Here is a 57671-nt window from a genome sequence, read left to right as displayed (position 1 = left end):
AAATGAGCGAAAGCATCCTCAATGATTTAGAATTTGCTGGATTTGATCAGTTTTCTGTTGAATATGAGGAGATTCGTCCCACCCTCGCTGTCTGTGTCACAGCAAAAAAGCCGAGAAGCGAATAAGCTCTCGGCTTTTTTCTTACCATTTTGCCTCTTTGACAAATTGATAAAAAAGTTGATGTAATTTCTGTTCAATCTCTTCCTTTGTTCCTTGTCCATAAAGCGCCATGCTTTCTTCGCTTTCAATGATAGATGAACTGATCAGGCTAAACATTTCAGACCCTTCTTTGCCAAGCTCTAGCGGCGCTAGCATGAGGAGCATTCTGGACATAAGCTGCTGCCCGCCATCCATGCTTTTGATCTCGTATGCCTCATCAAGATCATAGATATGAAAGACCGGTTTCTTAATGAGATCATGCTTTAAGTGAAAAAGAGCAAACTCGGTTCCTGGAATGCCTAAACCACCTTGCTGCTCACGCTCAAGCAAACCGGCTGTCACTTCGTCTGCACGTTCTAAATAGCCTTGACTTTCAACCTGACGCATCAGCTCTCTCATTGTTGACTCATGCTGCTCCGTCGTCTTCTTTTTTTCGATTGTAAAATGGGACAAGATGCTGCGAATCACTGACATATAATTCGTGATTTGCTCTGCCATTCCTATCATATCAACCGTTTCCTCCACCGATTCTTTTGCAGATTCCTGCGCTCTTTTTTTCTCAATCAGATAAGGAATTTTTCGTTTAATATGAGACTTGACCCGCACTGCGTCATCCTCGTTTAAGAGCGGGCTGACCATAATGTAATCAATATGCTCATAGGGGATCGGCACGGTTGATACGATCATGTCGTAGCTTGCAGCGTCGATTTCCTTTAGCTCCATTAAGGAAGATAGATCGAATTTGGCGATCTCAGGCAATTCTTTTTTTAATCGTGATGCGAGCATTTTTGACGAACCGATACCGCTTGAGCAAACGACCAATGCATGAATCTTGGTTTCTTCTTTTTTAATTTCAAGCACCGAACCAAAGTGAAGCACGATAAAGGCAATTTCATCCTCAGGAAATTCGATCTCAGGAAAGAAGCGCTCCACACCTTCTTCAATCGCCATGAACAGCAAGAAGTAGTCTTTTTTTATTTGTTGTGTGAGCGGATTATAAATCCGCATCTTTTCTTTTAATCGGTTCATAGCTGGTTCAAGATGAGACACGAGTCCCTCATACAATGAATCGTTTTCATTTAAATGATAGCCTGTTTTATGAGAAATAAAGTCAATGAGTTTCTTCGTTCTCAGCGCGATATCTAACTCAATCTCATCAATGCGGTATTCTGCCGTAAAGCTTCGATTTGCACTGCGCAAATGGATGGTCATGTATCCAACTTCAGCTTCAGGAATCTCTACATTAAACATGCGTTCTAATGCTCGTGCGATTCTGAGTGAAGATTCAAATTCCTTCGTCCGCTTTAATTCAAGCAATTCTTCCTCTTCCATCCGAATGGTTTCACCGATTTGAATGCGTTCAATGGCATAGGTTAAGTGAACGACAAGTGCAATATAGGCACTATCTGACAACGAGAGAGAGAGTCTGTTTTTCAAATGAAAGAGCAGCCTTTCTACCTTGAGCAGCTGTCCTCGACTGACTACCCCAAACACCTTTTCAGTCGCTTTCGTTCGATGTTTAATATTCATCTCAATCGTTTCGAGAAATAATTGAATGTCGAGACGGTCAACGATCAGGTTCCCGACAATTTTTCGTTTGGCTTCCTCCGGTCCTTTTAATTCAATGCCGTACCCACGCTTGCGGATAAGCAGTAAACCGTAAGGAGCGATCCAGTCCGTCAGTTCATCTAAGTCGTAGCTGATGGTCGCATTTGTGACCTGCAAGTCGGCTGCAAGTGTATATAATTTCACCGGTTCTTTTGCTTCAAGTAGGGCACACAGGATTAAGAGCTTCCGTTCATCAGAACTATATTCAATTTGGTCTTCATTTGAAATATGAGACAGAAGCCGCTGTTTGTCTTCCTGTTCACCGACCGCCTTCAAGCCCTTCCCCGGCTGTTTATCAAGTGATAGGTTGTAATTCTTTAAAATAGGTTTAATGGATTTAAGTTCTCTATGAATGGTTCTTGTACTTACCTGAACAGAATCGGCGATCTCACGAATGGTGACATAACGATTTTGCTGAATCATATATTTGATCACTTTCTGTTCTCGTGCCGTTATGTACATGAAATGCCTCCTTCTGCTTAAATAGGTCTATTGTCACACTTTAATATAAAACGCTTTCACTGATCGATGCAACCTGAAGTTGATCTAAATTTGGCACACAGGCTGTGACAAAATGAAAGACTCACACGTTTCTCCAAAAGGAAGGTCCATAATCCTTTTGATGAAATTGAATCGTTTGTTCATGAAATGGCAGTGTGCCCCCGACCTTTAATGAATAGGTAGGATTATAGACGGGAGAGCCAAAGCAATACTCCATCGTCCCTTCCTCCGGCCGAAACATGACGGTTCGCATCGTACCAAACAGCTCTTCATAATTGTGCACAGTCAGACCAGCAGGGTATTCTGTCTGAAATAGTTCTGTCAGAGACTCGCTTGACGGCTGTTCTTCTAAAGCTTGAATTAACATGTCGTACCTGACAACAGAATGATGTTTCGTCAACCCTTTTGCCGTGTGATCAGCGAGCGGATGGTTCGTAGCCGCAATAAATCCACGCTCCGGCCTTCTCACCTTTTTTTGCCCATCAATCATTTCAATCACAGCCGCCTCTCCCTTCCGGTCAGCAAGCATGAGGTGAACATTAGACGCGACAGGCATTTCCTGTACCAAACGGACGGCATCCTCCACCGTTTTACAGGACTCTAGCACAGCACGAATGACATGATATACTTGCAAGCCAGCAACAGCCGGCGGCTTTAAGCCTGGTTCGTTGCCAATAGGCGGACCGCATGCAGAAAATGTCACCGATAGACCATGTTCATTCATCCCATCCGATCGACCAAATAAGATTAATGATGAGCCTGTATGGACTGCTGAGCCCTTCACATGCGTAGATACAAGACGCATATCATCAAACAGCGGAGAAAAATCATAGTTGCGAAGCATCACCGTCTGTTGATTGGCAGCCTCATTCCTCTGCATCACACAATGGGAACAGCCTGGCTGAAGATGCGAAGAATAGAAAAAGGTCAAATCGCTTTCATCTATTTGCATAGCATCACAAAATCCCGAGAGCTCTTCTTCTAACTGAGGAAGAAACGGTCGAACCAGCTGCTTTGTTTCCTTCACAGCCTCTTTTGATAACGGTTCTGATTGAATGTATTGTTTCTTAAGCAAAGGGCGTTCCTTCAGCCAAATAGCCTGCTGCTTTCCTACCTCATAAGCTGTTCCTTTCAATTCATGAAAATACGCACTCATCTCCTGCATGCATCCACCTCTTTTGTCTTAGTTTCTTTTATCATATCGAAACAGCCCTTCATTTAAAAGAATGAAAAAAACTGTAATCCCGCGGGATCACAGTTGCTTAGCGGATTTTTGAAACAGCGCTTCTGCCATTGCTTCATATCCTTTGTGGTTCGGATGAAATTGATCAATCGATAAGTATGCGCTTTGATGACTTTCAAATACACCGTAAATATCCACCACTTCTACATGTGGATTCGTAGCAAGCTGGCGAAGGTGATGGTTGTATTGCTTCAGCCATCTCTCGGCGATCGGAATCTCAGGAAAAGGATTATATAAATTCAATAAATATACGCAGTATGGTTGATGCTGCCCTCTTTTTATCAGAGCGATTTCTTGAACCATTTTGCTAAAATTCGCCTGACAATGCATAGACGCTTGCAGCAGTGTCTTTTCATCTTCACCTTTTTCATACTGCAGAACAGCTTGAACAAGATCATTCCCGCAGCCTGTGATGGTGATGATGTCAGCATGAGCAATCGCCCGTCTTACATCAGACCGCTGAAAAAGCTGCAAGATTTCTTCCGTTGTTAACCCTGATTTCGCAAATACGGACAGTTTCACCGGTATATTCAGCTTCTTTTCAAGCTTCGCCGCATATCGCTCCGTAAAACCGCCGCCAAATAAACGTGCCCCCACCCCAACCGTTAAGGAATCTCCAATCGCAACATAGGATCGTCCCACTCTTATCCCTCACTCTCTCCTGCCTTCTCTTATATATACGAAAAAGAAGAAGAAATGCTTGTAGCAGATGGCTTAAAGGCATCCACCTTTTTTTCAAAGACGCAGGATGGGCGCATTTACAAACACTTTACTTGCGATATCGATTCATTTTTTGTTCAATGGAAGTAGGGTTTTTTGCTTAAATCGCGAACTTGAAGCGTTTCAGAAAAATTTACAAACTTTTTATCTTGATTTCAAGACTTTATACCTTGACTTCAAACTATATAGTGATTACAATGAAAATATCAGTTTTTATGTAACTGTGCTTGTTACATCTTTTTCATAGCATTCCAATATGATTAAAGATGCCACATATTCAGTGTATCTTTGGGATACACTAAAAAAATCATTGAAACAGGAAGGATTGAATGAACATGGCAAAAGTTTTATACATCACTGCACATCCGCATGATGAAACAGTTTCTTACAGTATGGCTACTGCTAAAGCATTTATCGAATCTTATAAGGAAGCAAATCCAAGTGACGAGGTTGTACATATCGATTTGTACAAAGAAAACATTCCTCACATTGATGCAGATGTATTCGCTGGATGGGGCAAGCTTCAATCTGGTGCTGGCTTCGATACACTTTCAGCTGAAGAGCAAGCGAAAGTTGCTCGCCTAAACGAATTAAGCGATCAATTCGTTTCTGCTGACAAATACGTATTTGTTTCACCACTTTGGAACTTCTCATTCCCACCAGTTCTTAAAGCATACATCGACTCTGTTGCTGTAGCTGGTAAAACATTCAAATACACTGAGCAAGGTCCTGTTGGATTACTAACAGACAAAAAAGCGCTACACATCCAAGCACGTGGCGGATACTACACTGAAGGTCCTGCTGCTGAACTAGAAGCAGGTCACCGTTACCTTGGAACAATTGCAAACTTCTTCGGTATTCCTTCTTTCGAAGGTCTTATTGTTGAAGGTCACAATGCTGAGCCTGCAAAAGCAGAACAAATTAAAGCAGATGCGATCGAACGTGCAAAAGCTTTAGGTAAAACTTTCTAATCATGAACACGCAAAAAGCCAATGATCTTAACGGTCATTGGCTTTTTATTTGTTCAGTTGCAAAACCTAATTCTTTTGAAATGCCGCTGGCCGCTTTTTTGACCTGCTCAATTAAATAAGGAAGCCGTTCCTTTTGATAGCCAGCCTCAAACCCTGCAATACTAATGCCTGCTGCCACTTCTCCGTGATGATTGAAAATGGGCGCTCCAATAGCCGCAGTATAGTTTTCAAGCTCTGAATAGCTTAAGGTATATCCACGCCTGTTTGATTCTTCGATCATGTTTCGCAGGACATCTTTATCGGTAATGGTTCCGATCCCGATTTTCCCGAGCTCTACCGAATCAATATAGGCAAGTCTCTCTTCCTCTGGCAAAAAGGAGAGAATACTTCTCGCACAAGCTCCCGCATATAATGGGGATCTCCTTCCGACAGCGGTATAGAGCCGGACAGGCTGCGTTCCTTCCATTTTCTCCACATAAATGGCTTCATCTCCTTCACGAATAATGAGCTGAACAGCCTCACCTACCTCATCACGCAAGTTTTCCATAAAGGGCTTTGCAATTCTACGGATATCGAGGCGGTCTGCGACAAGCTGACCGTATTCAAGGAACATCAATCCTAATCGGTAAACACCTGAAGGATGCTTTTCTAATAACCCCATATCGGCTAACGAGTTGGCCATTCGGTGTACAGATGTTTTGGGCATGTTCGAGAGCTCAATCATGTCATTTAACGTTAATTGTTCGTGTGTGATAAAAAGCCGTAATATCTCCATTGATTTCACAACGGTTTTATTTGTGTTCTGCATGTTCCTCACCTTTTCTAAAACGAAAATGCTTCGAGTTTTAATCTTGCCGTCAGGTCCTTCATCTCTGCTTCTTGTGTGAATAAGGCTTGCTCTGCTTCTTGGCGGCCAATTTGTTGAAACGTGAGATTCGCTCCAGGCATCGCCTGCGCAATGAGCGGCAAATCGACTGTTGCCACCTCACCAATTCGGGGATATCCACCTGTCGTTTGACGATCTGCGAGCAGAATAATCGGCTGGCCGTCAGGAGGAATTTGAATAGAGCCAAAAGCAACCGCTTCTGAAATCAATTCAAGTTTTTGCTTTAAACGAATCGGTTCCCCTTTCAATCTGCATCCCATACGATCAGATTGGGGAGTGACCTGATAAGACCGCTCGAAAAAAGCTTGCTGCGATTCTTCCTGAAAATGAGATAAATGTCTGCCTGCAAGCACCCGAATGACTGGTGATTTCCCGAGAGGCAAAAAATGCGCATGATTGACTGTCCAGTCTGGCGCACGTTCCCCTTTGCTTTTTAACATGTGAACGAGGCGCTCCGCCAGTGGTGACGGTTCTCCAATTGGCAGGACGTCTCCTTTTTCTAGCGGACGCCCTTCTATCCCGCCTATCTTAGCTCTGACGTACGTACTTTTACTTTTCATCACCGGCTCAACATCAAATCCACCGGCTACAGCGAGGTAGGAGCGGCATCCCCTCTTACAAGGGCCAAAGGTGATCGTGCTTCCTGCTCGAATGAAGAGTGGTTTCCATAGAGGCGCTTGTTCCCCGTCAATCTCAATCTCCACATCAGCACCGGTCACGGCAATCAGCTGATCCTTCTGACATGTCAACGCTGGGCCGGGCCCCATTAAAGTGATTTCCAGCACCGCTTCGTTTTCTTGATTCCCGGTGAGGATGTTGGCAATTCGGAGCGAGAGCGGGTCCATGCCGCCGCTCGTTAACACACCGTACTTCTGATAGCCTATTCTCCCTTTATCTTGAATGGTGGTGAACATTCCTGGCTTGATGACATGCATACTCAACGATCTTCCTCCTTCATGCTGAAAAATTCCTTTTCAGACAGTTGAACAAATCGAACCTCGTCCCCTGCCTTTAGTAGACTAGGTCTCTCAGCATTCGGCCGAAATAAGGACAAAGGGGTTTGTCCAATGAGCTGCCAGCCTCCGGGTGTAGATATCGGATAAACCCCTGTCTGCTTCCCCGCAATACCCACAGATCCTTTTGGAATCGACATTCTTGGTGTTTGTCTGCGCGGAGCTGCAATTTTTTCAGAAAGTCCGCCTAAAAACGGGAACCCAGGAGCAAACCCAATCATATAGACAAGATACGTCCCGGATGTGTGGATGCGTACAACTTCTTCAGGCGTCAAATCATTGATACGGGCGACTTCTTCTAAGTCAGGGCCGAGCTCTCCTCCATAACATACAGGAATGTCGACGATCCGGCGCTTTACCTGATTCCCCTCCTGCCAGTTGTCTTCAAGGAGGTTTTCAATATAGTCTTTGACCCATTCATACGGAGAGATCGCACGTTGCTTAAGCTGAGCAGATTGATACACCTTATAGGGCTCATAAAAGACGGTCACGTTTGTAAAAGCTTGAACAGCTTCCACATATCCTTCAAATGGATGCTGTTCAATACATGAAAACAGCTGCTTCACACGCTCATGAATGTCTTCACTTATGTCAGTCCCGGCTTGGATGACAATGGCTGCGTCTCCTAGCGGGTGGAACGTGATCGTATCTTTTATCGTTGAAAATGCCACTCTTATGACACCTCTCTTTCTACAGGACACCGAGCTTTTGATCTCTTACATCTGTAATAAACATATGACCGGGTGCATGGGTGATCGCAATGTCTGGCTTAGTGTGCATGACGATGGCTTGCGGCGTCACACCACATGCCCAAAACACCGGAACTTCCCCTTCTTTGAACACAGATGGTTCTCCAAAGTCTGGTTGATCTACATGTTCAATACCAATCACAGCTGGATCACCTATATGGATAGGACCGCCATGTACCGATGGGAATCTAGACGTCACCTGAACACTTCTTGTGACTTGATGCGCTGGGATCGGCCTCATGCTGACAACCATCGGACCATGGAATACACCTGCCCTTTCACATGAAATGTTCGTTTGATACATTGGGACATTATGTCCATTTTCAATATGGCGGACAGGAATGTCATTCAGCATGAGTGCATGCTCAAACGTAAAGCTGCATCCGATGAGAAAGCCCACCATATCATCCTCCCAATAGGAAGAAATATCTGTTATCTCTTCTTGAAGAACCCCTTTTTTGTAAACACGGTATTTAGGGAAATCCGTTCGAATATCGGCATCAGGTGCTGAACGCCTTGGCACTGGATCACCTGGGTCGAGCACATCAAGCAAAGGACACGAAGCCGGATTCCGCTGACAAAATAAAAGAAAATCGAAGGCCAGCTCTTTTTTGACGATCATTAAGTTGGCTTGCGCAAATCCCTCAGCAAAGCCAGCCGTTGGGCCTGTGATCTTCTGCTTACGAATCAATTCCCTTATTTGTGACGGCTTATAGGTTTGATATGCTTTCATGTGATCAGCTCCATAGTTTTGGAATTTCATTCATGATGGTATATCCGCCCATGATTGCCATGATGACAACAACAAACGCACCTGTTGCGGTCAAAAAGAATGGATGGCGATAATCACCGACAATTTCTTTTTTATAGGCAGCAATCAGCAATGTTCCGAGTGCAAGCGGCAAGATCAATGCATTGATGGCCCCAACCAAAATCAATATGTTCACAGGTCTTCCAATCGTTATAAAACAAATGGTCGAGAGCGCAATGAATCCAACGATAATGCCTCGTTGATTTTTCTCGATTTTTGGTGAGAAGGTTTTAAAGAAGGAAACGGAGGTGTATGCTGCTCCAATGACTGAGGTAATGGCAGCAGCCCACATAATAATCCCGAACATTTTATATCCAACATTTCCAGATGCTAATTGAAAAACAGACGCAGGCGGGTTCGACGGATCAATCTGTAAGCCTTTTGAGACAACTCCTAGAACGGCTAAAAACAAAGCCACACGCATCACGGATGTGATCAAAATACCGAAAATGGAACTTTTCGTCACTTGCGGCAATGCTTCCTTCCCCTTAATGCCAGCATCCAGCAGACGATGACCACCAGCAAAAACGATATAGCCACCAACTGTCCCGCCGACAAGTGTGACAATTGATAACATGTCAATTTTCTCTGGCACGAAAGTTCTCATAACCGCTTCTCCAACTGGCGGTGCTGTAGAAATAGCCACATACAGCATCAGACCAATCATGACAAAACCAGCGATTTGTGTGAATCGGTCCATCGCTTTTCCTGCCTCTTTGATGACAAAAATGAGAATGGCAATGACTGCACTGACCCCAGCCCCTATGCGGGGATCGACGCCGAATATGACCTGAAAACCGAGACCCGCACCAGCGATATTTCCAATATTAAAGGCAAGACCCCCAATGACAATCAAACAGGCTAACACATATCCGAGCCCCGGCAGAACCATATTGGCAATGTCCTGTCCTCTTTTTTCCGAGACGGCAATGATACGCCATACATTTGTTTGCGCAAAAATGTCTAGTAAAATGGAAATCAAGATGACAAACCCAAAGCTAGCTGCGAGCTGCTGTGTGAACACCGTTGTTTGTGTTAAAAATCCCGGTCCAATGGCGGACGTTGCCATTAAAAAGGCTGCGCCCATCAGCATAGAACGGTTCCCTTTTGGAGCTTTCATCTGTTTGGCTTTCTCTCTTTTCATGCTGTTTCCCCCTTTGATGACGATTTATCGAAAGGCCTTGAGTTGAATAGTGGCTTCTTTTAGCTTCGCTGTAATGGTTTTTGCAAATTGAAGCGCGTGACTGCCATCCCCGTGGATGCACACCGTATCTGCTTTGAGCTGAACATCTTCCCCTTGCACTGTCTGCACTTTTCCCTCTCTTACCATACGGATGACCTGCTGAACCGCCCTTTCATCCTCTTCAATAAGTGCATGAGGTTCACGGCGTGATGTCAGTGTCCCGTCTGGTTGATACGTCCGATCAGAAAAAACTTCATGTGCCACTTGAAGACCGATTCTTTCCCCTGCTAACGCAAGTTCACTGCCTGACAGCGCAAATAACACAAGGTTAGGATCAATATCATACACAGCCTTCGCAATAGATTCAGATAATTCAGTATTTTTAGCCGCCATGTTGTAAAGGGCGCCATGTGGTTTGACGTGCTGCATCGTACCGCCTTCTGCTTTCAGAAAGGCTGATAGTGCACCAATTTGATAGATCACAAGATCATAGGCTTCCTCTGCTGAGATCGCGATTGGACGTCTGCCAAAACCGACTAAATCTTGCAGACCTGGATGTGCACCAATTTGAACCCCTTTATCCAGTGCCATTTTAACCGTCTTTCTCATCACAGTTGGATCTCCCGCATGAAAACCGCATGCAATATTGGCTGAGGTAACATATTCAAGAATTTGTTCATCTGAACCGATGGTGTATTGACCAAAACTTTCTCCCAAATCACAGTTAATATCCACTTGATACATAGGACCCCTCCTTGTCGTTCCGAATTACGGAATAGAAAGTCCGAATATTCGAATTTATATTGATTATACCAACTTTGGATAGACTGCACATGAAATTGTCAGAAAATATAACAATAGAACTAGGAGAAAACAAAAAAAGTGAGAGGTCATGTCCTCTCACTTTTTCTACTCGTTTATTTAGACAGCACCCAATGCTGAATGGCTTTTGCTACCCCGTGCTCTGTATTAGGAGCCGTAATCCAATCAGCCGCTTCTTTCACAACTTCTTGTGCATTGCCCATTGCAATGCCTAATCCGGCTTCTTGAATCATCGCCATATCATTTAGGCTGTCGCCAAGTGACATGACATTGTCCATTGTGCAGCCAATGCGTTCTGCTACTTTTGCAAGAGCTGCCGCTTTGTTAATGCCTGCTGCATTGACTTCAATATTGGTTGGACTGGAATTCGTGATTTCTAGCTGTCCATTTGTTTTCAATGTATGGAGGACTTCCTCACGTACAGCATCGTCATGAATATCAAAACCAAATTTCAACCATTCGTGGTCATGAATGCGTTCAGGGAATTCTCCTCTCCACACCTTATCCACAGTAGATGCCCAGTAATCGGTTTCGTATCTGTTTTTTAGATCCCACATCATCTGAACGTGATCGGGATGCAGTAGTTCCCGTTCAATCAACTGGAAGTTTGAATCCCAAATTTCACTTCCGTTCGCTGTGACAAGATAGGAAGAGAGTTTCAGCGGCTCGACCAGCTCTTTGCATGTCATCAGCGTACGTCCTGTACTAATCACCACATGGACCCCTTTGGCTTCTGCTTCTTTAATGGCTTGTTTATTTTCCTCAGGAATGACGTGCTCACTGTTTAACAGCGTGCCATCCATATCAATGGCAATCAATCGGATGTCTTTCTTATCAGCTTGTGTTGACAAATTGAGTACCCCACTTTGTATCATTTTTTGAATCTATCTTTATTTTAATATAAAGATGAAGATGGCACAAAGGGACGAGTTTGATCCCATAGAAAAAAGACCTTGTGACAGGTCTTTTTTCTTCTTCTTAACGTTCACACGCAATGCCGTCTTTATCACGGTCAAGGTGTTTATTTTTTAAGTAAAGTGCTTTTGATGCATAAGGCTTGTACTTCGTTTTTCCACCTTTATTTTTCGTATTTTTGCTTTTTGCCACGCCGCCTTTATACACTTTGTTGAGTGCTTTGCAGTTTTTGTACTTGACTGTCTTTGCATCCGCTGTGTGAGTGTCAACTTGTGTAAAGCTAAGTAAAAGACCGAATGATATGACAGCCACCATGATTTTTTTCAACATGTAAGTTCCCCCCTATTTTTTCTCATTTTACATTTTTATCATATGTCACCACATTTTGTTTTTCAAGACGATTGAGGTGAAAATATTGGTTTTTTTGGAATTTAATAATTCTTATGACCTATATGTTAAAATGAGTGGGAAACCTTTCCGGTTTTGACACGTATATGAAGAGAGGAGCTTTCCATATGAAAATGAAATATACCATTCTATATGTAAACGATGTTGAAGCAAGTATTCAGTTCTACCATCATATCCTCGGTTTCCCGATTAAATTGAGAGTTGAATCCTATGTTGAGTTTGATACAGGAGAAGTGACCTTATCGATTAATTCACGCCAAGATGTGAAAGAGGCACTTGGTCTGCCTGTTCCAGAGGCAGTTAGCTCGTCACAAACGTTTGAGATTGGCTTTGTTGTGGATGATGTGAATGAAACCATTGCGGCCTTGAAGGAAAAAGGAGTACCTGTCATCAAGGAACCTGCCAAGAAGCCGTGGGGACAAACGGTTAGTTACGTGTCTGATCCTGATGGACATTTCATTGAAATATGTGATGCGGTCTCCTAATAGCTGTCCGAAGGAGTGAAGCGTAATGAGAAAGAAACATGCTTTTTTTGTTGGTGTTTGCTCCATGCTGGTGATTTGCAGTGCGGCGCTCATATTACAGCACCATGAATGGATTGGATTCGTCAGTGGTGGAATCTCTATTATTGCGTTCGTTGCATCTGGATTTCTTATGGGTGCATGGACCAACGGGGAAGAGGCACGAGCGGCCTATCACTCTGAAACAAAAGAACACCGGATATTTCGTCTTGATACGGCGTTTCTTTTCATCATCTTTGCTCTTCCGCATATGGGTGCAGCACTGTTATATGTTTTTATGTAAATAGTTGATTTGGTTCAAAGGAGTAATTAACATGGCTGTTTTTGTCTTATTCGTTGTATTTGGTTTACCTATGATCTCTGTGCTGATTGGTATTTTCGGCACATTGTTTTTAAAGAACATTTGGTTCCCCACCTTGATTGTGCTGGTAGCGAGTGTGATTCTGATGTTCACCTTTATTGGTGGAAATAAAACCTTTCTCATTTGGGTCATCATCTACACAGCCTGTGCATTTCTCGGTGCATTCATTACAAAGCGATTCAAAGCTGTTTCATAAATACTCATCAAAAAAAGAACAGTTTGCACTGTTCTTTTTTTGATTAAATATCGGCACACCATAGCTCTATTTCGATTTTCAGCTCTGGCCACCCTAATGCAGTCACATAGGCAACGGTCATTGATGGATATGCCGTTTTGAAGATTGCATCCCACTGTGGATATAGATGGTCCCAATCAATTTCTTCTGTTGCCCAAATATTGACTTTGATGACGTGTTCTTCATTCAATCCTTCTGATGCAAGGATTCTCTTTATATTTTCAAACGTATTGGTGACTTGGTCGTTTAAGCTTGATGGGATCTGTCCATCCGCTCCTGTCCCTACTTGACCTGATGTCACAAATAACCCCGCACCCTTTGGCACCCTCGTGATATGACTGTAGTTGCCAACGGGTTTCGGCATACTTTCTGGGTTTTTTCTCGTGATTTTTTCCATGTAAATCCCTCACTCACTATGATTTTTCTGCGTGTTTTTCCTCCTGTAGACAGACTTCACCAATTTTTGTCTATCCTAAAAGAAAACAGCAGTGGAGTATCCGTAGCCACAAGGTAAGAACATCAATATTTTCTTTTTCATGGACGAAACACTCCTTTTTGATTGCGTGAGCAAGGTTTAGATTTATTTCATCCTACCTGATAAATGAACCACAGTCAAAAATAAATGATAACGTGTAACATCTTGATTCTTCATACCCATTATCTAAAATCGTTCTTTTCTTGTTCATGGTTTGTTCAAATTTCTTCTATATAGTAGATCGTAATAGGAGGTAGGATACATCATGGCAAAAATAAATAAGAAAATGATTAGTCTTTGCACCGCAGCCATTAGCAGCTTATACATCACTGGTTATGCAACTACCCATCACGCTCAAGCCGTTCAAACAGCACAATCAAATACACAAGCAGACGCTTCTAATAATACATCTCTCACATCAGATACTACCGCCACTCAAACAGAAGATACCACTTCAGAAACTGAACTCAAGGATGGTACTTTCTCTGGTACTGGATCAAATGAGATTGGCTCTATCAGTGTATCTGTTACCATCAAACAAGGAAATATCACTTCTGTCGAGATTACGAGTGATAACACTAGATACGGGCAAAGCTCCATTTCATCATTACCTAATGAAGTGGTTATCAGACAAAGTGCTGATGTAGATACGGTGAGCGGTGCAACATTAAGTACTCAGGATTTTGAAACAGCCGTTGCTCAGGCTTTAGAGCAGGCAAAGGCATAGAGAGGAGACACTATGATGAAATGGTTAGGACAACAAAAACTGATGACTTATCAAAAATCCATGCTGGCTATGGGAACTGTTATCAATATTCAAGTGGTTGCCTATGAAGAAGATCGACGAGCTGTTTTAGAAGACATCAATCGCGCTTTTTCCATTTTTTACGATATCGAACATCGGTTTAGCCGTTTTCGTTCTGATTCGGAAGTCATGAAGTTAGCCAATCGCTCAAATCAAGAGGTATTAGTCAGTGAAATGCTTTTCGATTTAACAGCCTATGCGTTAGAGTTAGCTGAATTAACAAATGGAAAGTATGATCCAACCATCGGGAAAGTCATGGAACAAAAAGGATTCAATCGGTTATACACGACAGGACAGACTTTTTCATCAGATGACGTTCCACACACAGCCGTTCATTACCGTGACGTCCAGTTAAACGAGACGAATCGGACGATTTATTTGAACAAACCGCTTATTTTGGATTTCGGTTCTATTGCAAAGGGATTTGCGTGCGATCTTGCCGCAAAAGAGCTTGAAGCATGGGAAGGCTTTATGATGAATGCTGGTGGGGATGTGTTGGTATCTGGATTTAACGAACAACAAGAAGAGTGGACAATTGGGATTCGGCATCCCATTCACAAACAGACCAACATCTCGGTCATTCAAACGACTAATTGTGCGATTTGTACATCTGGAAGCTATGAACGGATCAGCCGTAATGATCCTCATACGCACCATTTGATTCTCCCTCAAACGAAACAGTCTGAACAAAGTTTGTTAAGCTGTACCGTCATTGCACCACTCGGTATGCTCGCAGATAGTCTCTCTACAGCTGCTTTTTTATTAGGTAGAGAAGGAGGTTATTCTTTTTTAGCCGAACATGAAATACCTGCCGTGATGGTGGATCAAGATGCTGATATGACCCTAACACCGGAGATGAAGGAGGTTCCATTATGGAATTACAGCCAGCACCAACCACAGACCAAACATTTTTGAAATCATCGCCTTCACTAAAAACCTACATTCGGACGCCGAAACGGTATGTCATTGCCATTCTTTTGGTTCTTCTAGCCGCCGGCAGTCTGCACACTGGATTTCTTAGTGGTCTCACTACAGTTGCCACCAGCATTGGGACAGCACTGATTCTTGACACTTTTATTACAAGAGTGATTCGGAAACGTCATAAACACACATTCCCTGATGGAGCTCTGCTCACAGGGCTGATTATTGGCATTGTTCTCAGTCCAGCCACTTCTTTTGCTGTATCTACTTTCACAGCCGCAGTAGCCATTTTATCTAAGCATGTCATCACTTATCAAAAGAAACCAATTTTGAATCCAGCCGCATTTGGTTTATGGCTCTCAGTCATTTTATTTTCTTCCAATCAAAGCTGGTGGGGCGGTATGTCTCTTCTACCTTGGTGGACTATAATCCTAGTGGTGGTCGGCGGTTATTTGGTGACAAGCCGCGTACAAAAGTTCCCGCAAGTTTTCGCCTTTCTAGCCGCATACGGACTCATTCACCTCATATTGGGATTCATCGGCCTAACGGATGCTTCATCTGCTTTTATTACGCCCTACTTAAATGCCGTCTTGTTCCTTGCATTCTTTATGTTGACTGATCCACCTACTTCACCAGCAAAGAATCGTGATCAAATCATCTTTGGTATCCTCTGTGCTGTCGTTTCATGTGTGGACTTCTATTTATTTAACAGCTTATCCTACTTACTCACAGGGCTTTTATGTGCCAATGCTTGGAAAGCCTATCGAACGTACCAAACAAATCAAAAGCGACGGGCAATAAGGACGAAAGTCGTCTAAATAAAAAAACGGACATCGACTTTTCGACGTCCGTTTGACCATACCTTATAAACGATAACGTGCAATATCTTGATTCAATCGCATGCTTAGCTCATTGAGCCTTTCTGCTGCCTTCGCCACATTGGAGATGGCGGTGACTTGTTCGTCAGTAGATGCAGTGATTTCTTCAATCGCTGCGGCATTTTCTTGAGAAATATGCGCTGCACCATGCATCGCTTTTGTGATGAGGTCGTTTTGTTCCAGTAATGTATTCAGCTCTTTTGCCATCGCATTCGTTTCAACGATGGTTTGTGAAATCGATGTAGAGATGGAATTGAATTCTTGTTCTGTTGCATGAACCGCTTCATCAAGCTCGGCAAAACGATCCATTGTTTTGGACATCATGCCAGCTGTAGCCGTCGTTTCTTCTTTAATGCCTTGAATCATCTGCTGTATTTGAACAGCTGATTGCTTTGTCTGTTCAGCTAAATTCCGCACTTCACTCGCCACAACCGAGAATCCTTTGCCATGCTCTCCTGCACGAGCTGCTTCAATGCTCGCATTCAGGGCCAGTAAGTTCGTTTCGTTTGAAATGCTTTCAATGGTATCTGTGATTTGAGAAATATCTTGTACTTTTGTACTTAACTGCTCAATCCCTGATCGAATGCCTTGAGATGCCTGAATGGATTGCTCATTTGATTGTTTTAATTGCTGGACAATTTGCTGACCCTGCTCGGAAGATTGGTTCGACTGGTCTGAAATTCGTTTGATCTGGTCGCTTTGTTCTTTGACGTTTTCAATGGATTGATTGAACTGAGTCATTTGTTGATTGGCTACCTCAAGGTCTGATGCTTGATGAAGGGTCCCAGTTGAGATATCTCCAATCGCTCGGCCAATTTCTTCACTGCTAGCGGATGTTTCTTCAGAGATGGCGGATAGATCTGTCGCAGATTCGACGAGCTGGCTGCTCGTTTCCTGCAAACCGCTCACAAGTGCTCTGAGCTCTCCTGACATATGATTAAAGCCTTTTGCCAGCTGTCCAATTTCATCCGAGGTTTCTTTTAAGCTGGTGCGTTCAATATTGCCCGCCGCAATTTCTTTTGAAGCAGCCGTGACTTGCTTGAGCAATCTCACTTTTCCTCGGGCTGCCAAATAAAAGACACCCATACTTAAAAGAGCGACACCTGCTGTAATGAGAATAATATAGAGCTTCATCTGCTCTAGTTCTTTATAAAATTCATCCTGAAATACAGCGATTCCTATACTCCAATTCCACGGTGTAAACTGGTTCATATAAGCGAGTTTTTGCTTTTCTTCCCCTGTGGCATCGTCTTTATCCATATAGGTGATATAGTGTGCATCCTCACCTTTTGCTGTGGCGCCAGCGACCATTTTTTGACGATTTGTCGTGTTATCTGGGATGACGCCGATGTCGTTAACCGGATGAACCTGTGATGAATAATCGGCTCCATATGCGACAAGGTAGCCTTTATTTTTATAGATGAAATCTGATTTTTGAAATTGATACCCTTTCCCGTTGTCATTCTTCGGCCCGCTCAAGTAAATACGGGCTTGTTCCTGCGCCTGTTCAAGCGTCAGTTCTTTTTTCTCCACACGGTCGTTCAATTGTTCAAGAGTGGCCATCGCTCCATTTACGATGTGTTTTAAATCTGCTTTCCCTGCATCAATTAAGACATTTTTCGCTAAAAAATACCCCGTTGTTCCTACAAGTCCGCCTGTTAAAATTGTAATAACGATAATGGCTGACATCAATTGAAAAAAGACACTCCTTGAAGCAAACGCTTTCTTTTTCATGTTCTAATTCCCCCTTACTACATATATCGTCATGCAGGGGAAAGTATTAAAAAAGTCATAGAAAAATCCCTTTCACGTTAGAAAGGGATTTTTTGATTATCGCTCGGTTTCTTTGAGAATGGCTTGATAGAGATCGTCTTCAGGTTTGAGTCCACATACCTCTTGAAGCACACCTTCAATGCCTTTTTCTTTCCTTAATGCCTGCAAGCGGACCGCTTCTTCGTCTTCTGCAAAGTCGTAAGCCAAAGCAGCAGCAATCCCTTTGATTAAGTACACTGGCTGCTTGATCTTTTTCGCTGGACCGATTAAACGGTCATCTGCTCCCAGCTTTCTAAGAGGAGATCGTGCGACTCGAGTCACTTCATCGGAGATAAAAGCATTTTCAAATCGCTTGATGATTTTTTGAATATACGCATCATGTTCTTCTTTTCGGAAGCCATACGCGTCAATTAAATAACTGCCCGTTTCATGAAGGGCACCTTCGACAACTTGACGAATGTCTGGTGTATCAACAGCTTCTTTAATGGTTTTTACGCCTTGCTGATACCCGACATAAGCCGCTAGTGCATGTCCTGTATTGACGGTGAAGAGCTTCCGTTCAATATACGGCGTCAAATCTTGGACAAAAGTCGCTCCGTCAATTTGCGGAACATCTCCAATAAAGCCCGTCTCATCAATGACCCACTCGAAAAATGGTTCAACCGACACTTTGAGAATGTCCTCATGGTGCTGAATCGGAACAATGCGATCAACCGCAGCGTTTGGAAAGCCAACGGTTTGTGATATCGCTGCTTGCTCATCTGCTGTTAAATGAGAGAACACCGCTTCTTTTAAATGAGCACTTCCCCCAATCATATTTTCACATGCCACGATGTTGATGATATGGTCAGGCTCTTTTTGTTTTAATCCTTCAGCAATCGATGAGGCAATGATCTTCAATACGGCTGGTCCAACAGCTGTTGTAATCAAATTGGCTGTGGCAACCGCCTCTGTTAATGCTGCTGGATTTTGCGAAGAATTGATCGCTGATACGGGCCCTACTACTTCTTGCTTCTGCCCTGGTGCTGCCAGTTCAACCGTGTATTCTCCTCTTTCATTCAGCTCATTGATGACCGCTTCATTCACATCGGTAAAGACAAGTTCAAAGCCTGATGCCTTTAACAAAGAACCGATAAACCCTCTGCCGATATTCCCTGCTCCAAAATGAAGTGCCTTCATATTAGTTCACCTCATTAAAGATGGCGATCAGTTCATCCTGATCCTTTGCATGAATGATCCGTTCTACATTTTCTTCTTCTGAACAGACAATCGCAATTTGAGACAGAATATCAAGATGCTCGTTGTTTTTTCCAGCAATCCCAAAGACGACTTTCGCCACATTTCCTTCACCATATTCAACACCATCTGGAATTTGGATAATCGAAATCCCTGAATGAAGGACAGCCGCTTTCGCATCCTCTGTTCCATGAGGGATTGCAATGCCGTTCCCCATAAATGTAGAAGAGATCTCTTCTCTTTCAAACATTTTGTCGACATAATCACTTGTGACATAGCCGTTTGCTACGAGGACTTCGCCTGCTTTTTTGATGGCTTCTTCTTTAGAACCTGCTTGTTCGTTTAGAAAAATATTGTCTTTAGAAAGTACTTGTTTCATACATGATCACACACCTTTTTTAGAATAAAAATCAGGAAAACAACCAAAACGGGGAGTTCAATTAGGAAAAATTGGACTCAACCCGTTTCGTCATGTTATTTTTTCAATTTCTCAATCAGCTCATCATATTTCGGGCTGTTTAAGAAATTATCCACTGAGATATGCACAGCGCCTGGCAGCTTTGCCTTGGCTCTGTCTGTTAAATCTTTATGAGTAAAGACCACATCCGCATCGTCTGGGATGTTGCTGATCGACGTGTTTGTCACATCGATATCAAGCTCTGCCTTTTTCACTTTGTTTTTCAGAATGGACGCACCCATTGCACTTGAACCCATCCCTGCATCGCAGGCAAAGATGATTTTATTCACTTCATCTGGATTGACGTCACTTGGAAATGCTGCTTGCTCGTTTGCTTGAGTGTCTTCTTTTTGTGCCGTAAGAGCAGCGGCTGCTGCACTTTTCTTGCCTTTCATGTCCTGCATCTTTTCTGTTGCTGCTGTTAAATCTTCATCAACTTCTTTAGATGCTTTCAAAATGACCGATGCGACAAGGAACGATACGATAGCTGCTACGACAACACCTGCTAAAACGGCAAGGTGACCGCCTTTTGGAGACATCAGCATAAGCGCAATAATACTTCCTGGTGACGGCACAGCTTTTAATCCTGCATTTAATAATGTGAACGTCAGGACACCACTTGCTCCCCCTGCAATGACAGCCAAAATGAGTTTTGGTTTCATTAAGATGTACGGGAAGTAAATTTCATGGATTCCTCCTAAGAACTGAATGACAATGGCACCTGGTGCAGACTGTTTCGCATTTCCTCTTCCAAAGAACATATACGCAAGAAGAACACCTAAACCTGGCCCTGGGTTTGTTTCAAGCAAGAACAGAACAGACTGCCCTGTCTTCGCTGCTTGCTCGACCCCTAACGGCCCTAAAATACCTTGGTTAATCGCGTTGTTTAAGAATAATACTTTTGCAGGTTCAATGAAGATACTTGCCAGCGGTAGTAAATGAGCATTGACAATGATATCTACACCTGCCGCAAGGGCTTTATTCAGACCTAGTACCACTGGGCCGATAGCATAGAATGCAATGGCAACAAGAATGGCACCGAGGATACCTGCCGTAAAGTTATTCACAAGCATTTCAAAGCCAGATTTGATTCGGTCTTTGAACAGCTGGTCGATTTTCTTAATAAGATAACCGCCCAGCGGCCCCATGATCATGGCACCTAAAAACATTGGAATGTCTGAGCCAACAATGACCCCAATCGTAGCTGTAGCACCGAGCACTCCGCCTCGATGGTCATAGACGAGTTTACCGCCTGTGTAACCAATTAAGAGCGGCAGTAAGTAGTTAATCATCGGTCCAACGAGTGTAGCTAATTGCTCATTCGGAAGATAACCACTTGGAATGAACAAAGCTGTAATGAGTCCCCATGCAATAAATGCACCAATATTCGGCATAATCATGCCGCTTAAATAGCTTCCAAAGCGCTGTACTTTCACGCGGAATCCGCTTTTTTCCTGCATCTGTGAAAACCCCTTTCTTCTCTCCCTTTATTTCGGGCTTTATAGGTCAAAAGATATAAGAACAAGAGTCAGTGAAGCTCTTATACCTATCGTAAAACGCTTTCACTTTCCCTTCAATTGAAACTAAATGTCACTTTGTCACTTAGTGTGTGACAAAATTGAAAAATGATGTGACACTTCTCGGCATACCATAGATGATAGCGGGGTAAAAGTTGAATTTACTGTTGTTTTGGCGCAAAATTCATTGGAATTTCACAACTTTCAAATGGTCACTTCTTGTTTCCTCTACTTAAATCGAATAGGCTTATATTGATCAAACATTCAAGAAACGTCTGCGCAGACAAGACATGACACAGAAAAAGTGAACCATCTTGCTATTTGTTTCGTTTACCTTTTAGAGTGGGCGGTACAATAGAAAGAGCGGTTTTTCTGTGACTCACAGTTTACTGCCGCTTTCTTTCTGATACATGAGACATTTTCATAGGTAGAAAGGCGGTTATTCACATTGTTGAAATATCGTAAGTGGCTTCTGCTGCTCATCTTCATGTTCTCCTTTTTCATTCCAAAAGAGGCATTTGCTCATGCATATGTGGTGAGCTCAAATCCAGTAGCAAATGAAGAGCTGGATCAGCAGCCTCCTGCAGTCTCGATCACCTTTAGTGAAGGGATCGAAAGTGGATTTCATGCCATTAAGGTGTTTAATTCAAAAGGGGATCGTGTGGATCAAGGAGATACGGTCATCAAAGAGCAAAAGATCATGGAAGCAGCTTTAAAAAAGAATTTACCTAAAGGCATTTACACCATTCAGTGGAATGCGGTATCAGCCGATGGGCACTCTGTGTCTGGCATGATTCCGTTTAGTATCGGAAAAGCGGATGGAGGATTTGATCAATTAGATCAAGGACAATCGAGTGAATCCATCGATATGGCTTCAACCATTGACAAAGCCTTTCTGTATACGTCATTTAGCTTATTTCTTGGAACCATTTTATTTGGGCTTCTATGGTTTAAAGCGGCCATAACCGACGTTTTAGCTCGGCGAATGAAGCGACTTTTGACTGTTTCACTGATCATGATGGGCGGATCACTCTTGTTCCAGCTGCCGATTCAAACTAAATCAGCGGCAGACGTGTCCTTTTTAGGGGCATTTCAACCATCGCTTTTACAAGAAACCATTGCGTCGACTTCGGGCGGGAGTCTGTGGATGATGCTAATGGCGTCATTTGTTCTACTGTCGATCTGGACGATTGTGGCGATGAAAAAAGGAAACTTCACTTCCTTCCGGGTATGGCTGTTTCCACTGCTCATTTTCACTGTGCTCCTATGGCTAAAAGCACAAATCGGTCATCCAGCCGCAACAGATAATAAAATACTGACAACGTCACTTGACTTCATTCATCTCGTTTCGGCATCTATTTGGGTCGGCGGCTTAACAGCCATTGTCCTTCTTTTGATGAAGAAACTGCCGAATGAAGATCAGCCGCTCATACGCAGCACCCTGACAGCTTTTCATCCGTGGGCACTGCTCTCAGTTGGACTGATTGTGTTTTCTGGGTTTGTGAATGCGATTTTTATCCTGCAATCATTTGATGCCCTTTTCCAATCAGCCTATGGACGCACCTTCTTAATCAAACTTGGTTTATTTATCATCATGGGTCTACTTGGGCTCGTCCATTATTTGATGCTGAGATGGGAAAAGAAGCAGAAACGAAACGTATCTTTACGAGCAGAGTGGATCATTGGGATCGCTATTTTACTATTAACAGCCGTATTCACCAATATCCCAAGCCCTCCGCCGCCTGCACCAGAGCCATTCTTTGGAGCCAATCAGGTGGAGCATCGTGACCTTGTGTCTTTGAGCATTACCCCGAATGCTCCTGGTAAAAACACGTTCGAGGTGGCATTTACGAAGAAGGATGGACAAACGATCACAGACATTCAATCAGTGACAGCTAAGATCCACAAAGTCTCCTTGTTCGGTGATGAAACGCCAAACGAGTTTCAGCTGAAGCGATTAAAGAATGGACATTTCTCGGCTGAAAACCTCTTACTAAATGAAAAAGGCACTTGGAAAATTGAGATTCATGCATTAACTGGTTCTTTTGACAACATCGATACGACATTCATTAGAAGAAACTAAAAGGAGTTCATTTCATATGAAAAAATACGTTAAAGCTTTATTACCAATGCTTCTCGCTTCATTTTTACTGGCGATTCCTGTGAGTGCACACGTGACAGTCAAACCTGATACATCTGCAACGAATGCTTGGGAAACCTATACGTTAAAAGTACCTTCTGAAAGCGACAGTCCGACAACAAAGGTTGTCATCACGATGCCTAAAGGCGTAGAATTCCAGCAATACGAGCCAGTGCCTGGCTGGAAAACAACAACTGAAGAGAAAAACGGAAAAGTCACAAGAGTCACTTGGGAAGCAACTGGCGATGGTGTCCTTGCTGGCCAGTTCCAGCAATTCGTGTTTGTCGCAAAAAACCCTGAAAAAGCCGGCGAAGCGGCATGGGATGCCTATCAATATTACAAGGATGGAACAGTAGTTGAATGGACTGGCGACAAGGACGCTGATAAGCCTCATTCGATCACAAACATTGTTGCGTCTAATACCGTAACGGATTCACATGGTCAAGAAAAACCAAAAGAAGAAAAGGCATCTGAAACAGCCTCTTCTTCTTCTTCACCACTTGTTCTTGGTCTGTCCATTGCAGCCTTAGTTGTGGCATTAATTGCACTTGGACTTGCTTTTAGAAAGAAATAAGCCTTACATGAGCGATCGTTTTTTCAAGCGGTCGCTTTTTATTTTCCCAACCTATCATTACCAATATAGGATTGAATAGGATACTCGTGCATGCCATAATGAGACACATGACCACCTAGGAGGCTATGAGATGAACCATCTAATCATATTTGCTCATCCCCAGCAAAGCTTAAATCAAACCCTATTAGATCTTGTTGTAAGCACTCTTTTGAACAATGGTCATGATGTGACGGTTCGTGATGTGTATAGCATTGGCTTTCCGCCAGAGCTGACAACAGCAGAAAAGGTTGCCATGAGAAACGGACATGTGCCGGTACCGGTTCAAAGAGAGCAGAAGCTGATTCAACAAGCTGATGTCCTCACGTTTATCTTTCCAATATGGTGGACAGGCTTGCCGGCGATGCTAAAGGGTTATGTGGAGCGCGTTTTTTCAGAGGGGTTTGCGTATGAGATCAATGAAAACGGAGTGGTGAAAAATCTGCTTCGAGACAAAAAAGGGGTCATTATTAATACGCATGATGCACCGAGGACCTTTCTTGATTCAAATATGATCATCACCCCCAGCCATCACATGACGACAGATACAGCCGCCTTCGATCTGATCGGCGTTGAGCCAGTCGAACGGCTCTTATTCAGCAGCATGGAACAAGCATCTGCAGACGACATCCACGAGATTCTCAAAGAAACAAAAGAAACGGTGGATCAACTTTTCCCACCGGCTGTTTAACATAAAAAAACTGCCGAGGCTTCTCGGACAGTCACAGATTGTTGACAAAGGGCTAAAATGAACTTGATTTTAGCCCTTTGTCTTCCTTTTCAGCGTGATAGAAAACCTTTGCAGCCCTAGGAAGGACGAGTACTGGAGCGGAGCGAATTTGACATTCGTGAGCACCAGCACGCAGGACTGACAAAGAATGCGAGGGTTTGCCTACACGCTGAGACTGCCGAGACTTCTCGGACAGTCTTTTTCACATGTTATTCGTCTAAACCAATTGACACATACTTCGTTTCTAAATAAGGCTCGATGCCTTCGATGCCGCCTTCACGACCAATACCGCTCTCTTTCATACCGCCGAAAGGTGCCTGCACAGCGGATGGTCCCCCGTCATTCCAGCCAATAATCCCGTAATCTAGATTCTCAGATATATAGAGACCATTGCGGTAATTCTCTGTAAAGAAATAAGCCGCAAGTCCAAAAGGTGTATCATTTGCTAATTCAATGGCTTCATCTAATGTGCTAAATGTCGTAATGGGTGCAACTGGACCAAACGTCTCTTCATGCATAATGTTCATTGAAGGGTCGACATGAGTTAGCACCGTCGGCTGAACAAAATAATACGACTTCTCATCGTCAAAATGTGTATCGCCGCCGACAAGAACTTTCGCCCCTTTATCCACGGCATCTTGAATTTGTTCGACAATTTTATCGAAGCCTCGCTTATTGATAATCGGTCCGATGGACGTGCCTTCTTCAAAACCATTTCCTACTTTCAGCTTTTCCACTTCTTTGCTGAAGCTTTGCGCAAATGCTTCATGAATTTCTTCATGGACAATTAATCGATTGGCACAAACACACGTCTGACCTGCATTACGGAATTTAGATGCCACTGCTTGTTTCACAGCCAATTCAAGGTTGGCGTCCTTATCTACGATCAGCGGGGCATGACCGCCAAGTTCCATAGAAACGTGTTTCACTGTGCTCGCACTGTTTTTGATGAGATGTTTTCCAACTGGTGTTGAGCCAGTAAACGTGATCTTGCGGATCAATGGACTATCTGTGAAGATTCCCCCCACTTCTTTTCCATCTCCAATCACCCATTGCAAGGCATCCTCTGGAATTCCGGCTTCATGGCCTAATTTGACAAGCTCGATGGCCGTAAGCGGCGTGTCTTCAGCAGGTTTCACGATAAACGTACAGCCCGCCGCAAGCGCTGGTGCAGCCTTCCTTGTAATCATCGCCGCAGGGAAATTCCACGGTGTAATCGCAGCAACAGGACCAACTGGCTGCTTTGTGACAAATAGGCGTTTGTTTGTCGTATGAGATGGGATCGTTCTGCCGTAAATCCGCTTTGCTTCCTCTGCGTACCACTCAATATATCCAGCGGCATAGACGATTTCCCCTAATGCTTCTTGATACGGCTTCCCGTTTTCTTCTGTGATGATTTTTGCGAGCCTTTCTTTATGCTCGATCATGAGATCAAACCATTTGCGAATGATATTTGCACGTTCATGGGCTGACGTTTTTGCCCATGTTTTGAATGCTTTGTGTGAGCGAGTGATCGCAGCTTCAATCTGTTCTTTTGTATGCTGAGCAACTGAGGCAATTTCTTCTCCGGTTGCAGGATTATACACTTTGAGTTCGTTTGTCATGCTCTACCTTCTCCTTCGTTCTTGGATTCATTACATATAGTATATACCCAATGAGTGCCCAACCTAAAAGCAAAATCCATTCAGCTGGCCATGATAAGGAGGCCGGCATCCCAGGAAAATAAAATGAAAGAAAAAGGAAACTAAGGCCAATGGCTAAAACGCCGGTCGTCCGCCAATATTTAATGCGGTATGGACGCTCAAGCTCAGGTTCTGTCTTGCGAAGTTTCATAAAGGCAATGGACACAATCAAATACCCAACGATGATACCCACACCGCCTGCATTAACAATCCACACGAGGGCAGGACGGCCAAGTAATGGTGCAAAAAATGCAAGTGCACCTAAGAACAAAATGGCATTTGTCGGTGTTTTATACTTCGGATGAATATACGCAAACCATTTGGAAATCATGCCTCTTTCCGCCATTGCATAGAGGATACGGCTTGCACCAATGATAAATGCATTCCAGCTCGTCACAATGCCTGCTACACCACCAATGACAAGCACAGTCCCAAACGCCTGATGACCAAGAAGCTGTACCATGGCATCTGCTGTTGCCAGTGATGAAGCCTCAAGCTGACCTTTTGACAATCCTGCCGCTACTCCAAAGACAATGAGCAGATAAAATACAACCGCACTCACAATGGAGATAATCAAAATTCTCCCGATGATCTTCTTAGGTGCGTTAATCTCCGCCGCTACCTGCGGGATGACATCAAACCCAACGAATAAAAAGGGAATCATCACTAACACAGCCATCAGACCGCCAACCCCGCCCTGAAACATCGGCTCAAGGTTTGCAAAATCTCCATTAAATGTAGCTCCGCCTAATAGAAGAAAACCTGTCAGGATAATGGCCACTGTGAACACCGATTGAAAAATGGCAGCAGGCTTTGCGCCAATGTAGTTCAGAGCTGTTAAAAACAGTGCACCGCCAGATCCAATCAATACCCATGTAAAGTAAACATCCCATCCTCCTATATTCCATAGGAAACCAACATGCTGTGTTGGAATGACATAGTCAATGACTGTCGGAAGTGCGACCGCTTCAAACGTAATCACGGACACATAACCGAACAATACGCCCCATGCGGAGACAAACGCTGATTTGATCCCAAATGCCCGCTGGACAAAGACGAGTCCTCCGCCTGTTTCTGGAATCGCAGAGGAAAGCTCTGCATACGTTAGTCCAATAAAGATGACGAGAATGCCCCCTATGACAAAGGCAATCACACTTCCTAAAAATCCAGCTGTTAAAATCCAATCTCCCGAAAGTACAACCCAGCCCCAGCCAAGCATTGCACCAATGGATAAAAACAGTACGTCTGACTGCGACATGGTTTTAGCCATTTGTTGTTTTTGCATACAACCATCCCCCTTTGTTGTTTAGCGTGCTGTGAAGGCGTCTTCGATGATCCCTAGTCCTTCTTGCAGCAGCTCATCTGTGATGACAAGTGGTGTTAAAAAGCGAATAATATTCCCATTGATCCCTGCCGTTAATAAGAGTAGTCCGTGCTTGTTTGCATAGGCTGCAATCGCTGCGGCTGTCTTCTTATCTGGTGTACGCGTTGTTTGATCTTCCACAATTTCAATGGCCGCCATTGCCCCTAATCGCCGGACTTCCCCGATGAATGAATACTGACTTCTCCACTCATTCGCTTTGTCCTCAATGACTTGTCCAATGTGTTCAGATCGTTCATTCAGTTTTTCTGTTTCAATAATATCAAGTACAGCCAATGCCGCCACACAGCCTAATGGACTGCCAGCATACGTCCCCCCTAGCTCCCCTGGATCCGCTGCATCAAGTAATTCTTTTCTGCCAACGACACCGCTCAGCGGCAGGCCAGCTGCAAGTGATTTTGACACAGTGATTAAGTCTGGCACCACATCGAAGTGTTCAATCGCAAAGTATTTCCCTGTTCTTGCGAATCCTGTTTGGATCTCATCTGCCACGAATACGATTCCATGCTGCTGACAGAATGAAGCGACGTGCTGGACAAAACGCTTCGATGGTACAATGAATCCGCCCTCCCCTTGGACTGGCTCCATCACCACACAAGCGACTGTTTCTGGTGCAACGGTTGCGACAAAGAATTGATTGAACTGATCAATGATGTATTCGTCGTAGGCTGCATCGCTTAATCCTTCAGGTTTTTGATAGTAATAAGGATACGGCGCTTGATACACCTCTGATGCAAATGGGCCGAATCCAAATTTATAAGGCTTAACCTTGCTTGTCATGCTCATCGTCATATTCGTTCTTCCGTGGAACCCTCTTGTAAAAGAGACAACCGCTTGTCTTTTCGTATATTTACGGGCAATTTTCACTGCGTTTTCAACTGCTTCTGCACCTGAATTTAAGAAAATGGCTTTTTTGTCGTGGTCGCCTGGTGTGAGGTGGCATAGTTTTTCTGCCAATTCGATATAGGATTCGTACATCATGACATTAAATCCTGGGTGAATCAGGCTATCTGCCTGTGCTTTGACTGCTTCCACAACCTTTGGATGGGAGTGTCCTACATTTAATGTACCGATGGCGCCTGCAAAATCGATAAAACGATTGCCATCAATATCGAAAAGCTCGGCTCCCTTCCCTTTTGCTGCAAGATGACGGTTGCCATTACTTACGCCTCTTGCGACGTATTGATCTCTTTTCCCCTGCCATTCCTCTGTTGAAAAACGGTTTGTTGTCGTTTGACTCATTGTCATCCATCCCCTTTATGTCTTTTTTATTATTCTGAATATTTTTTGGTATGATAGAAAGTACCAATATCATTTTTTTCATGGTACCAGAGAGGATGGAATGACGAGATGCTGACAATTCAACTAGATCAAACAGGGGAAAACGGATTTATTTATCATCAAATTTACACGAAAATTAAAGAGGAAATTTTAAACCGCAACCTGCAACCACACGATCAATTACCGTCTAAACGAGAGTTAGCAGATACTTTAAACGTCAGCGTCAACTCAGTGAATGGCGCCTATCAGCAGCTGCTTGCCGAGGGATATTTATATTCGGTTGAACGGAAAGGCTTTTTTGTGGAATCACTGGAAACATTTCATGAATCAGGTCAACTGAAACCCTCTTCCCTTCCAGCGGATTTAAAAGAGAATCCGATTGAGCGAGATGACTGGTATTCCTTTTCACATATTTCTGTTGATACAGCCAATTTTCCTTTTAAAAGCTGGCTGAAAAGTGAGCAAAAAGCGATTCATCTCCACCAAGAAGCCTTTGGTGAGCTGCCGCACCCACAAGGCGTCTATGAGCTACGGGAAACGATCGCCCGGCTGATTGGACTTGCACGAGGGGTCAAATGCTACCCTGAACAGCTCATTTTAAGTGCAGGTACACAGTCGCTCATTCATTCGTTATCTAGCATCCTTCCAGCTGATCAAATATATGGATTAGAAAACCCCGGCTATCGCAGACTGTATCAAATGCTGAAAAACAATCATCACCGGATTGAAACGATTGGCATTGATCGAAAAGGGGTGCGGATGAGCGATATTCAGAAGAAAGAGCCAAATGTGTTGATCATTACGCCTTCTCATCAGTTCCCAACAGGGGTGATCATGCCGATTTCCCGGCGGATACAGCTGTTAAACTGGGCGGCTGATCAGCCAGACCGCTATATCATTGAGGACGATTATGACAGTGAATTTAAGTATGGCACAGACAGCATACCGGCGCTGCAGAGCCTTGACCGCTATGACAAAGTCATTTATATGGGGACCTTTTCGAAATCATTGCTGCCCGGCTTGAGGATCAGCTACATGGTGCTGCCGCAGCATTTATTAAGACGCTATAAAGAAGAACAGCACTTTTTTATTCAAACGGCTAACCTTTTTACACAATACACCCTTCTTTATTTTATAAAAGATGGTGCCTATCAGCGGCATATTAAAAGAATGAATGGGCTATATGAGGAAAAACGAAAACAGCTCATTGGGGAGCTCGACACTGTCTTTCGTGACAACGTACGGATTATCGGGGAAAATGCAGGGCTGCATTTTATCGCAGAATTCCGCTCAGTTCGGACGCAGCATGAGATTTTACAACGCGCCAAAGACCGAAAGCTGAAAATGTACGGGATGGACCGTTTTACCCTTGATGAGCATGTGCCTGGTCACAAAGAAGGCTTTGTCCCGCTTGTCCTCGGTTTCTCTCATATGCGGCCAGAGGATATTAAGCCAGCGGTGAAACGCCTGTATGACTCGATTTATGGGAAATAAAACAGCTCATGTAGATGAATCGTGGCACTCCTTTGACGGGACTAAACCGACAGAGGAGTGTTACGATCACATTCTTTCATAAACGTAATAGTTGATGTGAATATTTTTTTCTAGCAATTTCACGAGTGTTTGAAGGCTTTTCAAGTTAGTTGGCAGTAACGCAATACCATCTCCCTGTTCAACGATTTTGATCATTCCTTCAAACGAATCTAACTCAAATAGGGTTCGATCACCCAGCATACGTCTGGCCTCATGTCTTAATGGGCAAAGCTGATCACGATTCACGACCAATGAGATATCATCATCGTATATTTCTTTAGATTTTCCATACACGTTCAATGCCAAGCTCTTTACCTCTTTTAATTGATATTCCGGTTTTTCCATTTGATTAAAAGAAATAATTTGATCATACACATCCTCTGTTAACTTTTTGTTGATCGTACTTGATGAAGCAATGATAAAATCAGTGGCTTGAATATCCTCTAAAACTCGTTGCTCGTATAAAACGTTAAATAGAAGTTCAGAGCATAAAACGTTCTTTTTCTTTGAAGTCAATTTTTGTTGAATGGACTTCGTTTCTTTTACGATTTTTTGAGCGTATTGATAAAATAAATCCCCCTGTCCTGTTGAACTGATTCCATGATGATGCCGGATAAAAAATGTTGAATCATATAAAGTTTCAAGCGCTTTGATTCTTTGAGAAATATTGGATTGCGCATACCCTAAAGCTTTAGCCGCTTGATTAATCGATTCTTTTTGATACACCTCTATAAAAATAATCAAATCATTTATATTCATCATGATCACCTATCACTTTTTGTGATAACAATAACACAAATATGTATTATTCAACTGGTTTGAAGTCCATTATGATGGCTATTGAAAGGGAGTGTTTCAATGCATGCCATGCAATATCATGTGGATCTGCCTGCGGATTATGATATGAATATCATTAGAAAAAGAGCACTGAACAATGGATGGAAAACAGATGGATATCAGGATTTATTATTTAAAGCTTATTTGATCACTGAAAAAGACAAACATAGGAGTTTACACAATGGCTATTGCCCATTGTATATTTGGAAACAATCTGAGGGCATGACGGATTTTGTGTTTAAGGGGTCATTTGATCATATTTTACGTTCTTTTGGCTGGAAACAAATCAATATTGGCATCACGTATTCCGTTCATTTAACAAATGACTTTCATCGTAGCACATTCGTTCTTGAAGAGTATGTGACGATTCATCCTACTGATTGCCTTGAAAATCTAGATATCGCCCATCTCTTTTCCCATTTTAACGACAATAAGGGTGAAGTCATCGTATATAATCCCGATAAATGGAAATGCGTCAAATATTCTTTTCTGGACTCATTACCAGAGAATATAGAGCAGCAGATTCACATTTATGACATTGTCCATCTGTCTATGGATCATTCAATGGCCTAATTCCGTTTTACACGAGACGCATCACAAATCCCCAAGGTTACAATGCCTTGGGGATTTGTCATTTGTTGATGCAAGACTCTCTTACCACCGCTCCTTGTCTACAGCTAATACGGATGACAAGAGGCCTGGAAAAGCGGTATCAATGTCGTCATTTCTGAGAGAGTAGTAACGGTGCTTCCCGTCAATTCTCACTTTCACGATGCCTGCTTCTCTTAGTACTTTAAAGTGATGCGACAGCGTGGACTTGGCAATGTTCATATCATACGTACCGCATGTTCTCTCACCCGCTTCTGCTAAGCAGCGGACAATTTCCAGCCGAACAGGGTCAGCCAATGCTTGCAGCACAGAAATGAGTCTCATGTTTTCTTGGGTTGGATGATTTGGATTATTCATACGATAAATGTATCGTATTTTGTTCTAACATACAATCTCGTTACTCGTCTATGACAAAAAAGACAAAGGGCTAAAATCAAGTTCATTTTAGCCCTTTGTCAACAATCGGATACATGTCATTGAGACATGTATTTTTTTAAGTTCATTTTCTTGTCATGTGTCATTGGTTTTGTTATCATAGCAAAAGTGACCACTCGGTTTCCATTGTGACCATATGGTTTTGCCGATTCGGAAAGGACTTATGAAGATGAACGAAAAGCAAGAAGAGATTTTGCGGGTATCGAAGAAATTATTTTCTCAAAAAGGCTATATGAGTGTCTCTATGCAGTCAATTGCTGATGCCTGTAAAATATCAAAAGCGTCAATTTATAAACTGTTTGATTCAAAGGAAGCTCTTCTATTGGAACTGATTAAATACAATCAGCGCAAAATGAGAGAGATTTCTCAGATCATTCATTCCGAAACGACGCTGTCCAAAAAGGAAAAATTCACAAAAAAGATTAAGCTTGAGCTTGAAGAGTTTAAAGAGAATCATAAATTTTTGAATATGCTGTCCTTTGAAGTTTTTTCACAGCATTCGCCCATCGTCATTAAGCATTTACGTGAGACACGCTCCATTATCATGCAGCGACACAGAGACATCATTTTAAGCACATATGGTGAATCTGTTGCGCCTTATGTGTGGGATCTTGTGATTGTCCTCAACGGATTAATGAGAGAATTCATCTTGATGTTGGCGATTGAGCACAAGAACATCCAATTAGAAAATGCCGCCGAAATGATCATCGGTGTAATGGACCGTGTATCAATAAAGCCTTGCTCCATTGAGCCTGTGCTAACAGATCAGCTGATGGACTCTTATTTGCTTTCCACACAGGAAGAATATGATGAAGAAAAGCTTGTCATCTCGTACTTAACAAAGATGAAACAAGAGCTTCACACACTAGCAAACGGAGAAGAAAAGGACGATCTCCTCTCTGCGTTTGAACTGCTGAGTCAAGAACTGTCAAAGGACCAACCGAGAACCTTTTTAATTAGCTCATTGCTTGATTATTTAGGCAAACACAGCGTTTTATCTCAAAACGTGTCACAGCTGAAAAGCATTATTTTATAGATAAAGAAGGGATAATATGAACCAATCAACAACATCGTATAACCGGTCTGTGATTGTTGGGATTTTCCTCGTTGGGGCGTTCGTTGCGATCTTAAACCAAACGCTTCTCATTCCAGCGATCCCGCATATCATGGAAGAGTTCAATATTGATGTCAGTAAAGGTCAATGGCTGACCACAGCCTTTATGCTGACAAACGGGATTCTCATCCCAATTACGGCCTTTTTAATTGAGAAATTTTCAAGCCGTTCCTTAGTCTTAACGGCTCTTAGCATTTTTACAGCAGGTACCATTCTTGCTTCGTTCGCCACTAATTTCCCAGTGTTACTTGCAGCACGTATCGTGCAGGCAGCTGGCGCAGGGATTTTGATGCCGCTCATGCAAACGATCTTCTTAACCATTTTCCCAAAAGAAAAACGCGGGCAAGCCATGGGTATGGTCGGACTAGTGATTTCATTCGCACCGGCGCTTGGACCAACACTTGGCGGCTGGATTGTCGATTCCTTTAGCTGGAAGTTCTTATTCTATATTGTTCTTCCAATCGGTATTATTGATCTCATTCTTGCTTTCTTCTTAATGAAAAATGTCACACAGCAAAGAGACACTCGTATCGATGTCTTATCGGTGATCCTGTCTTCCTTCGGATTTGGCGGACTGCTGTACGGATTTTCAAGTGTCGGAACGTATGGTTGGACGAGTGCGACCGTTCTGATTTCACTCATTGTCGGCGCTGTGAGCTTGTTCTTCTTTATCCTGCGTCAGTCGAATTTGAAAAGACCGATGCTTGAGTTTGGCGTCTTTAAGTTTGCGATCTTTAGCTTAACGACCTTCCTCGGTATGCTCGTCTTTGCCTTACTGATTGGAACAGAGACGATTCTGCCGCTCTATACGCAGAATGTCAGAGGGTTATCAGCCCTTGATACAGGGCTGATCTTATTGCCAGGGGCTCTCTTTATGGGATTCCTATCGCCGATTATCGGACGAATTTTTGACAAAGTAGGCGGTAAAGGGCTGGCTCTAGGCGGATTTACGATATTAGCTGTCACTTCCCTGCCATTTATGATGCTCAGCCTTGATTCATCGATTACCCTCATTACAGTGGCCTACACACTTCGCTTAATCGGGGTTGGAATGATCATGATGCCGCTGACAACAGCCGGTATTAACTCGTTACCACCGCATTTGATTCCGCACGGGACAGCAATGAATAATACGATGAGACAAATGGGCGGCTCTATCGGGACGGCTGTGCTTGTCTCCATTATGAGCAGCTCTGCTGCCAATGCAGCATTATCCGATCCAATGAAGTCAGCCGTTCATGGCATGAATACGTCATTTATCGTGTCTGGTGCTATTGCGGTCATTGGACTCGTCCTTTCATTCTTCTTAAAAGAAAAACGTAAAAACAAAGTGATGAAGCAGGAGTTATCTTCTTCGTCCTCTTCTTCATAAAGACAAAGAGCTCGGCATATCGCCGGCTCTTTTTTCATCTATGCACACATAACGTCTTCCCCAAAAATACATTTGTTCATTCAGAGAAGAAAAACCTTGATAATTTGAAGAAAAGAGTTGATAATAGAAACTATTCAATTTGTGAGAAAATTTTTACTATAGGAGATGTATGCATTGAAGGTCGTTAAATTTGGTGGCAGTTCTCTTGCTTCTGGCAAGCAACTGCAAAAGGTATTTGACATTGTCACAGCAGATCCAGCTCGAAAAGCAGTCGTTGTTTCCGCACCAGGAAAACGGCATTCAACGGATACGAAGGTCACCGATCTATTAATTAGCTGCGGTGAACAATATTTACGTTTAGGTGAAGCACACGATTTACAAGAAGCTGTCATCGAGCGATATGCCTCGATTGCGGATGAGCTGGGGTTAGGTCATGACATTATTGACACCATCCGGCAAGATGTAAACACGTTATTACAGGCTGATTCTTCTCATCCTGAGCGTTATCTTGATGCGATTAAAGCAAGCGGTGAAGATAATAACGCAAAGCTGATTGCAGCCTACTTTCAGCATCAAGGCGTCGAAGCGCACTATGTGAATCCAAAAGAAGCCGGTCTATTTGTCAGCGACGAGCCTGGTCAAGCGCAAGTCCTTCCAGAATCGTATGATCATTTGTACAAATTAAGAGAACGCTCTGGCATCATTGTGTTCCCTGGCTTTTTCGGTTTTAGTCTAGCGGGTGATATCGTCACTTTTTCCCGCAGTGGATCAGACATTACCGGTTCCATTTTGGCAAATGGACTGAAGGCAGATGTGTATGAAAACTTTACGGATGTGGATGCAGTCTACGCCGTCAATCCAACGATCGTTCATGAACCAAAGGAAATCACAGAGCTGACATATCGTGAAATGCGTGAATTGTCCTATGCGGGTTTTTCTGTATTTCATGATGAGGCACTTATTCCAGCCTTTCGGGCAGGCATTCCTGTTCAGATTAAGAACACCAATAATCCAACGGCCAAAGGTACGAAAATTGTAAATCAACGGGATCATACGAATGGCCCTGTTGTGGGAATCGCATCAGACAATGGATTTTGCAGTATTTATATCTCCAAGTATTTGATGAACCGAGAAGTGGGCTTTGGACGTAAAGTGTTGCAAACGTTAGAGGAATATGGACTTACGTATGAACACGTGCCTTCTGGCATTGATGATATGACCATTATTTTAAGACAGGATCAGCTGGAGGAGCAGCAGATTGAACAAGAGCTTTTAGACCGATTAAAGCTTGTACTTGATGCAGATGAAGTCGTTCTAGAGCGGAACCTCTCGCTTATTATGGTCGTAGGAGAAGCGATGCGTCATAATGTTGGTACAACAGCAAGAGCGGCAAAAGCGCTGTCAAAAGCCAAAGTGAATATTGAAATGATCAACCAAGGCTCTTCAGAGGTGAGCATGATGTTTGGCGTCAAAGCGGCTCAAGAAAAAGAAGCCGTTCAAGCCTTATATGAGGAATTTTTCTCTATGTCCACGGTGCCTGTCTCCATTTAATCAGCAGACTGTCAGATCTCCGGATCGGCAGTCTTTTTGATCTCGCACGATTTGCGCATTAAAGTATATCTATTTCTCGTTTGATTTTGTATGATAGAGACAAATCAACTATTGTTCCGGCCATTGATCGGAGCTACAAGGAGTCCTAATCCATGCCTCGTCAACAACTATTAAAACAGTTTCGCAATTTTCATGATGCTTCTACAAGTATTTTAAACATGATGAGTCAATTCATTCATGTGAATACACTGTTTATTGCTAAAAATGATCAAAACACCAATCAGATTGTGAAAGTGCTAAATCAAGACGAGCAGCTTCTTGAAGAAGGGGAAGAAAATCCTTACGAGAAGACATTTTGCAAGCTGGCGGTCGATCATCGCGATACGCTGTTGATCCCTGATATCCGCTTGGACGAGCGTTCAAAAAACTTAGACGTCACGAAACAGCTGCAAGGCGGATCATTTATTGGGGTTCCCATCGATTTTACTGATGGTACGAACTATGGAACCATTTGTGGACTTGATCTAAGGCCGCAGCAATTTACAGAAGAGCATGTTCATATGTTTGAAACGATGGCATCTTTGTTGAGTTACGTCTTAGAACTCGACCAGGCCAATCGGCAGATTCAGCAATTATCTGTACCGATCGTACCTGTTGTTGACGGTGTCGCCGTGCTCCCTCTTCTTGGTGATATCGAAGAGACACGTGCGCAGCATATTTTAGAAACCATTTTACAGGAAAGCTACAGGCTGTCGCTCTCTCATTTGGTCATTGATGTTTCAGGGACAAAACGACTCAATGAACAAAGCATTCAATACTTGGTCAGCTATGCGCAAACGTTAAGACTTTTAGGCATTTCAGCTGTTTTAACAGGAATAAAGCAAGACCTTGCGCTAAATGCGATTCAATCGAATATTTCATTTAAAGACATCACCATTCGTAAGGATTTACCGCAGGCACTTGCTCATATCGGCCTAACGTTCTCCAAAACAGAATAAGTGATGATACACCAAAAAGGGCTAAACCGAGTTTAGCCCTTTTCTTCTTTTCAGCGTGATAGAAAACCTTTGCAGCCCTAGGAAAGACGAGTACCGGCGCGGAGCGAATTTCACATTCGTGAGCACCGGCACGCAGGACTGACACCGAATGCGAGGGTTTTTCTACACGCTGAGGCTAAACGGAGTTTAGCCCTTTTCCTGTGGGAGCGGTAAACGAATGATAAATGTTGTTCCTTTATGTTTTTCGCTTTTTAAATCAATCTGTCCGTCATGCAAGTCCACAAGCTGTTTGACAATTGACAGGCCAAGTCCGTATTCTCCGTATGGTGTATTCGTTCTCGAAATATCCGCTTTATAAAAACGTTCCCAAATGTGTTTGACTTCTTCAGGTGCGATGCCGATTCCCGTGTCTTCTACTTCAATGATCGTTTCCCCATTCTCTTCTTTCCCTCTCAAAGAAATACGGCCGCCTTCTGTAAATTGAATGGCGTTCTTTGTGATGTTGACGAGAATTTGAATGAGCCGGTCATAATCTGCGTATACCTTTTGTTCAGGGTGAACCTCTACCATGAGCTGATTGTTTTTCTCTTCAGCCATTCGGCTCAGCTGCTCCTTAATCACTTCAAACGTATCAATGAGTGGATAGTGAAATTTTTGAAGAGTGATTTGATTCGACCTGATTTTCTCATAATCCATATTTTCATTGACGAGACGCAACATTCGTTTTGTTTCATCAGTGATGAGCGCATAGCATTTCTCTTTCTCTTCTGCCGGCACATCCGCAGTATTCAGCCATTCGACCAATCCTCGAATGGTCGTCAGCGGTGTTTTCAATTCGTGAGACACATCCGCAATGAATTGGCGTCTCCGTTTTTCAAGCCGGTCAATTTCCTCTCTTGACCGTTGAAGACGATTGGCCATCATATTAAAATCCTCACCTAGTGTGCCAATTTCATCAAGGTGTTTGTTTTCAAGATGAATGTTGTAGTCACCATGCGCAATTTTCTCAGTTGCCTCTCTCAATTTTTTGATACGATTCACATGGAACTTCGACAGAAACAGACTGAGAATAAAGGTAATCGTCAATGCCACAAACACGATGATATATAAATACCGGTTCATTTGAGCAATCAACTCTTCTGCTCCTTGAATAGGAGCTATGAGCACCACCCCGCCCTTCAGCTTTCCGTCTTCCATGACAGGAAGTGCCACAAGTGATGCTTCTTGATCAAGCCGGCGTGAATCACTCCGCTTGACTATGATTTCTTCTCCTTTTGAGAGCTTTGCCCACAAATCCTTTGTGAGTAACGCTTCATGCGGCGGCATCTCTTGCTGCTGAGACAGCACAGTCCCTTTTTCATCAAAGACGAAAAAGCGAATTTGTCTTGTCGAGAGAATGTCTTCAAATGGACGAAGGCGGAAGTTCATCTCGGCTTTCGGCAGCTGCTGAAAATTCTGCAAAATTTCATTCCCATAAGATTTCATTTCATCCACTCTGTTTTGATAGGCCATATCTTTTACAAAATGAGACATGAGGGTGCTGATAATAATGATGGCGATGAGCAATAACCCAAGGTGACTAATCAGCAACTGGTAAAAATATTTAATCTTCATCGAACTTATACCCTACGCCCCATACCGTATACAGAAAGGGCTTAGGTCCGTCTCCGATTTTTTGGCGCAACCGTTTAATATGAACATCAACTGTTCGTTCATCACCATAAAATTGGTATCCCCAAATTTGCTCAAGCAATTGTTCTCGTGAAAATACTTGCCGAGGATGCTGTATAAAAAAGCACAGCAGATCGTATTCCTTTGGCGTTAAATTTTCGATCCGTTTCCCCTCTAGAAACACTTCTCTCGTTTTTTTATCTAACTGAAAATGTTCGGTCTCTAGCCGTTCACCCTCTTTCGCTCCTTCTTGAGTAGATGTTGTTTGAGCAAAACGTCGTTTCACTGCTTTGATTCTTGCCATTAAGGTGAGCGGACTAAAGGGTTTTGTCACATAATCATCTGCCCCAAGATCGAAGCCCAGCACCTGATCAGATTCCGTTTCCTTTGCTGTCAGCATAATAATCGGAACATCACTGATCTGCCGTACTTTTTGACAAATGGTCAGACCATCCATTGAAGGAAGCATGACATCTAAGATGAGCAGATCCCAATCCTCCTCTTGCTTAAATCGATTCAATCCTTCTAATCCATCATGGACGAATTCCGCTTGAAATCCTTCTCGTTGAAAAAACATATCCGTCATTGTACAAACACTCTGGTTATCTTCAATCATTAATATTTTCATCATCAGCCTCCGCTGTTGCCTTTGTTTTTCTTTATGTAGCTTTATTTTACATGTTCCTTCTCAAATCTCAATTGGATTGATACGATTTCATGAACTTATCATGCTTTGGTCATCTTTTATTCATACTTTTTGATGGAGTTGACATTTTGGGGAATCACATTGTTCTTTTTTAATATAGTAGAATGGCAAAATGAAGGAATTGCAGAGGATAGTCTAAGATGAGGACAGTGTCATTTACGTTCTTTCAGATGAAGAAGTCTCCCATTTAGTAAAAGAATGAAATGACACGCTTCCTGATCGTTATAAATGGTCTATATAAAACAGTTTGGAACTGGACATGCATATCGAGGGCGGTGTGCCCTAACGAAGCTAATTGTGATTTTCTATAAGGCACCCCATTTCGATGCGAATTTCCTTTTTCTTTATATCTTCATTTGAATAAGAGTTGACATTTAATCCAATCAGTTGAAAGCCATTTTTCAAATAAAACTGGATAGCTGGAAAATTGGATGATTGGGTTTCTAATACAATCATTCTAACTCTCAATTCACGAGCGCGTTTTTTTGCCATTTTAATGAAAGTGCTGCCAATACCTTTTCTTTTAAATTGTTTATCCACATATAAATCATGAATGAGTAATGTATTATTCCATTTCATGTGTTGAATGACTATAATTCCAGTTTCTTCACCATTCATCTCTGACACGTAAACCTCTGAATCCTCTTTATATGGATCGAAAATCTCCTCTTTTAGATTTTTTTTAACTGGCGCTTCAAATTCTTCTTCTGTAAGGGAGATATTCCAACCATTGTGACTGGTTTCCAAATGAATATCATAGTATTTTTCAGATGTATATTGATAATATACTTGTTTTCCTTTAGGATAATTTTTTTGATAGATACGACGAATCGTTAACATTTCATACTCCCTTCATATCAATGATTTAAATCTTTAAACGTACTACTAAATTCGTCGATTTGCGATTTGATACCTTTAAAAATACACCTAAAAGATAAAACTCGTTTTGCCTCTGTCATAGAATAGGGTCGTTTTTAAATGTGATTGTTGTAGATCAAGATCAATTGTTACCTGACGAAGAGAATATCTTCTTTGACGTCATAGAGTGTATTCACTCTTATAAGAATAAAGACATTTAAAAAAGCTCATCTCCAAAGATGAGCTTTTTTCATATCACACGAGCAACTTCAGATAGGCAGCGTCATTTCCCTCTTCAACCGCCTGTAAAAGCTGCTTTGCCTTTGATGTGCTGGTGACGCTGCTTAACTTTTGTATGATGTCTTCTGTCGATAACGCACAGCCTGGTGCTCCCCGAGGAATATCGACTCGTTTGCTGATGATGGTGCCGTCAGATAAGGTGAGCTTTACAATCGTAAAACGTCCTTTTGGCACTGCGTCTGGATGGGGTTCTATCGTTTGATCATATACTCTATTCACCCGCTTCATCCATGTCCGCAGCTCTGGTGAAATGTTTTTTTTCGTAAAAGCATCCAGTGATAAAGGTTGTCCAAACACTGCTAGTGCGATGACATACTCGACACTAAATCGTCCCTCTTCTCCCGTCAAAGGTGTCCGCTCCGTGAGTGCGGCATCTCCGCCAGGCGGAAACATGACGTCGACCTGTACGATCTTCTTCTGTAAGGAAGAGTGTTCTTGTACTAATGACTCGATCGCATCGGCTGCATGATGCGCCGCTGAACAGAACGGATACACTTTAAACCATAGACCTGGCGACACGATACGCCATGCAGTGCCATATTCCTCTAGCAGACGTCTTTCCGCCAGTTTCTGATCCCCATAGAGAGAAAAGAAGCCCAGCTCCCCATCTAGAAGCGATTCACTCCCGCCAAAACCTGAGCAAGCTAAATCCATGGACCATACGGCGGTTTGAGCGGCGAGTCCAGCTTGTAATGGTTTCATATCAGTCCCAAACTGCTTTCGCATTCCAGCTGATTGCGCACCAGCAAAGCCGATCGCTTTCGCCAGCTCTTTCTGTGAAACTTGTTTCAAATAACCAATCGCACAGACCGCTGCAATGGCTCCGAGCGTTCCGGTATTATGCCAGCCCCGCTCATAATGCGACTTACCGATGGATTCACCTAGCCTTGCCATCACTTCGACGCCAGTAATGTAGGCTGCTAAAAATCGATCACCATATGCCTCACCGTCTGTCAGCTGGGAAAGCAAGGCCGGAATGATCACCGCACTTGGATGTCCTCTCACATCTGAATGCACATCATCATAATCAAGGGCGTGAATCAAGTAGCCATTTAGCATGGCTGCTGCTTGGCGGCTGACCTTCTTCCCTTGTCCAATGACGGGAATTTGAGCCGCGCCGCCTTCTTGTTCCACCAGCGCCATGAGCTTCTGAATCCCTTCATCCTCTTTTGCAGCAAGCGCTGCTGCCGCAGCGTCTAACAGACCGTTTCGAGCCATTTGAACGGCCTGTTGATCTTGCAACGGATCAGCAGAAAGCACTGCCTCTGCGAGCTGTTTCGTTAGTTCCATGTTCTTGACTCCAACGCCCGAACCGCAAGCTCGGAGAAGAAAGCAGCAGCGACTGGGAGTGCGTCTTCATTTAACGTAAAGGCAGGGTGATGCCATTCCTCGGTACCGCTTGTCCCCATCCAGACGAAAAAGCCTGGAATGCGTTCTTGGTAAAGAGCAAAATCTTCTCCGCCTGGTGACTGCTCTGCCTCCACTACTGCGAGATCAAGCGCTCCTGCCGTTTCTTCCACAACCTTTGTCAAACGCTCGTCATTCATCACAGAAGGCAAATACGGATGCCATTTCACTTCTGCCTTTGCTCCAAACCCTTCTGCGATACCGCTCACGATTTGTTTCATGAGATCTGGAATCATCGCTCTCACTTCAGGTTCAAACGTCCGAACGGTCCCTTCCATCTCGACGCGATCAGGTATCACATTCCATGATGTGCCGCCTTGAATACGTGTGATGCTGACAACCGCATGATGCAAAGAACTAATGCGGCGGCTGACAATTTGCTGTAGGGCGCTTGTGATCTGACCGCTGATGGCAATCGGATCAATTGTGTGATTTGGAATTCCAGCATGACCACCCGTTCCTTGAATGTCAATTTCAAAGCGATCGACGCTCGCCATTAATGCTTTTTCTCTTATCCCGATGGTGCCAACTGGCAGGTTAGGTTTATTGTGCATACCAAATATCGCATCCACTCCATTTAAGACGCCTGCCTCTATGACGTGTTTCGCTCCTTGCGCCACTTCCTCAGCTGGCTGGAACAAAATGCGCACTGTTCCCTTGAGCTCATGTTTCCGTTCATTTAATAGGACGGCCGCACCAAAAATCGAAGCGGTATGGAAATCATGACCGCATGCATGCATTTTTCCTTGTATCTTTGAAGAAAATGGTTCGCCAGATGCTTCTTCAATTGGAAGTGCGTCAATATCGGCTCTCAGAGCAATCGTTGGTCCCTCTTGTTCTCCTTTGATTTCACAAACGACCCCTGTTTGAAGATCTGGAAAATCGAGTACAGTGATCCCTTCCTCTTCTAACCAGCCTCGTAGTTTTTTTGTCGTTTCATATTCTTCAAATGCCAGCTCTGGATGCTCATGAAGCGCTCGGCGTATGTTAATTAAACGTTTGTTTAAAGCTTGATTTCCTAATGATTTCACTGATACTCACCCCTCTAAAGAGTAAAAAGCAGCTTATGCTTCTTCAGCCGCTGCTTCTTTTTGGATAAATCGTTTTGTTCGTTCATTCTTCGTTTCGTCAAATAGTTCGGTTGGCGTCCCTTGCTCAATGATATGACCATCTGCCATAAAAATGACATGATCTGCTACTTCTCTTGCAAACGCCATTTCATGTGTCACGATGATCATCGTTGTTTCTTGAATGGCAATGGATTTAATGACTTGAAGCACACCTGAGACAAGCTCTGGATCGAGTGCTGATGTTGGTTCATCCAGCAAAATCGCATGTGGATCAACCGCTAACGCACGGGCAATGCCAATCCGCTGCTGCTGACCACCGGATAGTGTGACCGGGTAGCTGTCAGCTTTTTGTTCTAGCCCTACTTGTTTCAATAGCTCCATGCCGATCTCATTTGCTTGCTGTTTTGTCATTTTTTTCGTCACAAGCAGTGACTCGGTAATGTTTTGCAAGGCTGTTTTGTTTTTGAATAAATTATAGTTTTGAAACACCATGGCCGTTTGCTGACGCAGGTGATGGGCTTCTTTACGTGTATATTTAGACGCATTCAGCTTCGCATCGCCAATTTCAATCGTACCTTCATCTGGCGTTTCTAATAGATTTAGACAGCGCAGCAATGTTGATTTACCGGAGCCAGAAGGTCCGATAATGGCCACAACCTGCCCTTTTTGCACGTCAAGATTAATTCCGTCTAAGACGACAAGGTCGCCGAATGATTTTTTCAAATTGGTGAGCTTGATCATGTCCACACCTCCTTAATTCCGGTAAGGTTTGCTGATTTTTCGTTCAAATAGGTCTTGTAGGAAACTATAAATGATGGTGAGCACCCAATACACAATGCCAACCGCTAAATACGTTTCAAAGTACTTATAGTTGGCCGATGCAATCATTTTCCCTTGCGCAAACATTTCTGCCACCCCAATGGTAAAGGCAAGCGATGTTTCTTTTAAAAGACCAATAAAGGTATTCCCCGTCGCTGGAATGGCATTTCTGACGGCCTGTGGGAAAATAATTCTGACGTAAGACTGCCATCTTGTCATGCCGACAGACAGGCACGCCTCAAGCTGCCCTTCATCCACTGAATTAAGAGCCGCTCTAAAAATTTCTGCTAAGTACGCTGAGTTTTTAATACTTAAACCGATAATGACCGCTGTTAAGGCATCCATTGAGGTCATCGCAGGGAATAGCTGCGGAAGACCAAAATAAATGAGAAAGAGCTGAACCAAAGTTGGAACCGCTCTGAAAAAAGAAATATACAGCTTGGCAAATTGGTATAAGACAGGTATCCGGTTTTTCGTTATAAGCGCGAATACCACACCAATGATAATGGCAAATACCATGGAGACAATCGCCATGAAGATCGTTATCGGCAAGTATTGAATCAAGGTTGGAAAAACCGTCACCATATACTGCCAATCAATGTGATTCATGTCTGCTTTTCACCGCCGCTGTTGTTATTTTTTAATTGGAACTGTGACATCATCTTTGAAATATTTCTCAGACAATTTCTTCAGTGTTCCGTCTTCTCTTAATTCTTTGATCGCTTTATTGAATTCTTCTCTTAGCTTGTCGTGCTTTTCATCTTTGGCAAATGGGTAGCCGACTTCTTCATATACGATTGGGTTGCCGACGATTTTGAGTGGAAGTCCTGTTTTTTCAATTTGAGCTAACAAGACACTGCGTCCGTTGACGTAAGCATCTACACGGCCATTTGCCACTTCATTTAAGACACCGTCTTGTGTTTCATATGTTTTGATGTTGATTTTCTTGTCTGGGTCTTTGCTCTCTAGGTTTTTGGCATGGTTTGAGCCAAGAACAGCCGCCACCGTTTTTCCTTTTAAGTCGTCAAGTCCTTTAATGTCCTTGTTGTCCTTCTTGACAATGATTTGTGTTCCTGCGTATGCATACGTATCTGTAAAGTTGAACGTTTGTTTACGCTCATCTGTAATCGCAACTTGGTTTGATACGGTATCCAGCTTACCAGATGTCAGCTGGCCCATCAGTCCGCTGAATTCACTCAGCTGCCAGTCTAGTTTGTAGCCTAGCTTTTTCGCAATGGCTTCTGTGACCTCGACATCAAATCCTACTAGTTTGCCGTTTTCTTTATAAGCAAATGGATAGCTTTGGCCTGTAGCGCCCACTTTAAGCACTTTCTCGTCTTTGCCTTCACTCTGATTACCCCCGCCGCATGCTGCTAACACCGCAAGCATTGCCGCAAATAAAACAACTAGCCACTTTTTGTTTTTCATGTTCGTACACCCTTCTTTCCTCTTATGGTTGTGTAATATCTGATCGTAATTGTTTTTTAAAATAAATGGTGATATGGCCTTTGCCTAGATCCTTTTCACCTGCTCTGACATAGCCTTTACGCTCATACATGTCCATGAGCCACGGATGCTTATCAGCTGTCCCAAGAGAGACAAACGGTACCTTTAGTGTGTCCCTTAACACTTCAGTTTCAACCCACTCAAGCAAGGCTGAGCCTGTGCCTTTTTTTGCCGCTGGTTCTGAAGCAAACCACCAAATATGCGGAACGCCGAATGGTCCTGGCTGTTCTCCCCAAGGCATACGGAGTGATAAGGTGGAGAGAAGCTCTCCGTTTTCTTCCATTACATAGCAAAGGTTCTTTTGTACATTTTTCTGAACGAGGGCGACATCTGCATGTGCTGCTTGGAACTGGATGCCGAGCTCACGAATCGGTTCATAGGCTCTTGTTGTCAGTTCAAGCAGCGCTTCTATATCATCCTCAGTTGCCAGACGAAACGTATATCCCAACGTTAGTCACCTCACCTTTATGTCGTGTAGCGATTTTTTGGCTGTTTTAAGCCGAGATTTTCTCGTAAAGTTTTTCCTGTGTATTCTGTTTTGAACAGGCCTCTTTCCTGAAGGATCGGAACGACGCGGTCTACGAAGGCATCAAGTCCTTCTGGCAATAATGGCGGCATCACGTTAAAACCGTCGGCTGCTTCCTCAACGAGCCATGTCTCCATCACATCTGCTAGCTGCTCTGGTGTTCCAATGAAGATATGGTGCCCACGGGACCCTGCAACAGATTGGTAGAGCTGGCGAATGGTCAGGTTGTCCTTTCTCGCCATATTCATCACAAGGTCAAAGCGGCTTTTCACGGCATTTGACGCGCTTGGATCAATCTCTGGAAGTGGTCCGTCTAGTGGATACTGCGAAAGATCAATACCCCCTAAGTAGTTTTGTAAAATGCTAAGGCCGATCTCTGGAACAATCAGCTCTTGTAATTCTTCATACTTCGCTTTTGCCTCTTCTACTGTATCGGCAATGATTGGGAAGATGCCCGGCATGATGCTGACATCCTCTCTAGCTCGTCCAGCAGCCTCTACTTTTCCCTTCAAACTTTGGTAAAATTCCTTCGCTTTGTCGAGATCGTTTTGCGCCGTAAAAATAAGCTCAGCCGTTTTAGCCGCAAGCTTTTGACCATCTTCAGAAGACCCTGCTTGAATGATCACTGGCTGTCCTTGAGGGGTGCGTGATACGTTAAGCGGTCCCCGTACGGAGAAGAATTCACCTTTGTGCTGCAGCTCATGAAGCTTACTAGACTCAAAGAATTCTCCTGTTTCTTGGTTTCTTACAAGTGCGTCCTCTTCCCAAGAATCCCACAGACCTTTGACGACATCGACGAATTCTTCAGCTCGTTCGTATCGTTTGTGGTGCGCTAAATGCTCTTCTCCGCTAAAATTTTTCGCTGTTTCTTCAATAGAAGATGTGACCACATTCCATGCTGCTCGTCCGCCTGATAAATGATCGAGTGAGGCAAACTGTCTCGCAATATGGAATGGCTCACTATATGTAGTTGATGCTGTTGCTGCTAAACCAATTGTTGAGGTAGACTCTGCAATCGAAGAAAGCAGGGTGAGCGGTTCAAATCTCGTTAATACATTTGGATGAGATGTATGATTAATTGATAAGCTATCGGCTAAAAAGAGCAAATCCAGCTTCCCTTCCTCGGCCTTTTTCGCTAATTGTTTAAAGTAATCAAGATTCATGGCTGCGTCTGGTACTGCTTTCGGATGTCTCCAAGAGGCGACATGATGTCCAGTTCCCGCGATGAACACGCCTAGCTTGAGCTTCCGTTTCGGCTGTGACACTTGTTCTTCATCCTTTCTATATCTTCCTTGTATCAAGTTATTATTTTACAAGATACATTTTTCTGATTGAATTAATCGGTTTTATCCATAAAAAAAGGGCAAATGTTGCGAAAAATGAAAAATAATTATTACTATATGCCCTTTTTACATGATTGTCAACCGCCTTCTGAACCTCCAAAAAAAGGGATTTACAGGCGTTTACGGTAGATCAATTTCAATATTTCCGATGAGCCGGTCCGTGGAGTGTGTCATCAATTGACTGCGCTCTAGTACGTTATGGGCAATCACCGAATGAGTGGAGGATATGGTGCGGACGGCAATCGCTTTTTGAGGAGAGAGATTAATGATGTTATTCCGCAGCACACGTGCTGAGACAACCTCATCAAGAAAAACGGCTGTCGGCTGTCCGATTGAACGATTTAAATAAAAGCGGTTATCACCAATTTGGGGTGAGCCATTTTTAATATACATCACCACATATAAGGACGTTTCTTCAAAGGAATTGTCTTTAATCTCTAAAGGAGCGGTCGTATTGCTGTAGACGGCATAGTTTTGATAGTGCTTAAAACGATTCTGCCATATGAAAGCCTTTGCATTTCCTGTCACGCTGATTGTATACGAAGATGCGAGCTGTGAATGTCCTTCTTGAATAAAGTGATTGCCGTTGATCCCCGCTTCTCCCTCCTGCACCCATATCCCTCGGCTGAATTCCTTGAATTGATTATGCTGAATTAAGATATTCGTTCCTCTGACCATCGCCGCATCGATGACAGAGTAGACGGTATTGTTTGAAAAGACAATGCTGTCTGATTGATAAATACGCAGCGATGTACTTCTAAGCCGTGTGTTTGTCCCTGACTCAATATGGTTTCCTTCTATTAAAATACGATTGGCCATATAGACAGACACAGCCGCATCTTCAAAAAGACTGATTTTATTACCTGTGATGTGCACGCTGTCTCCCCTCACATCAATACCCTTTTCAAATCCTTCAATCATATTGCCAATAATGATCACATTGTTTTCCGATTGATCAAGCGGCACGCCTAAGCTCGTAATCCCTGCTTTTGTCACGCCCCCTCCCACTGCACGAATTAAATTATTCGCAATGATCATTTCAGTGGCGAAGCCATAGGAGATACTGCTGTCCGTTTGATTGCCTTCAATGATCACACCATAGCCATTGAAATTATAGATAGAGCTGGCTGCGCCGCCTCTGACTATGTTGTTTCGAATTTGAATATTCAGCGGTTCCTCCAAGTTGGTCGCATTTTCTCCGTATCCTTCAATATCAATGCCCATTTTTGGCTCGACCCCATTTACCCCTGCCCTTTCAAGCAAACAGTCTTCCACAATGACACCATCACAGCCTGTAATAGAAATATTGTTTCGCCTTGAGTCAGTGATGGTGCAACCAGAAATATGAATAGACGAAGCTGGCGAGTACGATTCGATATGGGTCAATAAACCGTGCGGACTGACAATGATGCCGTCTCCCGTACAATTGTTGATTTGAACACGATCGATATTCACATGGGAAGCACCTTCAATACACACCCCGAAGCCCCATTCATGTGTTTTTCTTTCTGGCGGGAGTGCCTTGTACACATGCTCATCACGGTCGCCTTCAATCCGCCCGCCCCGAATGGTCACATGCTCTACCTCTCCAATATAGAAGGCTGCATATCCCCACGAATCATTTGGTTTCACTTTGATAACGGCATCTGATGCCATCTCAATACAAATATGACTTGGCACTCGTATGCCGGCATTACGAAAAGGAAAAAATTGATCCCCCCTGTACACCGCATCTATTAGATACGTTCCACTCGGCAACCAGACGTGGGAGTAGCCCTGTGCTTTTGTCCATTCCAGGCATTCGTTCAGTTTCGCTGTACAGTCCGTTTTCCCGTCAGCAATCACGCCAAAGTCTAATACATTGACAACGGGTTTCTTCAGATCAGATTTATTTACATCCCCCAATGAAAACCCCTCCTTTTTACACATGTCCTCTTGTCATCCTATGCATGTGGGAAAGGTTTGCTTGTACGATATTTCAAATTTTATATAAATTCTTCCGAAATAACTTTCCGATGATTTTTACTTGAGCGAATTTTTCATCTTTTTGAGTCTTTACGCCTATTGAACTAACATTTTCCTGTTTTAGAATAGTTTTATATTGACACAAGAACTATACAAGAATATCATTTTTCTCATATCTCTTTTTTTAAGAAAGGATCTATGCCATGTCTACAATTGACCACGATAAAATTGTTAAAAGTGTTCCTCAAAAAGGGTTTTTTGGACATCCTAAAGGGCTTTACACACTGTTTTTCACTGAATTTTGGGAGCGTTTTTCTTATTATGGCATGCGTGCACTGCTTATTTATTATATGTACACAGAGGTGACAAAAGGCGGTCTTGGTTTCGACCAGACAACCGCTAATTCGATCATGTCTGTCTATGGTGCGCTTGTCTATATGTCAGGCATTATTGGCGGATGGCTCGCCGACCGGGTATTTGGTTCGTCCAGTACGGTCTTTTATGGCGGGGTTTTCATTATGCTTGGTCATGTCATTTTGGCACTGCCTAGCGGAGCAACAGCGCTCTTTATTAGTATGGGGCTGATTATTATCGGGACAGGCCTCCTAAAGCCGAACGTATCAAACATAGTCGGTGACCTGTATACAAAAACAGACCCTCGCAGGGATTCTGGATTCAGTATTTTCTATATGGGGATCAACATGGGTGGTTTTATCGCCCCATTAATTGTCGGAACACTCGGTCAAAAAGTGAATTTCCACCTTGGTTTCTCACTCGCTGCCGTTGGTATGCTTGTTGGACTGATTACGTTTGTCATCACGAAAAAGCCGAATCTTGGACTTGCCGGCACTTATGTCACAAATCCACTATCAGCTGCTGAACGCAAGAACTTCAAAATTTTCGGTACATTGATCGTGATTGTACTTGCTGTTTTTGCTGTCATCGGCATTCAAACAGGAGCGCTCACGATTAATCTATTCACTTGGTTTGTCAGTGTCCTTGGTGTGCTGATTCCAATTGTTTATTTTATTGTGATGTATTTTAGTAAAAAAACGAGTGCAGTGGAGCAGTCGAGGGTACTCGCTTATATTCCATTGTTCCTAGCTGCGGTGATGTTCTGGGCCATTCAAGAACAAGGCTCAAATATTTTAGCCACATATGCAGATCAGCGAACAAACTTGAATTTCCTTGGCATGACATTAGCCTCTTCTTGGTTCCAATCATTGAACCCAATCTTTATTGTGCTCCTGTCACCAGTATTTGCTTGGTTATGGGTCAGACTCGGTAAGAAACAGCCGTCTACCCCGATTAAATTCTCACTTGGCCTTCTGTTCGCAGGATTATCCTTTATCATTATGATCATTCCTGCCTACATGTCTGGACCACATACACTTGTAAGCCCACTATGGCTCGTTCTAAGCTTCTTCCTTGTCGTCATCGGAGAGCTTTGCTTATCACCAGTTGGGCTGTCAGCCACAACAAAACTGGCACCTGCTGCCTTCTCAGCGCAAACGATGAGCCTTTGGTTCCTTTCAAATGCAATGGCACAGGCGATCAATGCGCAAGTGGTCAAGCTGTTTGATAAAGTGCCAGAAACCGTCTATTTCGGGATCATCGGCATGCTCGCCATCATTTTATGTGGTGTCATGCTCCTGCTTACACCGGTGATTAAGAAAGCGATGAAAGGCGTGCATTAAATTGAAAAAGAAGCCTCCCAAATGGGAAGGCTTCTTTTTTTGAATTAAAACCGAATCTCATCATCTCCGTGGATTTGCAGCTGGAGCGGTTCACTTTTCACCTGATGTTTTTTCACATAGCGGTGATAGACAACATATCCAATGATCATGAGCGGTACGCCGACATACAGCCCAATCCGCTGCTCCGCATCAAAGGCAAGACTAATTAGCACAATCGAATTCAGCGTGATCGCAGTGATCGGCAGTACCGGATAAAGAGGGGTTTTAAATTTTAGGTTTTCCAGCTTTCCGCCTGCTTTCAAATATCTTCTGCGGAAAAGCAGCTGTGATAATGTAATCGTAATCCAGCCGGTTTGGGCACTCATGCCCGCAATAGACACGATCCAAGCAAAAACGGTTTTCTCTGCAAAGAATCCTGATAATAACGAAATACCTGTAAACAGGAAAGTGAGCAGTAAGGCATTCATCGGGATGCCCCGCTGATTGACTCGTCTAAACGCCTTCCCTGCCATTCCTTCCTTCGACAAAGAGTACAGCATTCTCGTAGAGGCATATAGGCCAGAGTTCGCCACAGATAATAAAGCAATGATAATGACAAAGTTCATGATATCTGCCGCATAAGGAATGCCCGTTCTCTCAAACACAGTGACAAATGGGCTTTGCAGCACACTCGCTTCTTTCCAAGGCACCATACCCGCTAAGACAAAAATAGATAAAACGAAAAAGACGAGTGTACGCCATACGGTCTGATGGATCGAACGGGGAACGGTTTTCTCAGGGTTTTCACTTTCTCCTGCCGCAATCCCGATCAGCTCTGTTCCTTGAAACGAAAAATTCACCGTGATCATCGTGACGACAACGGCAAGCAAGCCATTCGGAAACAGACCATCACTCACAAAATGACTAAAGTAAGGAGCTGGTTCCCCGCTCGTCGTTTGAATAAAACCAAACATCGCCGCTCCGCCTACGCCAATAAATAGTAAGATGGCAACAATCTTAATGGTTGAAAAGAAAAACTCGGACTCCCCGAACGCTTTCGCTGATCTGGCATTTAATAAGAACAAACACAGCCCAAATATGAGACACCAAATCCACACATCCACTTGTGGAAGCCAGCGTCTCATCAGCTGCCCTGCTGATAAAAATTCCAGCGCCACGGTGGCTGCCCAGCCAAGCCAATAAATCCAGCCAACCGCAAAACCCGCTGCAGGACTCACAAATTTCGTCGCATACGTATGAAAAGACCCCGACACAGGAAGCGCGACTGACAGCTCTCCCAAACACAGCATGGTTAAATACATAATCAATCCGCCCACTATATAGGAAAGAACAGCTCCGACCGGCCCTGCTTGTCCAATCGTATAGCCTGTTCCAAGGAAAAAGCCTGTCCCAATGACACCGCCAAGAGAAATCATAAATAAATGGCGGGAGGTCATCGCCCTTTTCAATTGTTCGGGCTGATTTTGTCCAACATCCACAATGATGCCCTCCTTCTTCTAAGATGTTCTGTTATCAAAACATGTCTCCATGTGATTATTCCATTTTCAAAACAACCTACTAATTATACATCTTTTATAATAAATATGCTTCCTTCTATCGTCACTGTTTCAAAGTCTTTATTTTAGTAATGTTCGCACAACTATACGGTGATTCTGATCATTTGATAGGATGCCTTATATCCAAAAGAATTGCACAAAAAAACCAGCATGCAAACTTACATGACACACTGGTTTCATTTCCCTCTATTCGAGTCTCATTTCAAACAGTCATGAGTCATTTTTCTTTTGTAGACACTCTTTGATAAAACCATCTATATCTTGAAAGCAGCGATTTTTAGATTCAGCGTGAAAAGTCGCAGAATCTGGATTGGCGAACCCATGCTGCCCCTTTACTATTTTCACGCAAAGCTTTTCCCTTTTCTCCAAAACATCCGCAACCTCCCGAGGGTTAAAAGAAGCTTCAACTTCCGGGAAAAATAACAGCGTTTTACAGGAAGGCGTCATATCAAGAAAATCCCTTATCCTTGAACCATAAAATCCAATGACTCCGGTAAACAACTGATCATATTGGCTGCATTGCCAAGCAATTGTTGCCCCCACACTAAAACCTATCAGACATATGTCTCTCTCTGCATTTTTCGTTTTTAACTCTTTTGCCACATTCAATACGATCTTTACCGATTCATCAAAACCAACTTTATTCATAAAGTAGTCATATGCCTCATTCTCACTGGCATAAGGGAAGTGTTTAGCCTGTCCTAATAAATGAGGACAATAAACCTCAAAACCAGCTTTGTCAAAATGATCGATCATACTCTTCATATGATCATTTATTCCATATATTTCGTGTACTAAAATCATGACAGGTTTTTGTTTCAATGTATGCAAATGATCACACTTCCCTTTTATTCCGTTTGTTCACTGGAGGATCTTGTACTTTAGAAAGTCATTTAAGTCAACTGATCAACACCCACATAAACTTCTTTCGATGTGAAAATCATAGCATATTTTACCATTAAGTAGTCTATCTCACATTCTCATCAATCGAACTCTCTTCATCATCGTTTGAGAATGCGTTTGGTTTTATCCACCTTTTGTTTTGGGTATAGTTCTATCGTTTATCCGTTCAACCAGTTCAAGGCATAAAGTTGGTGAGATTCGCTCAAGCTAGTTTCAAATGCTTTACTTTTAGGTTACTTCTCTGTAAGATCATATGTTGTAAATACCAACAAGAAAAGTGGGGAATAAAATGAAAAAAATGTTCTTTGCCATTATTTTAGGCGCTTGTGTTGCATTGATCACGGCATGTGGATCAGCTGCAAACGACAGCGCAAATAAACAATCTGGGTCTAAGGAATCAGGTGACCTTTGGAAATCCATTCAGGATAAAGGCGTATTAACCATCGGTACAGAAGGTACATATGCTCCTTTCACCTTCCATGACAAAAAGACAGATAAACTAACTGGCTATGATGTCGAGGTCATCACAGAAGTTGCAAAACGTCTTGACTTAAAACCAGAATTCAAAGAAACACAATGGGACAGCATGTTTGCTGGTCTGAATTCAAAACGTTTTGATGTGGTAGCGAACCAAGTTGGTAAAACTGGACGTGAAAATCAATATGATTTCTCTGATAAGTACACAACGTCTCAAGCCATTGTTGTGACAAAATCAGATAACAATGACATCAAGAAACTTTCTGATGTGAAAGGCAAAAAAGCAGCACAATCGTTAACAAGTAACTACAATAAACTAGCAACAGATGCTGGCGCTAAGATTGAAGGCGTTGAAGGTCTTGCACAATCTATTCAATTGATTCAGCAAGGACGTGCTGATTTGACGTTCAATGATAAATTGGCTGTCTTGAATTACTTGAAAACAAGCGGTAACAAAAACCTAAAAGTTGCATTTGAAACAGGAGATCCACAAGAAACGTATTTTGCCTTCAGAAAAGGCAGCGGCGAAGTCGTTGACAAAGTGAATGGCGCACTAAAAGAAATGAAGAAAGATGGTACACTTGCTAAGATTTCTAAGAAATGGTTTGGTGAAGATGTTACAAAGTAATACCCTAGGAGTCGTCATTCCTTGGGATCTTCTTCAGCAATCTTTTTGGCCAATGGTGATGCAGGGGATTTATTATACAATCCCCCTTGCCATCATTGCCTTCATTATTGGTATTTTTATCGCGCTTGTGACAGCTCTTGCTAGAATGTCTAAAATCAAAGCCCTCAGATGGATTTTCTCCATCTATGTGTCGGCCGTTCGCGGAACGCCGCTTTTTGTGCAATTGTTTATTATTTTCTATTTCTTTCCGACATTTAATATCACACTTGATCCATATCCAAGTGCTATCATCGCTTTTTCTTTAAACGTAGGTGCGTATGCTTCGGAAATTATCCGTGCATCCGTCCTATCTGTTCCAAAAGGACAATGGGAAGCGGGGTATTCGATTGGGATGACCCATCGCAAAACGCTCGTCCGCGTGATTTTACCGCAGGCAGTGCGTGTATCGATTCCGCCGCTGTCTAATTCATTCATTAGTTTGGTGAAAGATACATCACTTGCCTCCCAAATCCTTGTGGCTGAGATGTTCCGTAAATCACAGGAAATAGCTGCGGCGAACTTGGATCAAATTTTATTTATTTATATGGAAGCAGCCCTGATCTATTGGGTATTCTGCTTCATTCTATCGCTCGTTCAACACCAAATTGAAAAACGACTTGATCGATATGTCGCAAGGTAAGGAGGGAACGACATGCTAACAGTCAAAGGCTTAAACAAATCCTTTGGTGAAAATGAGATTTTAAAGTCGATTGATTTTACGATCAACAAAGGGCAGGTTGTGGCGATTCTTGGTCCATCAGGTTCAGGAAAAACAACGATGCTTCGCTGTTTAAATGCACTTGAAATTCCAAATGCCGGCTCCTTTACCTTCGATGATTTCTCGATTGATTTTTCTAAAAAAAATAAACAAGCTGATTTGCTCAAGCTTCGCCGGAAGTCAGGCATGGTGTTTCAAGATTATCATCTGTTCCCACATCGTACTGTTCTTGAGAATGTGATGGAAGGTCCAGTCCAAGTCCAGCGCCGTCCGAAAGAAGCGGTGCGAAAAGAAGCGATTCAGCTCCTGCAAAAGGTAGGACTTGAGGATAAAAAAGATTTGTATCCCTTCCAGCTGTCAGGCGGTCAAAAGCAGCGTGTCGGCATTGCCCGTGCACTTGCCATTCAGCCAGAGCTTATGCTTTTTGATGAACCAACCTCTGCGCTTGATCCTGAGCTTGTCGGGGAAGTCTTAAAGGTCATGAAGGATTTAGCGAAAGAAGGCTGGACGATGGCGGTTGTCACACATGAAATCAAGTTTGCCCAAGAAGTGGCGGACGAAGTGATTTTTATTGATGGCGGCGTCATCGTCGAACAAGGTCCTCCTGAAGAAATCTTCAAACGACCAAAGGAAGAACGAACAAAACAATTCTTAAACCGGATTTTGAATCCAGTATGATCAAAAAGGCTGTTCTCATCATGTGAGAACAGCCTTTTTTATATCTCTTTTTGCAGCCGCAGCGCTAGTAAATCTTGCAGGAGCAGTCTCGCTCCCTCTGGGCTGACAACTACTCCGCCTGACAACGCCTTATTGGAACATGTGACTTGCCCTGTAACGATACAAGGTTTATCCTGCCAATAAGGCTTTATCACAATGTGACTTTCTTCTTGATAGATTTCAATAAAATCTTGTGGGTGAATTTTCAACCGTTTTCTTATATCTGTCGGCAGGACAATTCTTCCAACGTTATCTATATACTTTACATCTTCTTTATTTAACAAATTGACCCCCCCTGCATCTCTAGATATGATATAGAAGATTCCCTGTTTATCAAGGGATTAAGCGCTCTAATCGGTTAATGAAAGAATGAGCTGCAGGCTGATCCAGTGGCTAAATACGCTTCCCATATATAATATATCTGTTTGGCGCAGGACCAATGAAAGAAAAAGGATAACATGTGGTGAGGATAAGTTCTTCCTTTTCCTGTTGTAGTGTAATAATACTTTGATCATCTTTTTTCACAATCTTTGTTTTCTCAATTTCATAGGTAAACCGACCGTATGAAAGCTCTATGACAAGTTGATCCCCTTTCACAAGTTCTCCTGTTCGTCTAAACACAGTATCACGATGCCCAGATAAAACGATTTGTCCCTGTTCGTTAGGAAAATAGCTCTCGTGATAATGACCAACTCCCTTTGCCAAATCCGCCGCCGCTGTTCCTTCTACAATTGGTAACTCAGCGTTTAACTTTGGAATGTGCAAGAGCCCAATGGTTTCACCAGCCTCCGGCACAAAAGAGGAATCCATTTTCCCCTTTTGCTGGATGGCTGCTTGCGCAGACTGGAATGATTGATCTACTTGTCTTTGTCCATCAACGATTTTCATATATCCTACAATCACAAGACAAATACCTGCTGTAATCAATAGAGCTGAGATGATTTTTTGAACCATGGACGATTATCCGTTTCTTTTTCTTCTTTTCCATACAATAAGGGATGCACCTATTAGTACAAGTGCAAATCCTGCTAGTAAAAGGTTGTACATCTCTGTTGCAGTGTTCGGAAGATGATGACCAGGTGTATCCGGTTCTGAATGAGAAGGCTGCTCTGGATTTGTTGGCACCCCTGGCACATGCGGCGGCGGTACTACCGCTGTTGAGTTTTCAGGTTTGTCTGGTTCGTCAACATTATCACCCTTCACAACTGCGATATTTTGAATGGTTTTACCTTCAGATCCTTTCGTGACCTTCGCTTCAAAAGTAACCGTATGCCAGTCTGTGTCTTTAATATCACCAAATTGACCGGTCACTGTGCCTTTTGTG

At 43.1% G+C, this 57671-nt stretch carries 58 protein-coding genes (1 of these 58 running past the window's edge); 21 read left to right on the top strand and 37 right to left on the bottom strand.

All coding sequences use genetic code 11. The annotated features are described in order from the left end of the window. On the top strand, window positions 1–125 hold the 3' portion of the coding sequence (locus tag ACTJJQ_RS14885; RefSeq protein WP_024720226.1) for a class I SAM-dependent methyltransferase. Its footprint begins 487 nt before the window's first position; the window shows 125 of its 612 coding nt (coding positions 488–612); the start codon falls outside the window, past its left edge; it ends in the stop codon at window positions 123–125. 16 nt (window positions 126–141) lie between these two features. On the opposite strand, the gene ACTJJQ_RS14880 is transcribed toward ACTJJQ_RS14885, so the two are convergent. The 3 genes from ACTJJQ_RS14880 to ACTJJQ_RS14870 form a co-directional block, all read right to left on the bottom strand. After that, on the bottom strand, window positions 142–2229 hold the full coding sequence (locus ACTJJQ_RS14880; protein WP_008347174.1) for a BglG family transcription antiterminator: 2088 nt from the start codon (window positions 2227–2229) through the stop codon (window positions 142–144). Between the two features lie 121 nt (window positions 2230–2350). Further along, window positions 2351–3433, bottom strand: a complete 1083-nt coding sequence (locus tag ACTJJQ_RS14875; RefSeq protein ID WP_440600341.1) for a C45 family autoproteolytic acyltransferase/hydolase — start codon at window positions 3431–3433, stop codon at window positions 2351–2353. Window positions 3434–3520: 87 nt separating this feature from the next. After that, complete coding sequence (locus ACTJJQ_RS14870; protein WP_242731589.1) at window positions 3521–4153, bottom strand: GDSL-type esterase/lipase family protein; 633 nt, start codon at window positions 4151–4153, stop codon at window positions 3521–3523. 413 nt (window positions 4154–4566) lie between these two features. Here ACTJJQ_RS14870 and ACTJJQ_RS14865 point away from each other — a divergent pair, with 413 nt between their 5' ends. After that, entirely contained in the window at window positions 4567–5202 is a 636-nt protein-coding gene (locus ACTJJQ_RS14865) for an FMN-dependent NADH-azoreductase (protein ID WP_024720223.1), read from the top strand. A 34-nt stretch (window positions 5203–5236) separates the two neighbouring features. Here ACTJJQ_RS14865 and ACTJJQ_RS14860 read toward each other — a convergent pair whose 3' ends face one another. The 8 genes from ACTJJQ_RS14860 to ACTJJQ_RS14825 form a co-directional block, all read right to left on the bottom strand. Continuing rightward, complete coding sequence (locus tag ACTJJQ_RS14860) at window positions 5237–6010, bottom strand: IclR family transcriptional regulator (RefSeq protein ID WP_242731587.1); 774 nt, start codon at window positions 6008–6010, stop codon at window positions 5237–5239. 14 nt (window positions 6011–6024) lie between these two features. Next, window positions 6025–7029 (bottom strand): biotin-dependent carboxyltransferase family protein, encoded by a 1005-nt coding sequence (locus tag ACTJJQ_RS14855; protein ID WP_272878965.1) that lies wholly within the window; start codon window positions 7027–7029, stop codon window positions 6025–6027. Next, window positions 7026–7772 (bottom strand): 5-oxoprolinase subunit PxpB, encoded by a 747-nt coding sequence (gene pxpB, locus ACTJJQ_RS14850; RefSeq protein ID WP_025206767.1) that lies wholly within the window; start codon window positions 7770–7772, stop codon window positions 7026–7028. The genes ACTJJQ_RS14855 and pxpB overlap by 4 nt, the downstream gene beginning before the upstream one ends. Before the next feature lie 19 nt (window positions 7773–7791). Beyond that, entirely contained in the window at window positions 7792–8583 is a 792-nt protein-coding gene (locus tag ACTJJQ_RS14845; RefSeq protein WP_440600340.1) for a putative hydro-lyase, read from the bottom strand. Between the two features lie 4 nt (window positions 8584–8587). Beyond that, window positions 8588–9805, bottom strand: coding sequence for an NRAMP family divalent metal transporter (locus ACTJJQ_RS14840; RefSeq protein ID WP_007498097.1), 1218 nt, complete (start codon window positions 9803–9805; stop codon window positions 8588–8590). Window positions 9806–9829: 24 nt separating this feature from the next. Beyond that, window positions 9830–10588 carry a LamB/YcsF family protein gene (locus tag ACTJJQ_RS14835; RefSeq protein ID WP_440600339.1) on the bottom strand — a complete coding sequence of 253 codons (759 nt, stop codon included), beginning with the start codon at window positions 10586–10588 and terminating at the stop codon, window positions 9830–9832. A 173-nt stretch (window positions 10589–10761) separates the two neighbouring features. Next, window positions 10762–11541: a Cof-type HAD-IIB family hydrolase gene (locus ACTJJQ_RS14830; RefSeq protein ID WP_375831194.1), complete on the bottom strand. Its 780-nt coding sequence runs from the start codon at window positions 11539–11541 to the stop codon at window positions 10762–10764. Between the two features lie 103 nt (window positions 11542–11644). Continuing rightward, window positions 11645–11896, bottom strand: coding sequence for an excalibur calcium-binding domain-containing protein (locus tag ACTJJQ_RS14825; RefSeq protein WP_396484135.1), 252 nt, complete (start codon window positions 11894–11896; stop codon window positions 11645–11647). Between the two features lie 200 nt (window positions 11897–12096). Here ACTJJQ_RS14825 and ACTJJQ_RS14820 point away from each other — a divergent pair, with 200 nt between their 5' ends. The 3 genes from ACTJJQ_RS14820 to ACTJJQ_RS14810 are packed head-to-tail and all read left to right on the top strand — an operon-like array spanning window position 12097 to window position 13067. After that, window positions 12097–12474 carry a VOC family protein gene (locus tag ACTJJQ_RS14820; RefSeq protein ID WP_025206763.1) on the top strand — a complete coding sequence of 126 codons (378 nt, stop codon included), beginning with the start codon at window positions 12097–12099 and terminating at the stop codon, window positions 12472–12474. A gap of 25 nt (window positions 12475–12499) precedes the next feature. Then, entirely contained in the window at window positions 12500–12793 is a 294-nt protein-coding gene (locus ACTJJQ_RS14815; protein WP_440600338.1) for a DUF5316 family protein, read from the top strand. Window positions 12794–12824: 31 nt separating this feature from the next. Next, complete coding sequence (locus ACTJJQ_RS14810) at window positions 12825–13067, top strand: DUF2651 family protein (protein WP_025206762.1); 243 nt, start codon at window positions 12825–12827, stop codon at window positions 13065–13067. A 43-nt stretch (window positions 13068–13110) separates the two neighbouring features. On the opposite strand, the gene ACTJJQ_RS14805 is transcribed toward ACTJJQ_RS14810, so the two are convergent. Next, the gene (locus tag ACTJJQ_RS14805) at window positions 13111–13503 is read right to left on the bottom strand and encodes a RidA family protein (protein ID WP_007498112.1); all 393 of its coding nucleotides are present in this window, start codon (window positions 13501–13503) and stop codon (window positions 13111–13113) included. Window positions 13504–13846: 343 nt separating this feature from the next. Here ACTJJQ_RS14805 and ACTJJQ_RS14800 point away from each other — a divergent pair, with 343 nt between their 5' ends. Genes ACTJJQ_RS14800 through ACTJJQ_RS14790 form a run of 3 tightly spaced genes read left to right on the top strand, consistent with a single transcriptional unit; the run spans window position 13847 to window position 16125 of the window. Then, a complete protein-coding gene (locus tag ACTJJQ_RS14800) occupies window positions 13847–14308 on the top strand; it encodes an FMN-binding protein (protein ID WP_052320634.1) in 462 nt (153 codons plus the stop codon). 15 nt (window positions 14309–14323) lie between these two features. Continuing rightward, window positions 14324–15301 carry an FAD:protein FMN transferase gene (locus tag ACTJJQ_RS14795; protein ID WP_052320635.1) on the top strand — a complete coding sequence of 326 codons (978 nt, stop codon included), beginning with the start codon at window positions 14324–14326 and terminating at the stop codon, window positions 15299–15301. Beyond that, complete coding sequence (locus ACTJJQ_RS14790) at window positions 15259–16125, top strand: RnfABCDGE type electron transport complex subunit D (protein ID WP_440600337.1); 867 nt, start codon at window positions 15259–15261, stop codon at window positions 16123–16125. The genes ACTJJQ_RS14795 and ACTJJQ_RS14790 overlap by 43 nt, the downstream gene beginning before the upstream one ends. Before the next feature lie 45 nt (window positions 16126–16170). On the opposite strand, the gene ACTJJQ_RS14785 is transcribed toward ACTJJQ_RS14790, so the two are convergent. The 4 genes from ACTJJQ_RS14785 to ACTJJQ_RS14770 form a co-directional block, all read right to left on the bottom strand. After that, window positions 16171–17919: a methyl-accepting chemotaxis protein gene (locus tag ACTJJQ_RS14785; protein ID WP_256689012.1), complete on the bottom strand. Its 1749-nt coding sequence runs from the start codon at window positions 17917–17919 to the stop codon at window positions 16171–16173. Between the two features lie 96 nt (window positions 17920–18015). Continuing rightward, window positions 18016–19137 carry a mannitol-1-phosphate 5-dehydrogenase gene (locus ACTJJQ_RS14780; RefSeq protein WP_440600336.1) on the bottom strand — a complete coding sequence of 374 codons (1122 nt, stop codon included), beginning with the start codon at window positions 19135–19137 and terminating at the stop codon, window positions 18016–18018. Window position 19138: 1 nt separating this feature from the next. Beyond that, window positions 19139–19573, bottom strand: a complete 435-nt coding sequence (locus ACTJJQ_RS14775; RefSeq protein ID WP_019743148.1) for a PTS sugar transporter subunit IIA — start codon at window positions 19571–19573, stop codon at window positions 19139–19141. 95 nt (window positions 19574–19668) lie between these two features. Beyond that, window positions 19669–21111 (bottom strand): PTS mannitol transporter subunit IICB, encoded by a 1443-nt coding sequence (locus ACTJJQ_RS14770; protein WP_440600335.1) that lies wholly within the window; start codon window positions 21109–21111, stop codon window positions 19669–19671. Between the two features lie 505 nt (window positions 21112–21616). Between ACTJJQ_RS14770 and ACTJJQ_RS14765 the strand changes: the two genes are divergently transcribed. The 3 genes from ACTJJQ_RS14765 to ACTJJQ_RS14755 all read left to right on the top strand — a co-directional run bounded on the left by ACTJJQ_RS14765 (window position 21617) and on the right by ACTJJQ_RS14755 (window position 24609). Then, the gene (locus ACTJJQ_RS14765; RefSeq protein ID WP_440600334.1) at window positions 21617–23251 is read left to right on the top strand and encodes a copper resistance CopC/CopD family protein; all 1635 of its coding nucleotides are present in this window, start codon (window positions 21617–21619) and stop codon (window positions 23249–23251) included. A 16-nt stretch (window positions 23252–23267) separates the two neighbouring features. After that, window positions 23268–23882, top strand: coding sequence for a YcnI family copper-binding membrane protein (locus ACTJJQ_RS14760; protein ID WP_017358509.1), 615 nt, complete (start codon window positions 23268–23270; stop codon window positions 23880–23882). Between the two features lie 130 nt (window positions 23883–24012). Beyond that, a complete protein-coding gene (locus tag ACTJJQ_RS14755; RefSeq protein WP_065459847.1) occupies window positions 24013–24609 on the top strand; it encodes an NAD(P)H-dependent oxidoreductase in 597 nt (198 codons plus the stop codon). A gap of 248 nt (window positions 24610–24857) precedes the next feature. On the opposite strand, the gene ACTJJQ_RS14750 is transcribed toward ACTJJQ_RS14755, so the two are convergent. The 3 genes from ACTJJQ_RS14750 to gabT are packed head-to-tail and all read right to left on the bottom strand — an operon-like array spanning window position 24858 to window position 28953. Continuing rightward, on the bottom strand, window positions 24858–26252 hold the full coding sequence (locus tag ACTJJQ_RS14750; RefSeq protein WP_440600333.1) for an NAD-dependent succinate-semialdehyde dehydrogenase: 1395 nt from the start codon (window positions 26250–26252) through the stop codon (window positions 24858–24860). Beyond that, the gene (locus tag ACTJJQ_RS14745; protein ID WP_008347228.1) at window positions 26227–27615 is read right to left on the bottom strand and encodes an APC family permease; all 1389 of its coding nucleotides are present in this window, start codon (window positions 27613–27615) and stop codon (window positions 26227–26229) included. The genes ACTJJQ_RS14750 and ACTJJQ_RS14745 overlap by 26 nt, the downstream gene beginning before the upstream one ends. A gap of 21 nt (window positions 27616–27636) precedes the next feature. Beyond that, window positions 27637–28953, bottom strand: a complete 1317-nt coding sequence (gabT, locus tag ACTJJQ_RS14740; protein WP_440600332.1) for a 4-aminobutyrate--2-oxoglutarate transaminase — start codon at window positions 28951–28953, stop codon at window positions 27637–27639. Between the two features lie 108 nt (window positions 28954–29061). Between gabT and gabR the strand changes: the two genes are divergently transcribed. After that, entirely contained in the window at window positions 29062–30486 is a 1425-nt protein-coding gene (gene gabR / locus ACTJJQ_RS14735; protein WP_440600331.1) for a MocR-like transcriptional regulator GabR, read from the top strand. A 66-nt stretch (window positions 30487–30552) separates the two neighbouring features. Here gabR and ACTJJQ_RS14730 read toward each other — a convergent pair whose 3' ends face one another. Beyond that, window positions 30553–31284 (bottom strand): LysR family transcriptional regulator, encoded by a 732-nt coding sequence (locus ACTJJQ_RS14730; protein ID WP_017358515.1) that lies wholly within the window; start codon window positions 31282–31284, stop codon window positions 30553–30555. A gap of 99 nt (window positions 31285–31383) precedes the next feature. Here ACTJJQ_RS14730 and ACTJJQ_RS14725 point away from each other — a divergent pair, with 99 nt between their 5' ends. Further along, a complete protein-coding gene (locus tag ACTJJQ_RS14725; RefSeq protein ID WP_017358516.1) occupies window positions 31384–31935 on the top strand; it encodes a DUF4865 family protein in 552 nt (183 codons plus the stop codon). An 81-nt stretch (window positions 31936–32016) separates the two neighbouring features. Here the strand turns inward: ACTJJQ_RS14725 and ACTJJQ_RS14720 are convergent, their stop codons facing one another. Continuing rightward, entirely contained in the window at window positions 32017–32328 is a 312-nt protein-coding gene (locus ACTJJQ_RS14720; protein WP_025206748.1) for an ArsR/SmtB family transcription factor, read from the bottom strand. Between the two features lie 247 nt (window positions 32329–32575). Between ACTJJQ_RS14720 and ACTJJQ_RS14715 the strand changes: the two genes are divergently transcribed. The 4 genes from ACTJJQ_RS14715 (at window position 32576) to ACTJJQ_RS14700 (ending at window position 37441) form a co-directional block, all read left to right on the top strand. After that, window positions 32576–33442 carry a TetR/AcrR family transcriptional regulator gene (locus ACTJJQ_RS14715; protein WP_440600330.1) on the top strand — a complete coding sequence of 289 codons (867 nt, stop codon included), beginning with the start codon at window positions 32576–32578 and terminating at the stop codon, window positions 33440–33442. 16 nt (window positions 33443–33458) lie between these two features. After that, window positions 33459–34892, top strand: a complete 1434-nt coding sequence (locus ACTJJQ_RS14710; protein WP_007498149.1) for an MDR family MFS transporter — start codon at window positions 33459–33461, stop codon at window positions 34890–34892. 174 nt (window positions 34893–35066) lie between these two features. After that, window positions 35067–36443: an aspartate kinase gene (locus ACTJJQ_RS14705; RefSeq protein ID WP_008347247.1), complete on the top strand. Its 1377-nt coding sequence runs from the start codon at window positions 35067–35069 to the stop codon at window positions 36441–36443. Between the two features lie 152 nt (window positions 36444–36595). Then, complete coding sequence (locus ACTJJQ_RS14700; RefSeq protein ID WP_025206746.1) at window positions 36596–37441, top strand: GAF domain-containing protein; 846 nt, start codon at window positions 36596–36598, stop codon at window positions 37439–37441. 186 nt (window positions 37442–37627) lie between these two features. Here the strand turns inward: ACTJJQ_RS14700 and ACTJJQ_RS14695 are convergent, their stop codons facing one another. From ACTJJQ_RS14695 to ACTJJQ_RS14645, 11 genes are all read right to left on the bottom strand, one after another. After that, a complete protein-coding gene (locus ACTJJQ_RS14695; protein WP_017358522.1) occupies window positions 37628–39055 on the bottom strand; it encodes a sensor histidine kinase in 1428 nt (475 codons plus the stop codon). Further along, window positions 39045–39740, bottom strand: a complete 696-nt coding sequence (locus tag ACTJJQ_RS14690) for a response regulator transcription factor (RefSeq protein ID WP_017358523.1) — start codon at window positions 39738–39740, stop codon at window positions 39045–39047. The genes ACTJJQ_RS14695 and ACTJJQ_RS14690 overlap by 11 nt, the downstream gene beginning before the upstream one ends. A 369-nt stretch (window positions 39741–40109) precedes the next feature. Next, a complete protein-coding gene (locus ACTJJQ_RS14685) occupies window positions 40110–40658 on the bottom strand; it encodes a GNAT family N-acetyltransferase (protein ID WP_008347257.1) in 549 nt (182 codons plus the stop codon). 273 nt (window positions 40659–40931) lie between these two features. Further along, window positions 40932–42266 (bottom strand): MmgE/PrpD family protein, encoded by a 1335-nt coding sequence (locus ACTJJQ_RS14680; RefSeq protein ID WP_079919131.1) that lies wholly within the window; start codon window positions 42264–42266, stop codon window positions 40932–40934. Then, window positions 42257–43414, bottom strand: coding sequence for an amidohydrolase (locus ACTJJQ_RS14675; protein WP_440600329.1), 1158 nt, complete (start codon window positions 43412–43414; stop codon window positions 42257–42259). Before ACTJJQ_RS14675 ends, ACTJJQ_RS14680 begins: the two co-directional genes overlap by 10 nt. Window positions 43415–43447: 33 nt before the next feature. Next, entirely contained in the window at window positions 43448–44194 is a 747-nt protein-coding gene (locus ACTJJQ_RS14670) for an amino acid ABC transporter ATP-binding protein (protein WP_008347264.1), read from the bottom strand. Window positions 44195–44206: 12 nt separating this feature from the next. Continuing rightward, a complete protein-coding gene (locus ACTJJQ_RS14665; RefSeq protein ID WP_007498163.1) occupies window positions 44207–44881 on the bottom strand; it encodes an amino acid ABC transporter permease in 675 nt (224 codons plus the stop codon). 24 nt (window positions 44882–44905) lie between these two features. Then, a complete protein-coding gene (locus ACTJJQ_RS14660; protein WP_008347268.1) occupies window positions 44906–45700 on the bottom strand; it encodes an amino acid ABC transporter substrate-binding protein in 795 nt (264 codons plus the stop codon). Between the two features lie 22 nt (window positions 45701–45722). After that, on the bottom strand, window positions 45723–46226 hold the full coding sequence (locus tag ACTJJQ_RS14655) for a GNAT family N-acetyltransferase (protein WP_024720188.1): 504 nt from the start codon (window positions 46224–46226) through the stop codon (window positions 45723–45725). 17 nt (window positions 46227–46243) lie between these two features. Further along, window positions 46244–47569 (bottom strand): LLM class flavin-dependent oxidoreductase, encoded by a 1326-nt coding sequence (locus ACTJJQ_RS14650; RefSeq protein WP_335350121.1) that lies wholly within the window; start codon window positions 47567–47569, stop codon window positions 46244–46246. A gap of 198 nt (window positions 47570–47767) precedes the next feature. Continuing rightward, the gene (locus tag ACTJJQ_RS14645) at window positions 47768–49552 is read right to left on the bottom strand and encodes a right-handed parallel beta-helix repeat-containing protein (RefSeq protein WP_440600328.1); all 1785 of its coding nucleotides are present in this window, start codon (window positions 49550–49552) and stop codon (window positions 47768–47770) included. A gap of 263 nt (window positions 49553–49815) precedes the next feature. Here ACTJJQ_RS14645 and ACTJJQ_RS14640 point away from each other — a divergent pair, with 263 nt between their 5' ends. Then, entirely contained in the window at window positions 49816–51309 is a 1494-nt protein-coding gene (locus ACTJJQ_RS14640) for a peptide MFS transporter (protein ID WP_039166246.1), read from the top strand. A gap of 44 nt (window positions 51310–51353) precedes the next feature. Here ACTJJQ_RS14640 and ACTJJQ_RS14635 read toward each other — a convergent pair whose 3' ends face one another. Together ACTJJQ_RS14635 and ACTJJQ_RS14630 are read right to left on the bottom strand one after the other, a co-directional pair. Continuing rightward, window positions 51354–52787 (bottom strand): amino acid permease, encoded by a 1434-nt coding sequence (locus ACTJJQ_RS14635; RefSeq protein ID WP_440600327.1) that lies wholly within the window; start codon window positions 52785–52787, stop codon window positions 51354–51356. A 288-nt stretch (window positions 52788–53075) separates the two neighbouring features. Next, on the bottom strand, window positions 53076–53696 hold the full coding sequence (locus ACTJJQ_RS14630) for a dienelactone hydrolase family protein (protein WP_440600326.1): 621 nt from the start codon (window positions 53694–53696) through the stop codon (window positions 53076–53078). 361 nt (window positions 53697–54057) lie between these two features. Here ACTJJQ_RS14630 and tcyA point away from each other — a divergent pair, with 361 nt between their 5' ends. From tcyA to ACTJJQ_RS14615, 3 genes are read left to right on the top strand one after another with little or no spacing between them, the layout of a single operon-like run. Further along, window positions 54058–54873, top strand: a complete 816-nt coding sequence (gene tcyA / locus ACTJJQ_RS14625) for a cystine ABC transporter substrate-binding lipoprotein TcyA (protein WP_007498178.1) — start codon at window positions 54058–54060, stop codon at window positions 54871–54873. Next, window positions 54860–55552 carry an amino acid ABC transporter permease gene (locus ACTJJQ_RS14620; RefSeq protein ID WP_012008905.1) on the top strand — a complete coding sequence of 231 codons (693 nt, stop codon included), beginning with the start codon at window positions 54860–54862 and terminating at the stop codon, window positions 55550–55552. The genes tcyA and ACTJJQ_RS14620 overlap by 14 nt, the downstream gene beginning before the upstream one ends. A 12-nt stretch (window positions 55553–55564) precedes the next feature. Further along, the gene (locus tag ACTJJQ_RS14615) at window positions 55565–56308 is read left to right on the top strand and encodes an amino acid ABC transporter ATP-binding protein (RefSeq protein WP_007498183.1); all 744 of its coding nucleotides are present in this window, start codon (window positions 55565–55567) and stop codon (window positions 56306–56308) included. Between the two features lie 38 nt (window positions 56309–56346). Here the strand turns inward: ACTJJQ_RS14615 and ACTJJQ_RS14610 are convergent, their stop codons facing one another. From ACTJJQ_RS14610 to ACTJJQ_RS14600, 3 genes are all read right to left on the bottom strand, one after another. Further along, entirely contained in the window at window positions 56347–56631 is a 285-nt protein-coding gene (locus ACTJJQ_RS14610) for an AbrB/MazE/SpoVT family DNA-binding domain-containing protein (RefSeq protein WP_041508244.1), read from the bottom strand. Between the two features lie 109 nt (window positions 56632–56740). Beyond that, window positions 56741–57301, bottom strand: coding sequence for a class D sortase (locus ACTJJQ_RS14605; RefSeq protein ID WP_440600325.1), 561 nt, complete (start codon window positions 57299–57301; stop codon window positions 56741–56743). Between the two features lie 6 nt (window positions 57302–57307). Further along, on the bottom strand, window positions 57308–57671 hold a 364-nt coding region (locus tag ACTJJQ_RS14600), incomplete at its 5' end, for an LPXTG cell wall anchor domain-containing protein (RefSeq protein ID WP_440600324.1).

The organism is Bacillus sp. 22483 (assembly GCF_052044605.1).
Lineage (GTDB): Bacteria > Bacillota > Bacilli > Bacillales > Bacillaceae > Bacillus > Bacillus altitudinis.
The sequence above is the reverse complement of the archived record's forward strand: the minus strand, read 5'-3'. Positions and strand labels throughout refer to the sequence as shown.

Bases quoted from the DNA above. Each gene is read 5' to 3' on its own strand.
- ACTJJQ_RS14710 (WP_007498149.1), top strand. From the start codon at position 33,459: ATGAACCAATCAACAACATCGTATAACCGGTCTGTGATTGTTGGGATT.
- ACTJJQ_RS14875 (WP_440600341.1), bottom strand. From the start codon at position 3,433: ATGCAGGAGATGAGTGCGTATTTTCATGAATTGAAAGGAACAGCTTAT.
- ACTJJQ_RS14865 (WP_024720223.1), top strand. From the start codon at position 4,567: ATGGCAAAAGTTTTATACATCACTGCACATCCGCATGATGAAACAGTT.
- ACTJJQ_RS14660 (WP_008347268.1), bottom strand. From the start codon at position 45,700: ATGAAAAACAAAAAGTGGCTAGTTGTTTTATTTGCGGCAATGCTTGCG.
- ACTJJQ_RS14685 (WP_008347257.1), bottom strand. From the start codon at position 40,658: ATGTTAACGATTCGTCGTATCTATCAAAAAAATTATCCTAAAGGAAAA.
- ACTJJQ_RS14770 (WP_440600335.1), bottom strand. From the start codon at position 21,111: ATGCAGGAAAAAAGCGGATTCCGCGTGAAAGTACAGCGCTTTGGAAGC.
- ACTJJQ_RS14755 (WP_065459847.1), top strand. From the start codon at position 24,013: ATGAACCATCTAATCATATTTGCTCATCCCCAGCAAAGCTTAAATCAA.
- gabT (WP_440600332.1), bottom strand. From the start codon at position 28,953: ATGAGTCAAACGACAACAAACCGTTTTTCAACAGAGGAATGGCAGGGG.
- ACTJJQ_RS14845 (WP_440600340.1), bottom strand. From the start codon at position 8,583: ATGAAAGCATATCAAACCTATAAGCCGTCACAAATAAGGGAATTGATT.
- ACTJJQ_RS14820 (WP_025206763.1), top strand. From the start codon at position 12,097: ATGAAAATGAAATATACCATTCTATATGTAAACGATGTTGAAGCAAGT.
- ACTJJQ_RS14750 (WP_440600333.1), bottom strand. From the start codon at position 26,252: ATGACAAACGAACTCAAAGTGTATAATCCTGCAACCGGAGAAGAAATT.
- ACTJJQ_RS14785 (WP_256689012.1), bottom strand. From the start codon at position 17,919: ATGAAAAAGAAAGCGTTTGCTTCAAGGAGTGTCTTTTTTCAATTGATG.
- ACTJJQ_RS14790 (WP_440600337.1), top strand. From the start codon at position 15,259: ATGGAATTACAGCCAGCACCAACCACAGACCAAACATTTTTGAAATCA.
- tcyA (WP_007498178.1), top strand. From the start codon at position 54,058: ATGAAAAAAATGTTCTTTGCCATTATTTTAGGCGCTTGTGTTGCATTG.
- ACTJJQ_RS14695 (WP_017358522.1), bottom strand. From the start codon at position 39,055: ATGAAGATTAAATATTTTTACCAGTTGCTGATTAGTCACCTTGGGTTA.
- ACTJJQ_RS14690 (WP_017358523.1), bottom strand. From the start codon at position 39,740: ATGAAAATATTAATGATTGAAGATAACCAGAGTGTTTGTACAATGACG.
- ACTJJQ_RS14805 (WP_007498112.1), bottom strand. From the start codon at position 13,503: ATGGAAAAAATCACGAGAAAAAACCCAGAAAGTATGCCGAAACCCGTT.
- ACTJJQ_RS14745 (WP_008347228.1), bottom strand. From the start codon at position 27,615: ATGCAAAAACAACAAATGGCTAAAACCATGTCGCAGTCAGACGTACTG.
- ACTJJQ_RS14715 (WP_440600330.1), top strand. From the start codon at position 32,576: ATGAACGAAAAGCAAGAAGAGATTTTGCGGGTATCGAAGAAATTATTT.
- ACTJJQ_RS14670 (WP_008347264.1), bottom strand. From the start codon at position 44,194: ATGATCAAGCTCACCAATTTGAAAAAATCATTCGGCGACCTTGTCGTC.
- ACTJJQ_RS14830 (WP_375831194.1), bottom strand. From the start codon at position 11,541: ATGATACAAAGTGGGGTACTCAATTTGTCAACACAAGCTGATAAGAAA.
- gabR (WP_440600331.1), top strand. From the start codon at position 29,062: ATGCTGACAATTCAACTAGATCAAACAGGGGAAAACGGATTTATTTAT.
- ACTJJQ_RS14665 (WP_007498163.1), bottom strand. From the start codon at position 44,881: ATGAATCACATTGATTGGCAGTATATGGTGACGGTTTTTCCAACCTTG.
- ACTJJQ_RS14725 (WP_017358516.1), top strand. From the start codon at position 31,384: ATGCATGCCATGCAATATCATGTGGATCTGCCTGCGGATTATGATATG.
- ACTJJQ_RS14880 (WP_008347174.1), bottom strand. From the start codon at position 2,229: ATGTACATAACGGCACGAGAACAGAAAGTGATCAAATATATGATTCAG.
- ACTJJQ_RS14825 (WP_396484135.1), bottom strand. From the start codon at position 11,896: ATGGTGGCTGTCATATCATTCGGTCTTTTACTTAGCTTTACACAAGTT.
- ACTJJQ_RS14810 (WP_025206762.1), top strand. From the start codon at position 12,825: ATGGCTGTTTTTGTCTTATTCGTTGTATTTGGTTTACCTATGATCTCT.
- ACTJJQ_RS14640 (WP_039166246.1), top strand. From the start codon at position 49,816: ATGTCTACAATTGACCACGATAAAATTGTTAAAAGTGTTCCTCAAAAA.
- ACTJJQ_RS14680 (WP_079919131.1), bottom strand. From the start codon at position 42,266: ATGGAACTAACGAAACAGCTCGCAGAGGCAGTGCTTTCTGCTGATCCG.
- ACTJJQ_RS14795 (WP_052320635.1), top strand. From the start codon at position 14,324: ATGAAATGGTTAGGACAACAAAAACTGATGACTTATCAAAAATCCATG.
- ACTJJQ_RS14615 (WP_007498183.1), top strand. From the start codon at position 55,565: ATGCTAACAGTCAAAGGCTTAAACAAATCCTTTGGTGAAAATGAGATT.
- ACTJJQ_RS14730 (WP_017358515.1), bottom strand. From the start codon at position 31,284: ATGAATATAAATGATTTGATTATTTTTATAGAGGTGTATCAAAAAGAA.
- ACTJJQ_RS14720 (WP_025206748.1), bottom strand. From the start codon at position 32,328: ATGAATAATCCAAATCATCCAACCCAAGAAAACATGAGACTCATTTCT.
- ACTJJQ_RS14775 (WP_019743148.1), bottom strand. From the start codon at position 19,573: ATGAAACAAGTACTTTCTAAAGACAATATTTTTCTAAACGAACAAGCA.
- ACTJJQ_RS14840 (WP_007498097.1), bottom strand. From the start codon at position 9,805: ATGAAAAGAGAGAAAGCCAAACAGATGAAAGCTCCAAAAGGGAACCGT.
- ACTJJQ_RS14815 (WP_440600338.1), top strand. From the start codon at position 12,500: ATGAGAAAGAAACATGCTTTTTTTGTTGGTGTTTGCTCCATGCTGGTG.
- ACTJJQ_RS14700 (WP_025206746.1), top strand. From the start codon at position 36,596: ATGCCTCGTCAACAACTATTAAAACAGTTTCGCAATTTTCATGATGCT.
- ACTJJQ_RS14780 (WP_440600336.1), bottom strand. From the start codon at position 19,137: ATGAAGGCACTTCATTTTGGAGCAGGGAATATCGGCAGAGGGTTTATC.
- ACTJJQ_RS14860 (WP_242731587.1), bottom strand. From the start codon at position 6,010: ATGCAGAACACAAATAAAACCGTTGTGAAATCAATGGAGATATTACGG.
- ACTJJQ_RS14620 (WP_012008905.1), top strand. From the start codon at position 54,860: ATGTTACAAAGTAATACCCTAGGAGTCGTCATTCCTTGGGATCTTCTT.
- ACTJJQ_RS14800 (WP_052320634.1), top strand. From the start codon at position 13,847: ATGGCAAAAATAAATAAGAAAATGATTAGTCTTTGCACCGCAGCCATT.
- ACTJJQ_RS14835 (WP_440600339.1), bottom strand. From the start codon at position 10,588: ATGTATCAAGTGGATATTAACTGTGATTTGGGAGAAAGTTTTGGTCAA.
- ACTJJQ_RS14760 (WP_017358509.1), top strand. From the start codon at position 23,268: ATGAAAAAATACGTTAAAGCTTTATTACCAATGCTTCTCGCTTCATTT.
- ACTJJQ_RS14605 (WP_440600325.1), bottom strand. From the start codon at position 57,301: ATGGTTCAAAAAATCATCTCAGCTCTATTGATTACAGCAGGTATTTGT.